31 protein-coding genes, 1 tRNA gene and 1 pseudogene (1 of these 33 running past the window's edge) are annotated in these 52,657 nt (G+C 61.6%); 19 read left to right on the top strand and 14 right to left on the bottom strand.

Annotated features, from left to right (window positions below; translation table 11 throughout):
- Positions 1-1,045: 1,045 nt before the first annotated feature.
- The 4 genes from BG22_RS03330 to BG22_RS03315 form a co-directional block, all read right to left on the bottom strand.
- Positions 1,046-3,964: a glycoside hydrolase family 3 N-terminal domain-containing protein gene (locus BG22_RS03330; RefSeq protein ID WP_140493182.1), complete on the bottom strand. Its 2,919-nt coding sequence runs from the start codon at positions 3,962-3,964 to the stop codon at positions 1,046-1,048.
- 186 nt (positions 3,965-4,150) lie between these two features.
- Positions 4,151-5,437 (bottom strand): ATP-binding protein, encoded by a 1,287-nt coding sequence (locus tag BG22_RS03325; protein WP_140493179.1) that lies wholly within the window; start codon positions 5,435-5,437, stop codon positions 4,151-4,153.
- Positions 5,438-5,440: 3 nt separating this feature from the next.
- Positions 5,441-6,142, bottom strand: coding sequence for a LytTR family DNA-binding domain-containing protein (locus tag BG22_RS03320; RefSeq protein ID WP_181163351.1), 702 nt, complete (start codon positions 6,140-6,142; stop codon positions 5,441-5,443).
- Positions 6,143-6,515: 373 nt separating this feature from the next.
- Positions 6,516-9,467 (bottom strand): glycoside hydrolase family 3 protein, encoded by a 2,952-nt coding sequence (locus tag BG22_RS03315; protein ID WP_140493173.1) that lies wholly within the window; start codon positions 9,465-9,467, stop codon positions 6,516-6,518.
- A 736-nt stretch (positions 9,468-10,203) separates the two neighbouring features.
- On the opposite strand from BG22_RS03315, the pseudogene BG22_RS11425 reads away from it, so the two are divergent.
- The 7 genes and pseudogenes from BG22_RS11425 to BG22_RS03280 form a co-directional block, all read left to right on the top strand.
- Positions 10,204-11,226 (top strand): annotated as a pseudogene (locus tag BG22_RS11425) (serine/threonine-protein kinase); the annotation flags it as partial.
- Between the two features lie 1,746 nt (positions 11,227-12,972).
- Positions 12,973-13,935, top strand: coding sequence for a thioredoxin domain-containing protein (locus BG22_RS03305; protein WP_140493168.1), 963 nt, complete (start codon positions 12,973-12,975; stop codon positions 13,933-13,935).
- A gap of 141 nt (positions 13,936-14,076) precedes the next feature.
- Positions 14,077-14,150: transfer RNA gene (locus tag BG22_RS03300), tRNA-Thr, on the top strand.
- 431 nt (positions 14,151-14,581) lie between these two features.
- Positions 14,582-16,093 carry a G5 domain-containing protein gene (locus BG22_RS03295; protein WP_140493165.1) on the top strand — a complete coding sequence of 504 codons (1,512 nt, stop codon included), beginning with the start codon at positions 14,582-14,584 and terminating at the stop codon, positions 16,091-16,093.
- Between the two features lie 96 nt (positions 16,094-16,189).
- Positions 16,190-17,134, top strand: a complete 945-nt coding sequence (gene rsmA / locus BG22_RS03290; protein ID WP_140493162.1) for a 16S rRNA (adenine(1518)-N(6)/adenine(1519)-N(6))-dimethyltransferase RsmA — start codon at positions 16,190-16,192, stop codon at positions 17,132-17,134.
- Positions 17,131-18,183, top strand: a complete 1,053-nt coding sequence (locus BG22_RS03285; protein WP_258186180.1) for a 4-(cytidine 5'-diphospho)-2-C-methyl-D-erythritol kinase — start codon at positions 17,131-17,133, stop codon at positions 18,181-18,183. Before rsmA ends, BG22_RS03285 begins: the two co-directional genes overlap by 4 nt.
- 44 nt (positions 18,184-18,227) lie before the next feature.
- A complete protein-coding gene (locus BG22_RS03280) occupies positions 18,228-18,911 on the top strand; it encodes a LytR C-terminal domain-containing protein (RefSeq protein WP_140493159.1) in 684 nt (227 codons plus the stop codon).
- 75 nt (positions 18,912-18,986) lie between these two features.
- Here BG22_RS03280 and BG22_RS03275 read toward each other — a convergent pair whose 3' ends face one another.
- Entirely contained in the window at positions 18,987-20,408 is a 1,422-nt protein-coding gene (locus BG22_RS03275) for a CCA tRNA nucleotidyltransferase (protein WP_094667441.1), read from the bottom strand.
- An 86-nt stretch (positions 20,409-20,494) separates the two neighbouring features.
- Here BG22_RS03275 and BG22_RS11330 point away from each other — a divergent pair, with 86 nt between their 5' ends.
- The 4 genes from BG22_RS11330 to BG22_RS03255 all read left to right on the top strand — a co-directional run bounded on the left by BG22_RS11330 (position 20,495) and on the right by BG22_RS03255 (position 29,545).
- Positions 20,495-21,844 carry an NUDIX domain-containing protein gene (locus tag BG22_RS11330; protein ID WP_181163350.1) on the top strand — a complete coding sequence of 450 codons (1,350 nt, stop codon included), beginning with the start codon at positions 20,495-20,497 and terminating at the stop codon, positions 21,842-21,844.
- A gap of 65 nt (positions 21,845-21,909) precedes the next feature.
- Positions 21,910-24,243 carry a DUF6049 family protein gene (locus BG22_RS03265; RefSeq protein WP_140493197.1) on the top strand — a complete coding sequence of 778 codons (2,334 nt, stop codon included), beginning with the start codon at positions 21,910-21,912 and terminating at the stop codon, positions 24,241-24,243.
- Complete coding sequence (murJ, locus tag BG22_RS03260; protein ID WP_140493156.1) at positions 24,240-28,070, top strand: murein biosynthesis integral membrane protein MurJ; 3,831 nt, start codon at positions 24,240-24,242, stop codon at positions 28,068-28,070. Before BG22_RS03265 ends, murJ begins: the two co-directional genes overlap by 4 nt.
- A 389-nt stretch (positions 28,071-28,459) precedes the next feature.
- The gene (locus tag BG22_RS03255; protein ID WP_169834053.1) at positions 28,460-29,545 is read left to right on the top strand and encodes an NAD(P)/FAD-dependent oxidoreductase; all 1,086 of its coding nucleotides are present in this window, start codon (positions 28,460-28,462) and stop codon (positions 29,543-29,545) included.
- Between the two features lie 667 nt (positions 29,546-30,212).
- Here the strand turns inward: BG22_RS03255 and BG22_RS03250 are convergent.
- The 8 genes from BG22_RS03250 to rpmH all read right to left on the bottom strand — a co-directional run bounded on the left by BG22_RS03250 (position 30,213) and on the right by rpmH (position 36,368).
- Positions 30,213-31,526 carry a ParB/RepB/Spo0J family partition protein gene (locus tag BG22_RS03250; RefSeq protein WP_375137687.1) on the bottom strand — a complete coding sequence of 438 codons (1,314 nt, stop codon included), beginning with the start codon at positions 31,524-31,526 and terminating at the stop codon, positions 30,213-30,215.
- A 164-nt stretch (positions 31,527-31,690) separates the two neighbouring features.
- The gene (locus tag BG22_RS03245) at positions 31,691-32,668 is read right to left on the bottom strand and encodes a ParA family protein (protein ID WP_140493150.1); all 978 of its coding nucleotides are present in this window, start codon (positions 32,666-32,668) and stop codon (positions 31,691-31,693) included.
- Between the two features lie 261 nt (positions 32,669-32,929).
- Positions 32,930-33,595, bottom strand: a complete 666-nt coding sequence (gene rsmG, locus BG22_RS03240) for a 16S rRNA (guanine(527)-N(7))-methyltransferase RsmG (protein WP_140493148.1) — start codon at positions 33,593-33,595, stop codon at positions 32,930-32,932.
- Positions 33,596-33,871: 276 nt separating this feature from the next.
- The gene (locus BG22_RS03235; RefSeq protein ID WP_094667436.1) at positions 33,872-34,399 is read right to left on the bottom strand and encodes a R3H domain-containing nucleic acid-binding protein; all 528 of its coding nucleotides are present in this window, start codon (positions 34,397-34,399) and stop codon (positions 33,872-33,874) included.
- 122 nt (positions 34,400-34,521) lie between these two features.
- Positions 34,522-35,532 carry a membrane protein insertase YidC gene (gene yidC / locus BG22_RS03230; protein WP_140493145.1) on the bottom strand — a complete coding sequence of 337 codons (1,011 nt, stop codon included), beginning with the start codon at positions 35,530-35,532 and terminating at the stop codon, positions 34,522-34,524.
- Positions 35,526-35,843, bottom strand: coding sequence for a membrane protein insertion efficiency factor YidD (gene yidD / locus BG22_RS03225; protein ID WP_169834052.1), 318 nt, complete (start codon positions 35,841-35,843; stop codon positions 35,526-35,528). Before yidD ends, yidC begins: the two co-directional genes overlap by 7 nt.
- 4 nt (positions 35,844-35,847) lie before the next feature.
- The gene (rnpA, locus tag BG22_RS03220) at positions 35,848-36,198 is read right to left on the bottom strand and encodes a ribonuclease P protein component (RefSeq protein ID WP_140493142.1); all 351 of its coding nucleotides are present in this window, start codon (positions 36,196-36,198) and stop codon (positions 35,848-35,850) included.
- A gap of 35 nt (positions 36,199-36,233) precedes the next feature.
- Positions 36,234-36,368 carry a 50S ribosomal protein L34 gene (rpmH, locus tag BG22_RS03215; protein ID WP_055427958.1) on the bottom strand — a complete coding sequence of 45 codons (135 nt, stop codon included), beginning with the start codon at positions 36,366-36,368 and terminating at the stop codon, positions 36,234-36,236.
- A gap of 323 nt (positions 36,369-36,691) precedes the next feature.
- Between rpmH and dnaA the strand changes: the two genes are divergently transcribed.
- The 7 genes from dnaA (at position 36,692) to BG22_RS03175 (ending at position 47,628) form a co-directional block, all read left to right on the top strand.
- A complete protein-coding gene (dnaA, locus tag BG22_RS03210) occupies positions 36,692-38,191 on the top strand; it encodes a chromosomal replication initiator protein DnaA (protein WP_140493138.1) in 1,500 nt (499 codons plus the stop codon).
- 810 nt (positions 38,192-39,001) lie between these two features.
- The gene (gene dnaN, locus BG22_RS03200; protein WP_140493135.1) at positions 39,002-40,126 is read left to right on the top strand and encodes a DNA polymerase III subunit beta; all 1,125 of its coding nucleotides are present in this window, start codon (positions 39,002-39,004) and stop codon (positions 40,124-40,126) included.
- Entirely contained in the window at positions 40,126-41,412 is a 1,287-nt protein-coding gene (gene recF, locus BG22_RS03195) for a DNA replication/repair protein RecF (protein ID WP_140493132.1), read from the top strand. Before dnaN ends, recF begins: the two co-directional genes overlap by 1 nt.
- Entirely contained in the window at positions 41,409-41,879 is a 471-nt protein-coding gene (locus BG22_RS03190) for a DUF721 domain-containing protein (protein WP_094667430.1), read from the top strand. The genes recF and BG22_RS03190 overlap by 4 nt, the downstream gene beginning before the upstream one ends.
- Positions 41,880-42,135: 256 nt before the next feature.
- A complete protein-coding gene (gyrB, locus tag BG22_RS03185; protein ID WP_094667429.1) occupies positions 42,136-44,226 on the top strand; it encodes a DNA topoisomerase (ATP-hydrolyzing) subunit B in 2,091 nt (696 codons plus the stop codon).
- Positions 44,227-44,344: 118 nt separating this feature from the next.
- The gene (gyrA, locus tag BG22_RS03180; protein ID WP_140493194.1) at positions 44,345-47,035 is read left to right on the top strand and encodes a DNA gyrase subunit A; all 2,691 of its coding nucleotides are present in this window, start codon (positions 44,345-44,347) and stop codon (positions 47,033-47,035) included.
- A gap of 68 nt (positions 47,036-47,103) precedes the next feature.
- Entirely contained in the window at positions 47,104-47,628 is a 525-nt protein-coding gene (locus BG22_RS03175; protein WP_140493129.1) for a DUF3566 domain-containing protein, read from the top strand.
- Between the two features lie 414 nt (positions 47,629-48,042).
- Here BG22_RS03175 and BG22_RS03170 read toward each other — a convergent pair whose 3' ends face one another.
- Positions 48,043-49,062: a LacI family DNA-binding transcriptional regulator gene (locus BG22_RS03170; RefSeq protein ID WP_258186179.1), complete on the bottom strand. Its 1,020-nt coding sequence runs from the start codon at positions 49,060-49,062 to the stop codon at positions 48,043-48,045.
- 323 nt (positions 49,063-49,385) lie between these two features.
- Between BG22_RS03170 and BG22_RS03165 the strand changes: the two genes are divergently transcribed.
- On the top strand, positions 49,386-52,657 hold the 5' portion of the coding sequence (locus BG22_RS03165; RefSeq protein WP_258186178.1) for a glycoside hydrolase family 2 TIM barrel-domain containing protein. The gene runs 112 nt beyond the window's last position; the window shows 3,272 of its 3,384 coding nt (coding positions 1-3,272); the start codon lies at positions 49,386-49,388; its stop codon lies off the right edge, out of view.

Here is a 52,657-nt window from a genome sequence, read left to right as displayed (position 1 = left end):
AAAGAGCATCGACAGATGACTCCCAAAACAAAAAAGACGAGAAAAATCCTTAATAAGGAAAAGAATCTCTCACACAAAACCCCGACACCATTCAACCCCCTCGGGCACCCACCGGAACAAACCAGCAGGCAGGCATCGGACTGGCAATCATTGACTATAAAGAAGTAGTACAAACACGCTCTTGAGTTCTCAAACCACCACCACACACAAACCAGCCCGGCAAAACCAACAAGAAGGAATCAACCAGACCGCTCAGCGGCAGCAAGGAAGTAACTTACACGAACACGAACAGGAACGCAAACCGGCACACGAAAACCACGCAAAAACCGTTGAAACGACGGCATTCCCCCGGCGTGTCGAAAACAGCGTTCTCGACCTCCGTTACTGCCAATATACCGCCGCCAGCAACCGAAAAATAGGTATTACTTGTTGCGCGTCGGCGTGTTTCCCATAAATTCACCCGCATGCAAACCTGCCAACAACCAATGCGGCAGCAACGTCGCATCGATCGAGTCGCACTGTCTCTCCTGCGGCAATGTGGAGCATGAGGGCAGGATAACGTATTTGCCAATCTATGCCTCCTGGTGCCTTAAAGATATCTACGGGCTGACTTCCACCACTGGAGACATCGACAAGGATACCGGCTCATTCTCTCTGGAGACGATTCCGGTATGAGCGGGCAGGGCACTAACCCGATGCCACGTTTGTTTCGCACAGCGCGGTAATCGCCTACTGTCCCGCTTATCCGCCCCACCAAACCGCACATAACCAAAGCAGCAGCACAACGTCGTAATGAAAACAGCCGAATCCAGTGCAGTCATCAAAGGGCAACGATGATCAGCATCGGATTCGGCTGTGCTATTCAGCGATATTCAATTATTTCGTAGCTGGATAGCGGAAGTGACCCGCCGCGCGCAGGCTGCCCCGCTTCTCCCTTAAACGTTGCATATACGAAACGGCTCGCCCGAAGATGGAGCGAGCCGTTTCGTTATTCAGTTATCGGGCAAAGGCCTCATCGGTTGGCTTGCCTGCCGACGCAACCGAGTCAGGCCTGAGCGACCGGCGTGGGCGCGTCAACCGAGACGACAACCTGCTTGCGGCGCTTGAGGTACTTCTGAATGGTCAGAACCTCAAGACCGATCACCAGCACGGCGACTATCGCCACGCCGATCCACATACCGGTCTTCCACACTGGCATAGTTACCTTCGGCTCACCGTTCTCGTACTGCCAGCTGTTCACCGCGGTGTACAGGATGTTGTGCGAGGCAGTACGCATGGCCTTCACGGATGTGGCCGACTTGCTGGTCACATGGTTGGTGACATCCATGGTGGCGAGCATCGCGTCGCCGCCGTTGCGGATTTCCTGATCGGCGTTCTGGTAGCCAAAGCCGGCGAAGTAATCCGTGAGAGTGAATCCACGGAAGCCCCACTCGTCGCGCAGCACAGTGTTAAGCAGCGCGGGATTGGCACCGGCATAGGTCGGTCCAATGTAGTTGTACGCGGTCATCACAGCCTGCGCGCCACCGTCCTTCACCGCCATCTCAAACGGCTTGAGATAGATTTCGCGGATGGACTGCTCATTGGCCCAAGTAACCAGCATGGCGGTACGGTTGGTCTCCTGATCATTCAGCGCGAAGTGCTTGATGAAGGAATACACGCCCTGCGAACGGGCGCCTGCCACTTCGCCTGCCGCCATCACTCCGGAAAGCAATGCGTCTTCGGAGAAGTACTCGAAGTTGCGGCCCGAGAATGGGGAGCGGTGAATGTTCATACCCGGCGCATACCAGCCGTCGACGTGCATCTCACGCGCCATCTTGCCCAAGGTCTTGCCGAATTCGGTGGCGAGATCCTTGTTCCACGTGTTCGCGATGCCCACAGCGGACGGGAACGCGATGGAGCTGACACCGGTGAAGTTGTTGATGAGCGCAGCCGGGCCGTCAAGATCGGTGAGCTTGATCTTGCCGATGCTGTCGATTGCAGCGGTACCGTATCCGGCCATGGAGATCATGTTCTCCATGTCGTCAAAGGTCAGCTGGTCGAGCAGCTTGTCCCACTGCGGATCGTCGTAGTCCTTGCCGCGCAACTCGGCCAGACGCACGCCGTTCTTGGCGCCGGTGGTCGGCATCTCATCAGAAGAATCGTCGTGTTCGGATGGCTTGTAGATGTCGTTGTTGGTGAACTCCTTTTTGACCTCGTCCGACATGGACATGCTAGTGGGCGCGGCAACAGCTTCCTTGAGGTTGGCGAAGTGGTCGGCGCGGGACAGGTAGGTCACGTCGCCCTCGGCATCGTCGAACTGGTTGGTGGCCACGGTCTTGTCACCATCATGCGTGTTGTCTTCGGTGTCATACGTGATGGTCTCCGGCACGTTCACCGTAGCCGAATCGATCACCGTATGGGAATCGGACTGGATGGACACCTCATAGTCGCCCTGCTCCAGCACATACGCCTTCGCATCTTTGGAATCATAGGAGGCCATGTCATCATCATCGAACTCGATGCTCACGGTCTCGGACTCGCCCGGAGCCAATTCCTTAGTCTTCTCGAACGCCACCAGATTCACGGAAGCCTTCTCGATGCCGCCATCGGTGTACGGAGGGTTGTAGTACGCCTCCACCACATCCTTGCCGGCCACGTCACCAGTGTTCGTCACCGTGACATCGAACGATACCTTGCCATCCGCATACGTCACATCACCCATCTTCTGGTCGAACGTCGTATAGGACAGACCATAGCCGAACGGGTACTGCACCAGCTCGTCATAGTCGATGGCACCCTCGTCGGCCGCGGTCTCGTAGAACTTATAGCCCACGTAGATGCCCTCAACGTAGTTCACGAACGTCGGGCTGGACATGTACTCGCTGCCGGCAAAGCTCACCTTGGCGCTCATGTCCTCGACGTTGTCATACGGGAAGTTGCCGATGTTGTTCAGAGTAGGTGTGCTGCGCACGTCCTTGAGGAAGGTGTCGGAGGTCTTACCGGACGGGTTGACCTTACCGGCGAGGATGTCGCCCAACGCATTGAAGCCGGTCTGGCCTGCGGGCGGGCACCACAGCACGGACTTGATCTGCGGGTAGTTCGCGAGGAAGTCGAACTGAAGCGGATTAGAGCCGTTGTAGACCAGCGTGACCTTGTCGAAGTTCTTGGTGACCAGATCGAGCATATTGCGTTCGGTCTGGCTCAGCTGCAGAATGCTCTCGCCCTGCTTGTAGTCCTCATAATCCTTGGAATTGTTGACGTACGTGACGCCTTCCGCCTTCATGTCGCGCGGCAGATCGGCGTTCTCGCCACCGAAGCGGGTGATGACCACCATGGCCTCATCAGAGAACGACTTGGCGTCGGAGATCAGGGAATCGGAATACTGATCGGCCGGCACTTCGGGCAGGGTCCAATCCTGCTGGAACATGTTCAGCACCGGACGTTCGGCACGGTACTTGGTGTATAGGTCGGTCAGCGCGCTATTGGTTTCGAAGCCCGCCTGCTTCAGACCGCTGAGAATAGAGGCCATCGGATGTTCGTTCGACATGGAGCCGGAACCGGAGCCACCGAGAATCGGCTGCGTGGAGCCCCAACCGAACACATTAAGCTTGTTGGTGCCGGTGAGCGGCAGATTGCCGTCATTGTTCTGAAGCATGGTGACGGCCTCACCGTACAGCTCCTGCGCCTGCGCATTCGCCGTGGCGATGGTCTCGTCGCTCAGCTTGTACTTCTTGGCGGTGGCGTTGTTGAGCAGCGTGGCCATCGGACCCGTGAGCATCAACGCAATGGCCACCGTAGCAGCGACCAACACCACAAGCCAGGATTCGGAATGAATCAGCTTGCGTACACTGACATCCTTCACGGTCTTCTTGTTGACCGCAAAAGTAATGATAATCGCCGCGACCAACACCACGCCCAGTACCACGAGATACGGTACCAGCGAGCTCAGTACGGCAATCACGTCGGACATATTGATATCCAGCATGACCTGTTCTCCTATTCTTCTTTGTCCACGCGTGGGCCGCAATGTGCCAATCAGCCACTTTGCCGACAAGCCCTTGTCGCATCGACATCATTACGATAGGAATAACGGAACGAGACACACAGCGGACATCGCACGAGAGGTCAGAGTAAGCGCACGAATAGCAACGTGGCCCGTATAAGCAACCGATCAGCGCGGAATCGGCAATACGATAGATATCACAAAGACATTATGGTTGGCACTGATGGTCATTTCACCGTGATACTTGTGAACTTGCCATGAAATCGATTTCATACCGAAACCATGATTCACCGAATCTTTTTTTGAGGTGACCAACACCCCTTTGTTCATAATCGGAGCATAAGCATCGGCATAATAATTATCTTCACGAATTACCAATAATTGTTTTTCTGCAGCAACCGATATGTTGATAACTCGCTGACCGACATCGGCAATATGTTGCACACTTTCTATTGCATTGTCAATGATGTTACCGAACAGCGAGTATAAATCAGAACTATCCATGAATTTCAACTTGTTGCCATCAGCTATACAGGTAAATGTTATACCATGCGAAGAGCAATACAGACTTTTTTCAGTCAGCAACACATCGAGGGAATCATTACCAGTATGAAACATCGCATCGTAAATCCGTATGTTTTCCTGAACCTTGTTAATCATGTCGGATGTCGGTATCCTGCCATCATCGGCATACAGGGAACCCACCATTTTACGTATATCATGGCATCGCATATTGATTAGATCAATGTTCTCCTTGGCCAGTTCATAATGCTCGGCTTTGAGCCGATCAACCTGACGCATGGTCATCAAGTCGCTATACAGGCGGCTGTTCGCCGACGCGAACACCAAAAGAGCCAGCAGCAGTACTACGCAAATCGAGTCATACACATATCCCACTGTTTGTACTTCTAATGGTTTTTTCTGCACAAATACCATGCTGAACACCACCATAAGTACGATTGCGGCCATGCAGGCAGCAACCCAGCCTGTTCGACTTCTGGTCTTCTCTTCATCCACGGAAAAATTCCGCCCCACGCACAAGTATGCCAAACCACATACCACCAAAAGAATGGCCACAATTGTCACAGTGTACTGCCAGGACGGTGCACCCGCTGGCCACATATTCACCACCAAAGCAAACAGATTATATGATATATGCTGCAGCGAATATCCACCCACTACAATAATCATCGATTCCAGTCGAGTCACGCGGGCACAGCAGTGCAAAGCGACTGCCATAACAACGCAGCAAGTCACGAAATATGCTGATTTGATTGCGATTCCAGCTATTGAAATATCCTGCACATCCCACGGAAGAATAAACGGAACATACAGCATGTCAAGTATCAAAGCCGAAACTGGTAGTATCAATATCCTCCAAGATCTCCGCCACGATATATGAGCGCAAAACACCAGCATGCCAAGCAACAGTTGGAAAGTAACCAAAGTAAGCATTGCTCACCCTCCGTAATAGGCGGCGAGGGCCTGCATGAGGGGCTTGCGCTTGGAGCGGGAGACGGGCAGTGTGATGCTGTCTACCATCACACTGTCGCCTGTCACGGCTTTGACCCATTCGAGGTTGACTAGGCAGTAGCGACTGGCTGCAGCGAAATGCACGGGCTCAAGCAACGCCGCCGCTTCCTTGAGGCTGCTCCAAACCTTATAGGCGGTGTCGGCCGTGTGATAGATGACCTCGTGGCCGAGCACCTCCACGTAACGCACGTCATGCGAGGAGAGGAACTGGGTGCCGGTACCCACGGTCAACGGGATGGTGACGCCCTGACGCTTGGCGACCAAGTCCTCTACCTTGCGCATTTTCAGTGCGAATCCGAAGTAATCAATGGGTTTAACAAGGTATCCGATGGCATCCACGTCATACCCAATCGCCGCGTATTGGGCCATTTTGGTGGTGAATACCAACACCACATGGTCATCGATCTCACGTAGCCGGTGTGCCGTCTCGAGCCCATCGATGCCGGGCATTTCAACGTCCAGAAAAAGCGCGTCGAATCCTGCCTTGTAGCCATCCAGGAAAGCCTCGCCGTCCGCAAAGCGAGTGATTGCGTATTGGCTATGATCGCCGTCATAGTAGCGATCGATCATTTCCGACGTACGGTTGGCATCGGTATCGTCATCGTCGACGATTGCGATGTGAATCATCGGCAACCATCCCCCTCCTCTGAGCTGTGGAAGCCAGCAGCTCCTCTCATAGGCTCCATGAAGGTCTTCCCCGCTGGGAAACGCCAACGCGGATGCTTTCCCCCTCCAGTTTTGCATATGCGAAACGGCTCGCCCAAAGATGGTGCAAGCCGTTTCGTAATAGTGTCATCCAGTTTCAGCCAGGGTCCCCGTTGGAGCGCCTCGTCGGGGACAAGTCACAGGAATAGCGATGACTGCCCTCAGTCAGAGTCGCTGCCAGTTTCCCTGACAAGGGGAGCCAAAGGCCCTGATGACACATCGGGACACTCCGCCAACCGTCTGGCTCCCCTTACTAGGGGAGAGCCAGACGAGGCTTCGTCGATTCCGCAGCCGCTTAGGCCTCGGCGATCGGGGACGGGACGTCCGGAGCGCCGGCATCAGCAGTGGTAGCACCACTCTCAGCACCGGCCACAGCCAGCTTGCGACGCTTGAGGTACTTCTGGACGGTCAGAATCTCAAGACCGATCACCAGCACGGCGGTCACGCCCCAGACCACGTAGGTGATGGTCTTCCAGATCGGGGTCGGCACGTCCGGCTCGCCGTTCTCGTACAGCCAGCTGTTGGCGGCTGTGTAGAGGATGTTGTGCGAGGCGGTACGCATGGCCTTGATGGAGGTGGCGGACTTGTCGGTGATGTGGTTGGTCACGTCAGTGGTGGCGAGCATCACGTCGTTGCCGCCACGGATGGCACGATCAGCGTTCTGGTAGCCGTAGCCGCCGAAGTAGTCGGTCAGGACCATGCCACGGAAGCCCCACTCGTCGCGAAGGACGGTGTTGAGCAGACCGGCGTGGGAGCCGGCCCATTCGGTGCCGATGTAGTTGAAGGAGCTCATCACGGCGCCTGCGCCGCCTTCCTTGACACTCATCTCGAATGGCTTCAGGTAGATTTCACGAATCGACTGCTCGTTGGCCCAAGTGTTGAGCTCGCTCAATCGGTTCGTCTCCTGATCGTTCAGAGCGAAGTGCTTCATGAAGGCGTACACGCCCTTGGCCTGAGCACCGGCCACCTGCTGGGAAGCCATCGTGCCGGAGAGCAGGGCATCTTCAGAGAAGTACTCGAAGTTACGGCCTGCGAAGGCGTTGCGATGGATGTTCATGGCGGGGGCGTACCAGCCGGCGACATGCATGTCGTGGGCCATGTTGCCGATGCCGTCACCGAACTGCTTAGCGAGATCCTTGTTCCAAGTGCAGGCCACAGAGGTGGACGACGGGAAGCCGATCGAGCCAACGCCGGTGAAGTTGTTGTTCAGGGAGGCCGGGCCATCGACGTCGGTCAGAGCGATCTTGCCGATGGAGTTCACGGCCTGGGTGCCGTAGCCGCCGAAGGCGATGAGGTTGTCCATCTCGTCGAAGGTCAGCTGGTCGAGCAGCTGGTTCCACAGCGGATCGTCGTAATCCTTGCCGGTCAAATCGGCCAGACGGACGCCGTTCTTGGTGCCGGTGGTCGGCATCTCATCCGAATCGTTGTTGGTTTCGGAGGCCTTGTAGTTGGAGTTGTTACGGAAGTTGGCCTTGAGGTCCTCCGGCAGCGTGTAGGTGGCCGGGGCGGCAGTGGCCTTCTTGTAGTTGGCGAAGTGGTCGGCACGCGAGAGGTAGGTGATGCCGAGCTCGTCACCGGTCGCATCGTCGAACACGTTGGTGGCCACGGTCTTGTCGCCGTTGTGGGTGTTGGAGTCCGAGTTGTAGGTCACCGTATCATCCACGGTGATGGTCTTCTCGGCGATGGTCGTGTGGGAATCGGACTGGATGGAGATGTCGTAATCGCCCTTTTCCAGCACGTAGGCCTTCGCGCCCTTGGCGTCGTAGGAGGCCATGTCATCGTCGTCGAACTCGATCTTTACGGTCTCGGAGGCCCCCGGAGCGAGCTCCTTGGTCTTCTCGAAGGCCACAAGGTTCGTGGACGCCTTCTCAATGCCGCCGTTGGTGTACGGCGGATTGTAGTAGACCTCGACCACGTCCTTGCCGGCCTTGTCGCCGGTGTTGGTCACGGTCACGTCAAAGCTGACCTTGCCGCCGGAATAGGTCACGTCGCCCATCTTCTGGTCGAACGTGGTGTAGGACAGGCCATAGCCGAACGGGTACTGCACGTAGTCGTCGTAATTGATCGCACCCTCGTCTGCAGCGGTCTCCCAGTACTTGTAGCCCACGTAGATGCCCTCGACGTAGTTGACGAACGCCGGGGAGGTCTCGCCTTCCTCGAAGTTCTCGGTCGGGAATTCGCTCATGTTGTCGTACTTGAAGTTGCCGAAGTTGTTATAGCTCGGCTGGGTGGTCAAATCCTTGACAAAGGTATCGGAAGTCTTGCCGGACGGATTGGTCTCGCCAGCAAGCACGTCACCGAGGGCCGAGAAGCCGGTCTGGCCGGCGGGCGGGCACCACAGCACGGACTTGATCTGCGGATACTGATCGACGAAGCCCAGTTCGAACGCGTTTGCACCGTTGTAGACGACGGTCACCTTGTCGAAGTTCTTTGTGACCAGATCGATCATGTTCTTCTCGGTCTGGCTCAGCTCCAGGAAGCTCTCGCCGTCCTTGAAGTCCTCGTAATCCTTGGAGTTGTTGGTGTAGGTGATGCCCTTGGCCTTCATGTTGAGAGGCAGATCGGCACCCTCGCCGCCCACACGCGTGATGACCACGACGGCCTCGTCGGAGAAGCTCTTGGCCTGGGAGATCAGCGAGTCGGAATACTGGTCGGCCGGCACCTCAGGCAGGGTCCAATCCTGCTCGGCCATGGCCACGACCGGACGGTCGGAACGATAGTCGGTGTACAGCTTGCTCAGGTCGGCGTTGGTCTCGATGCCGGCCTCCTTGAGTCCGTCAAGCAGGGAGGTGGTCTCGTAGTTCTGGTTCATCGAGCCGGAACCCGTACCGCCATAGACCGGATTCGTAGAGCCCCAGCCGAACACGTTGACCTTCTTGTTGGCCAGCGGCAGGTTGCCATCCTCGTTCTTGAGCATGGTGATGGCCTCGGCCTGAATCTCCTTGGCCAGCTTGCTGGCGTTGGAGATGGTGGTCTGCGAAAGTTCGTACTTGGTGGCGGTGGCGCTGTTGAGCAGCGAAGCCAGCGGGCCGAACAGCATCATGGATACCGCCACGACCACGGCGACCAGGAACACCAGCCAGGACTCGGAGTGGATAAGCTTGCGGGTACCTACGTTCTTGACGGTCTTCTTGTTGATGCCGATGGTCAGCGCAAGCGCCAACACCAGTACAACGCCGATGGCGATGAGCTGCGGCATAACCGAGGCGACGACATTCCAGACGTCGCTCCAATTGATGCTAAGCATGGTTCTCCTCCTTGATTCTTACTGTCGCGGCATGGCTTCGATACCGTTATCGAGGCCTTGTGCGGATGGCCGGGCACTGCCCTTGCACCTTGCCGTCCGTGGGAACGTCCGCTTGGCTCACCATTGGGTCGCTTCGCTGACACGTCCTTGATGCCGATGACCTTAGATTCTCAGATTTGCGCCGACCGGATGCGCCGATACACCCATCCTGTCATTTCACGCGCATAATCTGCTACCACATGCACGCCGGCAACACCTTGTTCACCGCGTAAACGGCACTATTAAATACGTAAACGGCATGCATCGCCGCCGCACCACGCCGCCGCACCACGCCCCACGGTGTAGGGAACGGTCCACCGTGTAGGGAAAATCCCACCGTGTAGGGAGAAAAATTTTACCATCCGCGGAATAAAGCCATTTTGCATCCCTACACCATGGGATTTTCCCTACACGGTGGGCAATTCCCTACACCGTGGGACAATCCCTACACCGTGGGCCAGCAGCGACACCGCCGGGCACTGTAGAAGGCACAACGTGACGCCAAGGGCCCGGCGATGTTCACCAACCGGTATCACAGCACGCCCTCGATGAAGCAGAGACATGCCTCACCGGCACCGCAACTCACGATTAACAACACGATGCCCTCGATGAGGCAGGGACATGCCCTTTGCTCTGTAGACATCTCTGTAGACGTCATCCGCAGGTATCACGGCACGCCCACGTTTGCACGGCTAGGATGGGGACCATGAGCGATCTGAACGCATTGAATCTCGAACCCGGCGAAATCGTAGGCGGCTATACGCTGATTTCACGTCTCGGTTCGGGTGCCATGGGTTCGGTGTGGCGCGTGCGCGACGATGGCGGCGCCTACTACGCGATGAAGATACTGCGCGACTCGCTCGCCGAGGAGTCCGAGGATGCGTCAGGATCCGGCATGCCCGGCTCCGGCGCGTCCGTCGAGCAGGACCCCAATCTCAAACCGGACGTCACCCCGCGCGAGCGTCTGCGCCGCGAGGCCATGGCCCTGAAGAAGGTCAATCATCCGGGCGTGTGCGGCATCGTGGATATGGAACTGGACGATTCGCTGGCATTCATCGTCACCGAACTCATCGAGGGGCGCAACCTCAAGGACGACGTGGCCGTGAACGGCCGCTACATCGGCGACGGCCTCGAACGCCTGGCCCGCAAGCTCATCGAAGCGGTACGTGCCGTACATGCGGTCGGCATCGTCCACCGCGACATCAAGCCCACCAATGTGATGGTCTCGGCATCCGGCCCGGTGCTCGTCGATTTCGGCATCGCGATGGGCGAGGGCGAAAGCCATGTGACCCGCACGGGTCTGGTGATGGGCACGCCCGGCTTCATCGCCCCGGAAATCATCGAAGGCGCGGAATCGGACGAGGCGACCGACTGGTGGTCGGTGGCGTCAGTGCTCGCGTTCGCCGCGACCGGCGCACCCGTGTTCGGCACCAAGCCGATGATGGCCGTGCTGGAACGCGCGGCCTCCGGCAACGCGAATCTCACCGGTCTTCCGGCCGGTACGCTTGCGGCCTTCCGGTCGGCGCTGAACCCCGACCGGGCGAAGCGTTGCACGCCGGAACAGCTGTTGCAGGCCATCGCCCTGGACGCGCTGAATCCCGCCGCCTGGCAAGGCGCGCAGGCCGGCCCGTTCGGAGCCGGGGCAATCGTCGGAGGCGCCGCCATCGCAGCCGGTAGCACCAATGGCAGTGATGCGGCCGAGGCGATGCGCCCTTTTGGCCCAAGCCTCTCCGCCACGAAGGCGACGCCGGATTCTGATTCGGGGCTTGATCCCGGTGTGGAATCCTCGGCGCATGCCGCCACCGGAACGCGCGGAATCGCCGCAAAGCACGGAATCGACCTCGACAATCCGCGCACCATCTGGCGCGCGCAGGATGACGCCGACATCATCCGCACCGAGGCGTTGGCCGCCGGTCCGCCGCCACCTCCAATGACCATGATCATGACGACGGCCGCGCCAGCGCCAGCACCAGCACCAGCACCAGCACCAGCACCAGCACCAGCGAGCGCATCGCACCCTGCCGACGCATATGCCCGGTCGGCGCGCACATTGGTGGGACGGGCAGGACAGGCATCATCCCCGAGCCCTGAGTCGACCGAAGTCCATGCCGGGCGCGGCGTGGCCGGCACGACGCCCATGCCGCGGCCCGCCACGCCGCCATCGACCACCCCCATAAGGCCGCAGCCGGCGCAATATGACTCCTCCGATCCGTTCAACCCGCAATACGGAACGACCGAGCCCCCGTTCGGTTCGAATGACAGTCGGAGCGCCGATTCGTATGGGCCGTACAGTCAATATGGTCAATACAACCAGTACGGCCAGCACACCCCATACGCCCGTCCCACCCAGCCGTACGGGCAGTACGCGACAGCACCGGACGCGCAGCCCACCGTCGCCGACCCGTCCATCCGACCGGCCCTGCAGCGCATGATCGACCACACCGCGCAGGTCTCCCCCACCGAAGCCTTGGTACAGGCGCAGTCCGCACCCAATCCGTCGGACATCCGCCGCAACGCATACCTCAGCATCGGCACGATGCCGCTGTGGTTCATCGCCCTGCCACTGGCCGCATTAACCGCGAACCTGCCGGTCATCGCCCTGTTCGTCGCCGCGGCGATGCTCTGGCTGATGCTGACGCTTGCCTGTGACGCCAGCTCGCAACTGGATCGAGAAAGCAAGCGCGGCGGCGAGCGCAAAGGCTCTGATTCCCTGGTCCGCGCAGCCACCTTGCCGTGGCATCTGCTCAAAGGACTGCTGCTGACACTGCCCAGAATGGCCCTTATCACCGTCATATGCGCGGTTGGGTCGGCCATCGCCGCGATGCTGCTGAATCTACCCGTGGAGACCGCCCAACTGCCCATCGGCCCGTGGTCCCTGCCGATGCCCATCTTCACCGATATACCGGCGTCCGCCTCCGGGCTGACGTTGGCTGGATTCATGGCCGCAGGATGGCTGGTCACCGTATTCGGCCCGCAATCCGCAAACATTCGGCTGGGTGCCGGCGTATTACGCGGCATCCGGAAAGGGACCGCGTTGCGCAAGGATGGCATTACGGCGGCCGGAGAGGCATTGCTGACCGACACGGCTCAGGCCCCCGCCCCGGCGGCGCACGCGGCACCGGTCATCGGCCCGAATGGACTGCCCGTCGTACGGCCGGCACCGGCATCTACCGGCAACGCCGGGTCCAAGGGTGGCCGACGCGACACCGTGCTGTTCGCCATCTGGCTGGTCGTCACCGTGGCCATGATCGCGATGCCGTTGGCCGGCAATCCAATCGACTGGACGCCGCTGGTGTGAGCGGTGTGACACAGTGTGCCATTCGGATGGCACAGCCAGTGCGGGGATAAGCCCGCGAATACGCCACTTTTACCTGAAATTCATCTTGGATGCGCTCTGAGCGCAGTCCTCCTCAGGGCCGGACATTATGATGGGCCACATCCATCGAACTGTTTCAGGGGGATATTCATGGCAGATCCAAAGCGTCAGGCCAAGCGTGTCACGCGCGCCGAGCGCCGTGCGGCAGAGGAGGCGGCACAGCGAGCCAGGGCCGAGCAGGCGGCCAAGGAACGCAAGCAGCAGACCATCATCGGCATCATCGTGGTGGCCCTCGTTGTGGTGCTGGTGGCGGTCGGCGGATTCTTCGTCTACCGCGCCATCACCAACAGCAGCTCCAGCGCCAGCGGCGATGTCAACGAGGCCTACAGCAAGCTCGAGGCCGTGGACACCAAGCCGGCCAAAGCCGACGACAAAGCCGGCTTCCTCGTCTCCGACAAGGGCTACGGCCAGAAGGTGGAGGGCGTACCCACCGTCGGCATCTACATGGAACCGCTGTGCCCGGGCTGCGCCGCCGTGAACCAGCAGCTCGACCCCACACTCGTCAAGCTCATGGACGCCGGACAGCTCAACCTCGAGCTGCACTTCCTCAACTTCCAGGACAACAAGAGCTCCGACAACTACTCCAACCGCGCGTTCAACGGCGCGATCTACATCGCCGAGCACGACGACGATCCGAACCATCTCATGGACTACCTGTACAACATCTACGCCTCGGACTTCCAGCCCGGCGAGCTGTCGAACTATGTGCCGGTCGATAACAGCAAGCTCGAGGAACAGGCCGTCAAGGCCGGTGTGAGCAAGGATGTGGCCGCGGCCGCGTTCAGTGGCAAGAACGAGTACGTGGATTGGCTCACCGCCTCGAACAACTACACGGTGCTGCGCCCCGAGCTGTTCTCCACGTCCGGCGTGTTCTCCTCCCCCACGCTCACCATCAACGGTGAATACTGGGCTCTGAGCCAGATTTCCGCAGCGGACACCACCATGGTCGACGGCTTCCTCAAGGCCGTGGGCCTCAGCTCCGATCAGGTGGGCGTGGAGGGTAAGCTGCCCTCCATCGGCGCCGACGGCAAGCCGATCAGCCTCACCGCCTGATTCGTCTTACGGCGGCATCCGTCACAGCGGGTGCCGCGGCATCGCCCCACGATGCGGCGGCACCCCCGACACAGGCACCCCGAACTCGGGGACTGCTGGTATGCTATTCAGTTGTTCCAAACGGTTGACGTTGGGCAACACGCCTCTTTAGCTCAGATGGCCAGAGCGGCCGCCTTGTAAGCGGCAGGTCGTCGGTTCGATCCCGACAAGAGGCTCGTCGCGTAAGAAAAAAGCGTATGATTGATATGCGTGGTTTTTCTGCGCACTGAATTCTTGCCTTGAGTAAGTAATCCAGGAGCCTTCCCCCAACTATGGGCTTCCTGGAGTAGGGCGGAGCGTCCCCCCAACTAGCTCCGCACCTTCAGGGGGCGGGAACATCCCCTTCTCTCCCGCCCCCTTCTTCTTTATCTCTTTATGTCGAAAAGATCCGCAGTTCAGTTCCCCGGGCTCTTGAGAGCACTTCGGCACCCCGGTCCCGTAACGCACGCGCGAACATCGCGAAGCACGAAGCGCAAGGCTGCAATCAACGGTGTAATCGCCGGACGAACCGGGCAGGAATGGTGACGGTGACCGGCCGAGGCGGCCGCGCGGCAGCCCCAACCATTACGATGGTGGCGTAGATCTTCGGTACGACAGGAAGGAAAGCATGGCACGGCGTTGGACCCCGCAGCGGTTTGTTGCACTGCGTCGCATCCGCGTGATTGCCAGCGTTCTGGCGCTGAGTCTGGCCATGGGCGGTACGTTCGCCTTCACCGCCCGCAAAACCGTGGCGCTGAGCGTCAACGGCCAGACCACGCAGGTCACCACCTATGCCATGACGGCCTCGCGTCTGTTGCAGGAGCAGGGCATAGACGTCAAAACGCACGATATTGTGGAGACGTCCTCCGGCAATCGACTGGAGGATCATGCCGTAGTCACCGTTCGCTCCGCTTATCAGACCACCATCAATATCGACGGCGTGTCCGTGCCGTTCTGGACCGTGGCCACGAGCGCCGACCAGCTGCTCGGCTTCTTCCAGGAAAACGAAACGAACGCCGCCAAAATCACCGTCGACATCAAAAACGTGTACAACCAGCTCACCGGCGGGTTGGTCATCAATCAGCAGGGCCCGGTGACCGTCATCGCGGACGGCAAGAGCTCCGTGGCCCCCAACGGCAAGCTGCCGGCGGCCTCCATCCTCGATTCCAAAGGCATCGTGCTGGGTAAGGAGGATCGCGTCAGCGTCGAGAAGGACGGCGACAAGACGATTCTGCGCGTGCGGCGCGTGACCCATGGCGAGGAGACGCGCACCGTCGCCATTCCGTTCTCCACCCGCACCATCGTGGACAGCTCCCTCGCCCCCGGTACGACGGAAATCCGCCAGCAGGGCGTCAACGGCCAGAAGACTCAGGTGTACGACGTCACGTACGTGGACGGCGTGGCCGAGTCGGAAACACTGAAATCCGAAACCGTGACCACGATGGCCATCGATCAGATCATCGCCGTCGGGCCGTCTTCGTCAGCCAACAAGGGTAATTCCGAATCGTCGAATAGCGGCAACGGGTCCGGGACCGGCAACAGCACCGGCTCGAATGGGACCGGAAGCGGGAACGACACCGGCGACAACAGTGGGACAGGCAACGGCTCCGGCAACGGCGGTGATTCCAGCAATTCCGGCAACACCGGCAACGGCAACACGGATAGCAACGGCTCGAACGGAAACGGCTCCGGCAACGAATCGAACAACGACGGCAACGCCAGCGACGAGCCCTCCGATGGTGGCGACAACGCCACCCCAGAGCCGACACCGACACCGACACCGACACCGACACCTTCGCCGGACCCCGCCCCGTCGGGCCGTCTCTGGCATCCGACCCCGGCGCAGGCGCAGGCCTACGCCTCGGGAGCGGCGGCACAGCGCGGCTGGACCGGCAATGAATGGGACTGCCTGGTCAAACTGTGGACGCGCGAGTCGAGCTGGCTGTGGTATGCCGAAAACGCCAGCTCCGGGGCCTACGGCATCCCGCAGGCCCTGCCGGCCGACAAAATGGCCGCGTTCGGCGCCAACTACCGCGATGACGCCGCAGTGCAGATCGACTGGGGTCTGGCGTACATCGCCGAGCGCTACGGCAGCCCGTCGGTGGCCTGGCAGCATTCCGAAGACGTCGGCTGGTACTAGTCGGCCAGCCCAATCCCCGGCAGCGAGAAGACCCAGCCGCACGAATCCGCCCGTCATATGCCGGGCAATCATCAAAGGACAGACTTGGACAGACTTATGGAAACCGAAACCACCGCCGCCCCGACCGCATCCGCCGCCGGCCGCCTTTTGGGCGCCGCGGACATCCGTCGCATCGCGGACGAGGCCGGCGTCAGCCCGACCAAGAAGTTCGGCCAGAATTTCGTGATTGATCCGGGCACGGTCCGCCGCATCGTGCGTGAGGCGGGAGTCACCGCCGCCGATCATGTGATGGAGGTCGGTCCCGGCCTTGGCTCGCTGACTCTGGCGATTCTGGAGACCGGCGCCACGATGACCGCCGTCGAGATCGATCCGCCGCTGGCCGAGCGCCTGCCGGACACCGTGGCCGAGTTCATGCCCGACGCCACCGGACGCCTCACCGTGGTCAACCGCGACGCGCTCACGGTGACGCCGCAGAACGTGCCCGATTTCAATGACGACCGGTCGTTCACCTTGGTGGCGAATCTGCCGTACAACGTCGCCACACCGATTCTGCTGACCCTGCTCGAACGGTTCGATAACCTCGGCTCATTCCTGGTGATGGTGCAGAAGGAGGTGGCCGACCGCCTCTCCGCCAAGCCCGGTTCCAAGATCTACGGCACCCCGAGCGTCAAACTCGCCTGGTATGGCACCGCCGAGCGTGTGGGCACCATCGGTCGCAACGTGTTCTGGCCGGCGCCGAATGTGGATTCCGCACTGGTCAAGTTCACCCGCTACGCCGCCGACGATCCGGCGGCCCCGGATTCCGGCCCGGACGCCGCCGACCGCAAGCTCACGTTCAAGCTCATCGACGCCGCCTTCGGCCAGCGCCGCAAGACCCTGCATGCGGCATTGAAGCAGCTGGTGCCGTCCGACGTGTTCACGGCCGCGAACATCGACCAGACCCGCCGCGGCGAAACGCTGACCATCGAGGAATTCGCCACCCTGGCCAAGGCGCTGCGGGCCACCGAAGCCGCAGGAGCCGCCACCGAGGTGGCACGGTGACCGCGGTGATGACCCGCCCGATGCGGAACGCGGATGGGCGGACGGCCGCTAGCACTCCGACATCGGAGCGGGAATCGACGGCATCCCAACCGACGCGCAAGCCCAAATCTGATCGTGCGAACGGATCCGACGACGGCAGCATCACGGGCAGCATCACGGTGAGCGTGGATTGCCCCGCCAAGACCAACCTCACCCTTGAAGTCGGCCCCGTCCACGCCGAATGGGGAGGCCGCCACGAGTTGGACACCATCTATTGCGCGGTGGGCGTGTACGATACGGTGACCGCCTCGGCAAAACGGGCGGGCACCGGGTTCTCATTGGACCTCACGGGCGCCCATCTGGGCGATCTCGCAGCTTCGGACAGCGACATGCGCCGCAATCATGCGGTGTTGGCGTTGTTCGCCATGGCGAAGGCCGCCGGCCGCACCCCGGACGTGGCCCTGACCATCACCAAACGCATCCCCGTGGGCGCCGGCCTCGGCGGCGGATCGGCGGATGCCGCCGCCACCATACTGGCCGTCAACCGTCTGTGGGGATTGGGCTGGCCCATCGAACGGCTGCGCGGCATCGCCGCCACGCTGGGCGCGGATATGCCGTTCTGCCTGACCGGAGGATTCGCGCACGGCACTGGATACGGCGAGCAGATCGAGGACATCGCCTTCGACTCGTCGGTCGGGCGCAGCCTGATCGCCCAAGGATTTGCCGGCGAGGTACTCATCGGCGCCTATCAGTCGCAGTTGCGCACGCCGGACGTGTATCGCCAGTTCGATGCCTTGAGCGCGAGGGCCTGTGACGCCCCCGCGAATCGCAATCATCTGCAGTCCGCGGCAATCGACCTGCATCCGCGTAGCGGGCAGGCGATCGACGCCGCCGCACGGGCCGGCGCACACCATGCGTTCGTTTCCGGCTCGGGCCCGTCCGTGGTGGCGTTCGTGGCCGATGACGCCGTCGCTGCCAAGGTGATCGACGCTTGGCGCGGCGACGGTCTGGTGGACCGGATCATCCGCGCGAAGGCCCCTGCCAAGCCCATTATCGGCGTCAGGCAGTGACGCTAAGGTAGCAACAAGCCACAACCCCAGAAGGAAGTCGAACGATGACGCAACAGGTATACGAACGTGAGGCTCGCAAGGCGTATGTACGCCGCCGTCAGACCGTCGTGTTCTCCATCACCGGAACGGCGCTGGCAATCATCCTCGTCGTCGCGCTGATGTTCAATTTCCACCTGTTCGGACTGGGCGCGTACGTGACACCCACCACCGAGCCGAATTACGGCAACGTGGCCCCCTGCGCCGTGGCTGGCAAGGACGGCAAGGCCAAGTACGTGGCCAATGGCTCGGTGGGCATTCGAGTGCTTAACGGCACCGCGCATCTGGGATTCGCCAAGGCCGTGGGCGGCGCGCTGACCAAGCGCGGATTCAGCGTACAGTTCATCGGCAATTATCAGGTGAAGAAAATCGTCAAGGGCAAGCCGGTGATGGAGAACGTGTCCAACGTGGAGCGCACGACGATCTACTTCGGCAAGAACGCCGTCAACGAGGCCTATACGTTGGCCGGCAACTTCACCGATGCCACGATGATCATGACGGCCCGCGAGGACCAGCTTATCGATGTGGTGCTCGGCGCCACGTTCACCGATCTGCAGGATGAGGACGCTTCCCCGCAGGAGGGCAAGGAAATCACCAATGTCGAAGGCTGCAAGGCCGCGGACAAGATGACCAACCTGCCGGCAGACACCGACCACACCGCCTACACCGCGCAGCAGACCCAGCAGCAGTAAGCCGTTACGCGCAGTATGATGCACGCGCAGTACATACGAAGTAAGGGTCCGTGAGGACCCTTACTGGTATTCGCGCTACTGTTCCGTGACTTCGGCGTACCAGCGCTTGAGTTCGGCCACGGCCACGTCATGGTCGACCGGGCCGTTATCGAGACGGTAGTCGAGCATGTGCTTGTAGGCGCGCCCGACCATCGGCCCCGGCGCAAGCCCCAGAAGCTCCATGATCTCGTTGCCGTCCACGTCGGGACGGATCGCGTCGAAGTCCTCTTTCTTCTTAAGTTCGCGGACGCGCTCCTCCATCTCATCCATGGCATCGGAGAAGATCTGCGCCTTGCGCTTGTTCTGCGTGGTGGCGTCCGCCCTCGTCAGCCGGTTGAGCCGTTCGTACAGGTGCCCGGCGTCCTTGACATACCGGCGCACGGCCGAATCGGTCCATGGCTCGTCCACATACCCGTGGAATCGCAGATGCATGTTCACCAGTTCGGAGACGTCTTCGATGAGATGATGATCGAACCGCAGCGCCTTCAACCGCTTGCGGGTCATCTTGGCGCCCACCGCATCGTGATGGTGGAAGCTCACCTTGCCGCCCGGCTCGAACTTGCGGGTCTTCGGCTTGCCGATGTCATGCATCACGGCCGCAAGACGCAAGGTCAGGTCCGGGGCCGGCACCGGACCGTCCGGACCGGTTTCCAGTGCGATCGCGCGTTCCAGCACGATCATCGTGTGCTCGAAGACGTCCTTGTGCCGGTGGTGTTCGTCAATCTGCAGCTGCAGGGCCGGAATCTCCGGGAAGACGATGTCCGCCAGCCCCGATTCGACCAGCGCCTCGAGGCCGGCGCGCGGACGGTCGGACAGCAGAAGCTTGGTCAATTCATCGCGCACGCGTTCCGCGGAGACGATGTCGATGCGGTCACGCATGGAGGTGATGGCCTCGGCGGCATCCGGCGCGATCGTGAAACCCAGTTGGGCCACGAATCGCACCGCGCGCATCATGCGCAGCGGATCATCATCAAAGGACTGGCGAGGGTCGACCGGCGTACGCAGCACGCCTTTGGCCAGATCATTCGCGCCGCCGAACGGATCGACGAACTCGAGGTCCGGCACGCGCAACGCCATCGCATTGACGGTGAAGTCACGGCGGGACAGATCGCCCTCCAAAGTGTCGCCGTAGTTGACCTCGGGCTTGCGTGAGTCGGGATCGTAGGTGTCGGACCGGTAGGTGGTCACCTCCACCTTCACTTCGGTACCGTCCGGGCGACGGCGCATCGCGCCAAGCGTGCCGAACTTGCGGCCCATGTCCCAGAAACCGTCATGCCCCCAGCGTCGCAGGATCGGCTCGAACTGTTCAGGCCGCGCGGATGAGCAGAAGTCCAGATCGTGACTGTGCCGATGCAACAGCAGATCCCGCACCGGTCCGCCGACCAAAGCCAGCTCGTAGCCCTGTTCGGCGAACATCCTGCCAAGTTCGATGGCTTCGGGCCATACTTCGAAATCCAATGGGCACTCCCCCGTTCGCGACGTTTTTCTGCCCTACCAGCATACCGTTACCCCACCTGCACACGGGATTGAGTATGGTGGAGAATATGATTACGCCCGCCGACTTTGCCCGCATGCTGCGGCAAACACCTGATTCGGCGGATAACCGTACCCAAGACCAGCTGCTGTACACCTCCGAAACTCCGCGGCATTCCGCCGATTCCTCGCCGAACACGCGTCCGCGCGACCCGTCCGTCAGCGTACGGCCGACCAGCGCCGCGACGGAGTCCGCCGACGATGACGACGTTGCCAAGGCAGCCGATTCCGCATCCCATCCGTCGCGTTCGTCCATTATTCGACCCGCATCCCAAACCGATGGTCCGGCGGGTCAACCGATGATGCGCCCGACGATTCATCCCACGCCTGCCACCGTATTCGGCATGCGGGCCACGGTGACCATCGCCACCGCCAACGGCACTATCGAGGGGCAGGCCGAAGGCATCGCCGGCGAGACCGGCGCCATTGCCGCGGCACTCGCCACCGGCGTCCCGATCGAAGACGCGGACACGGCCGTTCCGGGGACTCTCGCCGCCGAGACAAGCGGTTCGCCGGCGAGCCATGAAACCGGTCTCGCCGGTTCGGTCGGCCTAGAGAGCCTTGACGACTTGGACGGACTTGCCGACCTTGCCGAACCATCGATGTCGCCGACCCTGACCTCGGCAGCGGCGGCATCGGCAGCGGCAACCACGGTCGCGGCTGGGCAGATCGCCATCAACGGCCCGACACCGGCCACGGTGTTCGGCCGACTCCGCCATGCCGGAATCACGTACGGCCCCGGCACCGGCGTTGCCAAGGACGGCGCGCGGCGCGCCCTGCCGACGGCGGATTCCGACATGCCGTCCCCTGCACAGTCCCCTGCACCCGTGCAGACGCCCAGCGGCCCGACACCGGCCATGATGCCGCAGCGTCGCGCCTCGGACGGCCCGACCACCTTCGCCTCGCTGGACGCACAGGAACTACCGGTCGTACGCGAGTATTCCGCCGGCGGTCTCATCTTCGACAAGCACAACCGCGTGGCGATCATCGCGCGGCATTCCCGTTCCGGTCATCTTGAATGGTGCCTGCCCAAGGGGCACATCGAGAAGGGCGAGACCCCTCAGCAGACCGCCGTGCGTGAAGTGCACGAGGAGACCGGCATCCTGGGCGAGGTCATCGATTCCATCGCCACCATCGACTACTGGTTCACCGGCACCACGCAACGCGTGCATAAGCTGGTTCATCACTTTGCGCTACGGCAGACCGGCGGCGAGCTGACAGTCGAAGGCGATCCGGATCATGAGGCCGAGGACGCCATTTGGGTTCGATTCGACGATTTGGACGATGTGCTGAGCTACCCGAACGAGCGTAAAATCGCATGGCTGTACGCCAGGAAGAAGAACAGGCAGGCAAACGAGTGAATCTACCCGCAGTATTACGACGTCACGGGCTCCTCGCGCGCACGCTGATCGTGCTGCTCGCGTTCGTGGCGCTGGTGGCGTCCCCGCTCCCCGTCCATGCGGATGACACGGACGATCCGACCGGCTCAAGTCAGATCGATGGGTCCGGTGACGCCGGCGACATCGGCAACCGGCCCAAACAGTCCCTCACCATCGAGCGAAGCACGGCGGTGGTCACCGATTCGTCGGGATTCCATGTGACGGTGATGGTCGCCAACAACGACGACAAGCCCACACCGGCCGGACGGCTTGACGTCAGCGTCAACGCCCTGTTCACGTTCGTGTCGCGCACGGATATCCAAGCCTGGGCCGAGGGGGACGCGCCGATTCCCACGCCGGACGGGCTGGGCTCGGTGCAAGTGCCGGTCATCGCCCCCGGCTCGACCATCTCCGTCACGCTTGATGTGCCGTCCAACCATCAGGGGCTTGCGGCCATCAGCACATGGGGGCCCAAACCGTTGTTGATCTCCTATATCGCCGATGGGCAAATACTCACCAACCTGACGAGTTTTCTGACGCGATCGGCGGATGGGCTTGACACCGCGCAAACGCCGGCCATGAACCTTACCGTGGCCATGCCGTTGACCGCGGACGGATGGCAGGCCGATACCGATGCGGTGGATGCCCTTATCGCCGACAAGAACGGCACCGGCACCACCAATGGCACCAATGGCAACGCCACCAGCAGCGGCAAGCCCGGTACGATCGGCGGCAACAGTAACGGCAACGGCAACGGATCTTCGGATGCCGGCGCGAACTCGGGCTCGAGTACCGGCGGCAACGACGCAGCATCCGGCAACGGCAGCACAGGGAACAGCGGAAGCAGCGGAACCGCCGGAAACAGCACCGGCTCCGGCAAGACCGAATCCACCAAGACCGACCCGCAACCCGTGACGCTGTCCGAGCAGGAGGAGGATTCCGCCCACACGCTGATGGAGGTCGCCGAGCGACACCGCAACCTGCAGGTGGTGGCCGATCCGCTGTATCTGCGCGCCGCGAACATAGAGCCGATTATGGCCGGCATCATGCAACCGGCCGATTTCGACATCACCGCCTACACCGCCATAGGCAACGAACGGGCGTACCGGAAGGCCGGCGTGGACGAGGCGCAATGGAATGCCGACCAGGCCAAGGCACTGGTCAATGGCAATTCCGTCACCACCTATGCTTGGCAGGGCAACGCCGGCTGGTCGCTCAAGGCCCTGACCAAGGCCCGCGAGCAGGGGTATTCCACGGTGATTGCGGACGATTCGTTCGACGCGGAAACCACCGATACCGTGCACACCGGCACCTATGTGGTCAACACCTCCGCCGGTGACGTGACCGTGCTCAAGGAGCAGGCGGAGCTTAGCGCATTGGCCCACGGGCAGGCCACCAGCAAGGACGCCGCCGGCGAGACCAGCGACGCCGGCCGACTGGCCCGGCTTCTGGCGCAAAGCGCGTTCTATCAGATGGAACAGCCGTATACCGCGCGCAATCTGCTCATGACCTTCTCCCGAGCCAGCTCGTCCGGATGGGTCGATCAGGTGATGGGCGCTCTGGAACAGGCCTCCTGGTTGCGTCTCACCGATCTTGAGACCATGGCGAAGACCGAACCGTACAGCGTCAGCGACACGGTCAACCTCAGCGACGCCGCCACCGATGCATCCGCGCAATCCGGTACGCGAACCGTGCTGGATCAGTTGAACGGCAGTCGCAAGGACATCCTGCGCTTGGGCGAAGCGGTGCTGAAGCAGGGCGTGGACTCCGATTCCCCCGCGCTCGACCCGCAGGCCCTCGCCCGTCAGGACGCCAAGGACACGGCCTCGCGCAACGGCGACCCGACCGAGTGGGTGGCCTCCCTGCTTGCGGCCCACGATGACTTCGCGCTGCACGCGTTATCCGGCACCAGCCGAAACGACACCGCCCAACGCATGGTCAACGCCACGCGCGCCATGGCGGACACGCTGCTGGGCAAGGTGTCCATCACCCCGTCCGAATCGGTGTCGGTATTCAGCGAGTCCGCGAAGATGCCGGTGACCATCAGCAACAAGCTTCCCTATGCCGTCAGCGTCACGGTGAATTCCATCACCGATTCCATGCAGATCGTGACCTCGCGGTCCACCACCGTCGACGTCCCGGCGAATGGCGAGGCGCAGGTCTCCTTCACCATCCGCGTCTCCACCTCCGGATCGACCACCGCCCATGTCTCGCTCGCCGATCGCGACGGTCGCGCCTTCGGCAACGTGCAGGACACCACCATCACCAGCGTGATGCGCATCAGCGATATGAGCGGTTTCGTCATCATCGGCTTCGCAGTGTTGTTGGGCATCATGGGCCTGTGGCGTCAGTTCAACCGTAAGAAGGATCCCGACGAATGAGTTCCACCGTTGGCCGTAACTCCTTGATCATGGCCACCGGCACCGCGGCATCCCGCGTGACCGGTCAGCTGCGCACGATTCTCCTGGCTGCAGCGATCGGTACCACCGGTCTGGCCGCGAACGCCTATCAGGCGGGATCGATGATTCCGCAATCCGTGTTCACTTTGGTGTCGGGCGGCATCTTCAATGCCGTGCTGGTGCCGCAGATCGTGCGCACGATGAAGGAGAAGGACGCTCAGGAACGACTGAACCGACTTATCACACTGGCCATCGGACTGCTGCTGGTCATGACCCTGATCATGGCCGCCGCGGCACCGTTGCTCACGCTGCTGTACGTAGGCGGCGACGATCATCAGATGATTGCGCTGACCACCGCGTTCACGCTCTGGTGCATGCCGCAGGTGTTCTTCTACGGCTTGTACACGGTGCTGGGGCAGATTCTGGCCGCACGCGATCATTTCGTCACCTATGCATGGAGCTCCACCGGAGCGAATGTGATCAGCTGTGCGGGCTTCGCCGCGTTCATCATGCTGTTCGGCAAAGCCAACGAGCAGCCGCTCGATTTCTGGACCGCCGACAAAATCGCGTTGACGGCCGGCACTTGGACGCTGGGCGTGGCGTTTCAGGCGCTCATTCTGTTCCTGCCGCTGGCTCGCATCGGGTTCAAGTACCGGCCCAGTTTCGGCCTGACCGGCTTCGGCCTCAAGGCTATGGGACCGGTGGCGCTGGGCTCGCTGGGCGTGGTCATCACCAGCGAAATCTCCGGCATCGTGCTGACCCGCGCGGCCACGCTCGCACCGCAGTACGCGCACGACCTTACCGGCGCGAGCCTGTTCTCCGTGGCCGGCAACGCCACCTACCAGAACGCCTACACGCTGTTCGTGCTGCCGTATTCGCTGATCGCCGTTTCCGTGTCCACCGCCATGTTCCCCAAGATCTCACGATCCGTGGCGGCACGGGATCTGGATGAGGCCCGCCGGGATCTGGGTAGCGCGCTCAACAATGTCGGATTGCTACTCATGTTCTTCGCCGCAGCGATGATCGTCTTCCCCGAACCAATCATCCGCGCGCTGCTACCGTCGGTGTCGATGGACGAGACGATGCTCATCGCCTATGCGCTGACGGCCCTCTCCGTGGGCATCCCGCCGTGTTCCGCATTCCTGCTCATCCAACGCACGTTCTATGCCTTCGAGGACGGGCTTCATCCGTTCCTGTCCGCATTGCTGCAGTACGGTCTGGTCTCGGCGTTCATCATCGGAGGCGTGATGGTGCTGCCGCCCGAGCACTGGGTGACGTGGATCGCTTGCTCGGTCACCATCGGCGCGTTTCTGGCTTTGCCGCCCACGCTCATCATGCTGCGTAGGCGATTCGACGGCCATCTGGGCGGCCGCGGCATCATCATCACCTACGCGAAGGCCGTGGCGGCCGCCGTGATCGCCGGTCTGGTCACATGGCTGCTCAAGGGGCCGGTCACCGATTTGTTCGGCGTGAGCATCCGTCATACCGGCGGTCACATGGGGTGGTTCGCCGCGTTAGGCATCTGCGTCGTGCTCACCATCGTGTTGGCCGTGGTATATGTGGGCATGCTGTGGATGTTGCGTACGCCCGAACTGACCGGTGCGGTGCAGGCGGTGACCGCACGATTGGGGCGGGGTAAGCGCACGGCATCATCCTCCGGGACTATCCCCAAGGCCAGCCCGGCGGATAGAATATCAACGTCAATCCCTAATATCAGCAACAACCATACGGAGCCGGATGAGCCTATGAAACCGCAGCTGGGAGATACCATTCTCAACCGATACACGCTGGTGTCCTCGTTGCGCGAGGAACCCGGCATCGCAGCGTGGAAGGCGAACGACCGTGTGCTGGCGAAGGACTGCCAGCTGTTCATCGTGTCCAACAGTCAGGTCCTGACCACGGTCGATGACATCGCGGGACGTATTGTGGCCACCAAGCCGGCCCACCACGTACCGGTGCTCAAGTACCGCATGCAGGCCGGCGTGCTGCTGGCCGTGATGCCGTTGGATCGCGGCCTGTCCGTTTCCGAGTATCTAGCCGGGGCGGGCAATGTACTGAGCCATGACGCCATGCGTTCCATCATCGGCGAGACCCTGCAGGCCATTCGCCCGATGCTGGCCGGGTCTCCCGTCAACGAGGCCATCACCACCGACACCGTGCGCCTGACCGCCTCGGGTGTGGAAATCGCGGACGCCCCGTTCACGCCGTTGTTGGCGGACACCTTGGGATTGGGCGTCGCACAACAGCAGTCACGCCAGCCGGAAGGGCCCGAGCAGGTGGCCATCCGTCAGCTCGCCGCACTGCTGTATGCCCTGCTGACGCATTCGCCCAGCCAGGCCGAACCGCATTTCGACCTCAGCCAGTTGCCCATGGACACTCCGGGCGAGTTCCGGGTGATTCTCAAGCGCGGTCTGAATCTCATCGAGGCGGACGATCCGACGCTGCCCATGGCCTCCCTTGCCGAGCTTGAGGCGCTGTTGGGCGATTGGAAGCCGCTGAGCGATATGGGCTCGAACAGCTCCACGGATATCGCCCTGCCGAACGTCGATGGCGAATGCTCGATCGCCACGGCGCCGTTGCAGCCGGTCGCTGAATCGGACGTGAATCCCATTCCCGCCGGATTGGTGAGCAGCCAGCAACTGCCGACGCTGTCCATCAACACTAGTGCACCGAATATCGCGATGCCGGCGGTTCCGCTGCCGGATGACACCAGCAAGAACGGTACGGCCAACGGCACGCAGAAGGACGAGCGTCGTCTGTTCGATTTCAATAATCTGTCCAACGCCTGGCAGGATGAGAATCTGTCCGGCGAGGATACCGGCGATTGGTATAGCACGTTCAACCCAGCTCCCACCTCGGCCGCCGTGGGCAACTCGAGGCTGGCCGTCCCGATTCCGACCGGTAACCTTGCCGAACCCGCACCGGGCGAGACCACGAGCCGCATCCCAATCTTCGATGCCGCCGGCCGCGAGGTGGCTCCGGGCGAGGAGTCCCTGCGCGCATTGGAGGAGGAACAGGCGCGCATCGCCGAAATCGCCGCCATCCCGCCCAGTTTCGAACCGAAGAATCCGCCGAAGAAGACCGTGGACTCGGAGTTGCCCAATGAGCATCTGTTCGGTAACTTCACCACGAAGGTGGTGGCGATTGTGGTTGCCGTGCTGGTGGTCGCAGCCGCCACGGTCTGGGCCGTGATCGCCTTCCGCGACAGCTCCAGCAACCCCGCTGACGTCTCCACCGGCAAGTCCGCAGCCGCAGGCCAGTGGCCCGAGTTCGACGAAAGCCAGGTCCCATTCGGCAGCGGCACCGGGTCCTCCGCATCCGGTGATAACGAATCGGATTCGTCCTCCCAGTCGTCCTCCTCCGACTCCAGCCAGACAACGAACGGTTCCTCTTCGTCCGATTCCCAGTCCAAGAAGAGCGAGAAGGCGACCACGGCCGATAAGGATTCGAAGGCCGTCCCCACCCCGAAGCATGTGAACAATACGCCGTACACCATCTCCAGCGCGAACTTCCTGACCAATCCCGGTGGACAGTCGGGTTACGCGTACTATCTGCATCTCGACCAGCCGCATGATGTCTACCGCATGACGGTGACCATCCGCACGTCGGGTGGTAAAGGGTACATCCGCGCGAACACCACCGGCGATCCGACACAGGGTGAGCAGGTTGCGGAGTTCACCTTCGCCGAGGGAGGCACCACCGAAATCAAGTTCACCAAGACGGTGAACGCACAGGACCTCATCCTGTGGGTGCCAACCGACAGCATGCCGCAGAACCAGCTCTACATCCAGAAGGTGGAGGTATTCTAATCCGGTTTTTCATCGGATGGCGCGAATGAGGTCCTGAATATAGCCCCTCGAAAAACCGGCTTCCCGAATAAACGGGAGGCCGGTTTTCTTATAGGTCAGCAGAGGTACCGAAGAGACCTGTTCCCATTGAAGTGACTTTTCCGACCGAATAGCATACGGATGGTGTCACGTCATAGTGGTCCGTCATAGTGGTCCGTCTCGCTAATAATCGAGTACTGCATCTCCTATCTCTCCCCCCAGTCAGCTTCGCTGCCAGTCCCTTCATCAGAGGGGACCACCACCACTCAGACAAGTACGGGATAGACCAATAGGTCCGCCAATGAACTCACGGCAAGGATTCGGTAGTCGTAGTGTTCAACATCAGCTGAAGGTCTTACGAAGATGTGAGAATGTTTCACGTGAAACATCGTGTGATTATTATCGGTTCCGGTCCTGCCGGATATACCGCAGCCATCTATTTGGGACGCGCGGGATTCAATCCGCTGCTCATCACCGGCGCTCTGGCACCGGGAGGCCAACTCGTCAACACCACGGAAGTAGAGAACTTCCCCGGATTCCCCGAAGGCATCATGGGTCCGGATCTCATGGATCGTATGAAGGAACAGGCCAAGCGATTCGGCGCGGAGTTCCTTGCGGACGATGTGGTGTCCGTGGAGGTGCTTCCCGCTCAAGGAGGCGATAAGCCGCTATACCGTCTGACGACTTCGGACGGGGAGCAATTTGACACCGCTGCGGTTATCGTGGCCACCGGTTCGAATGTGCGTAAGCTCGGCGTGCCCGGCGAAGAGGAGCTCTCCGGTCATGGCGTCTCGTACTGTGCCACCTGTGACGGCTTCTTCTTCCGCAACAAGCCAATCGTCGTGGTCGGCGGTGGAGACTCAGCCTTCGAGGAGGCGTTGTTCCTCACGCGCTTCGGCTCGTCCGTCACGCTGATTCATCGGCGCGACACGTTCCGCGCATCGCAAATCATGGTTGACCGTGCCAAGGCCAATCCTAAGCTGACCTTGGTGACCAATACCATCGTCACCGCCATCGAGAGCGGCACCGACTCCCCTGCAAGTGCGGATGCAGCACAGTCCGAGACTGCCGGGTCCAATGCGGTGAGCCCTGTAGCGAATGCTCTGGGCGGCGGTTTGTTGGCCAATCACGCCGGACTGTTGGCGGGCTTGTCCAAGCAACCGCCGAAGCACGTCACCGGCGTCACGTTGCGCAACACCGTCACCGGTGAGGAAAGCAATCTGGATTGCGCCGCAGTGTTCGTGGCCATTGGTCACACCCCCGCCACCGATTTTGCGGCCGATCTGGTTGAACGCGATGATGACGGATACATCCTCGTGGATGGTGGCAGCACACGCACATCTGCGCTTGGTGTCTTTGCAGCAGGTGACTGCGTGGACCGCACCTACCGTCAGGCCATCAGCGCCGCCGGCATGGGCTGCCGCGCCGCCCTCGATGCCCAAGCCTACTTGGAGTAGCTTCCCCTGCAATGGGAGCATAGGCTTATCGGATTCCTCGAGTCAGAACCAATACACGGTTCTGACGCATAGCACGTTGTGGGGTTGATGGAGGGGTCTCTCAACACACTCAAGGCCGTTCGGCCAAGCTTACGGTTGAGAGACCCCTCCATCAACCCCACAACGTTATACAAGCCTTCGTATTGAGTGTTCTGTTATAGACGCTATCTATACGCCAGATATAGCGCATTCTGTACGAGCTGTCGGGTTGGGGAAGGTGTTGTCCAACCGTAGGCTTGGCCGAACGGCCTTGAGTGTGTTGGACAACATCTTCCCCAACCCGGCAGCGGTCAACATCAATGTCACCGATGAACCCCTAGCCGCGAGTCACAATCCAATCCCTAACAATCCACTCGTTGCACTATAGAAAAGGCTACGCTGCCTCATTCCTGAATGCGTAAGAGTGAACCTTCAGTATGGTGGCCTAAGTTGATAGCATTTAATTACGAATACCCAAGTTGTGACTCAGTATAAGTATCTCTTAAAGGAGAGCTGCTGGACTGACGTGGGCATCTCCCAACCGTAGACTCGGCCGAACGGCCTTGAGTGTGTTGGGAGATGCCCACGTCAGTCCAGCAGCGGCCAATACCGCAAATGGTTAATAGTCCAGAATTATCAGGTCAGAATATCAGACCCAATGGCTTTCGGACGTCTTGGCATCGGTTGCTTCGGTTCCGCTCTGTCCGGGAACAAGCAGCTGAATGATGCGATCCATGTCTTCGGGCGACGAGAAGACGATCTCGATGCGACCGTGCTTCTGGGTACCTTTGATGGACACCTTGGTGTCGAAGTGATTCTCCAGGCTTTGCTGAATGGCAGAGCCGACCCACGGGTTGGTTTTGGAGGTCTTCGGCTTCTTGGGCTGCTCCCCCGAGGCGATCTTCATGGAAACGATCTCCTCGGTACTGCGAACGGACAGTCCCTCCGCAATGATGCGTGAGGCGAGCTTGTCCATCTCCTCCGGATCGCTGAGCCCCAGCAACGCGCGCGCATGGCCGGACGACAGCACGCCGGCCGCCACCTTCTTCTGCACCGCGGCCGGAAGGTTCAGCAGTCGCAAGGTGTTCGCAATCTGCGGACGGGACTTGGACACCGACTTCGACAGCTGCGCCTGCGTCAGACCGAATTCATCGATCATCTGCTGGTAGGCGGCCGCCTCTTCCAACGGATTCAGCGCCACACGATGCAGGTTTTCCAGCAAGGCGTCGCGCAGCATGTCGTCGTCAGCCGTCGTCTTGACGATGGCCGGAATGGTCTCCAAGCCGGCGAGTTGCGAAGCTCGCCAACGACGCTCACCCATGATGAGTTCGTACGGGCTGTCCATACGACCCGAGAACGGGTTGGCGTTCGCCTCATGTCCCTGCTCTTCAGTCTGCGCAGCCTTGGCTGCTTGGGCCGAGGCAATCTGATCGGCGGGACGACGACGCACCACAATCGGCTGCAGTACGCCGACTTCCTTGATCGAAGCGGCAAGCTCGTTGAGATCATCCTCGTCAAAGATGGTACGGGGCTGATGGGCATTCGGGCCGATATCCGCCAGCTTCAGTTCGGCAAGGTAGCCACCTTCCACCGGCTTCAGCTCCTCCTGAGGAGAATCCTGCTGATCCTTGTCACTGGACTTCTTGGCTGTCGATTCCTGTGATGTTTCACGTGAAACATTCTTGCCGGCCTTGGAGGACTGGTCGCCATCAGGCGACTGAGTGGAGGCAGCGGAGCGATCAGTGACCTTGCCGCCATGCGGCACCGGAATGAATGTGTCAATCGGCGTAGTCGTCACCGGCACATCCTCACCACCGAAGAACAAATCGCTGGGATGGGCGATGGCGCCGATGCTTGGCATCGAGGCACGCTTGCCGGCGGATTTCTTCGCGGCTTTGCCAGAGGGCTTCTCGCCAGACGCCTTGCTGGTCGCGCCACTCGATGACTTGGAGTCGACATTCACAGACTTGGTGGCGGACACAGCGGACTTATCGCCACGTTCCGCGCCGTCTTCCGCCGCATGCTTGTCCGCATCAGGCAACAGTTCCAGCTGAGCACTTGCATCCTGCTCCCCCGGCAGCGTAGGGAACAACGCACCGAGACCTTTGCCGAGTCGAGATTTCGATGTCATGAGTTGTGCTTCCTCCTCGCATCAATGGCCTCAAGTACCTGCTTGGAATGTTTGGCAATCTCCAATGCCGCCTCACCATAGGCAATCGCACCGATACCACGAGGGTCATAGGCGATTACCGATTGCGAGAAACTAGGCGCCTCGGAAATCTTCACGGAACGTGGAATAGTGGTGTCAAGCACGATGCTGGGGTAATGGCCCTTGACCTCGTTATACACCTCGCGGCTAAGCAATGTGCGTCGATCAAACATGGTGATCAGCATGGTGGAGACCAGCAGCACCGGGTTGAAATGCGTCTGCACCAATCCAATGGTGTTAATCAGCTGTCCCAAACCTTCCAGCGCGTAGTACTCGGCCTGAATCGGAATCAGCATTTCCGTCACCGCGCACATGGCATTGATCACCAGCAGACCCAGACTCGGCGGGCAGTCGATGAACACGTAATCGTAATGCTTGTCCGACTGACGAAGGTACAGATCAAGCGCTTCCTTGAGCAGGGTGTTACGATTCGGCAGGTCCGCCACCTCAAGCTCAGCGCCGCTCAAATCAATGGATGCCGGCACCACGTCCAGAGACGGAAAATCAGGGCAGACGGTCATGACGTCCCCCAATCCCGAACGTCCCTCGATGACGTCATACACCGACTTCTCCCCCGACGCATGTGGCACGCCAAGGGCCGTCGAAGCATTGCCTTGCGGGTCCATATCGATGACCAGCACCTGTGCGCCTTTGCTGGCCAGCGCGGCGGCGATGTTCACCGTGGACGTGGTCTTACCGACGCCACCTTTCTGGTTCGCCACAGCAATACGGCGGGTCTTCGCGGGCTTCGGAAAAGCAGCATGCTTCAGCGCATCGTACCGGGAGGATTCATCGGCAATCTGATTGCCCAGCACGGAGCCCTGTCCATCAAAAATACGATGAAGGGTTTCGGAAGCTGTTTCCATCGGTTCCGATTGATGATCCTTTGCGGCCATCGTTCCTCCTTGCACAAACGTAAGTTCCAGTGTTCACATTCGTATGGACATGATTTCGGTTTATCCACAATCCCACCATGCTATGTGGATAACTGTGGATAACCAGTGGGTGAGCGACGATATATTACGCGTTTATCACCCTTGTAATCGCTGATTTTTCAACGTTTTTCGAGTTGTGCACCAGCATGGCGCAAAATTGTGGATAACTTTGCGAATGATGCTCGATTGTGGATAACTGCCGTTTCATGTCAAACTCACCCATCAGCGCTTATCCACCAACACGACGTGCGTAGGCTCCAGATCAGGTCCTACAGCAGCCTCGACAACGCGGGGTGACTGGCCACCGAAGCGTGCAATCTCCTTAGCGGCCTTATCGAGCTCAGCCTGTGCGGACCGTCCTTTGAGCGCCACCAGTCGCCCTTGGGGTTTCAGCAGAGGCAATGTCCATCCGGACAGTTTCGTCATAGGGGCGACGGCGCGGCAGGTGACCACAGCGAACGGATGCCTTTTGCGCTTACGCACCTGGGCGATCACTGCATCGGAACGATCACGAATGATGTCGACATTACTCAGCTCCAACAGGTCCACACATTCGCTCAGCCATTCCACACGACGCTCCATCGGTTCGATCAGCGTAAACCGATGATCAGGCAGGCAGGCCGCTGCGACGATACCGGGGAAACCTCCCCCACTACCCACATCAGCCACGGTTTTGAATCTTGCCCCTGCAGTGGCCTCACGTACATACGGAACAATAGCCGCCGAATTCAGGATATGACGTTCCCAGATGATATCGACGTCACGCGGACCGATCAAACCACGAGGCTCACCCTCCTCGGCGAGCTTGGCATGAAAACGTTCCAGTGCAGGCAATGCATCACCCAGCACTTCGGCAAGCACCGGCGAGCCATCCAGCTGATCCGCCATTATCATCCCCTTTGCACTATGTTCCACGTGAAACACCAGCGGTTTCACGATGCACACGTATACATGGAAAAGGCGCCGTGCGATACGACGCCATCTCCATTTCATTTCAGGAGTTATAGTCGGCGATTCGACTTCACCCCATCCGCCCATCCGTCGACGTAGTGCCGGTGAAAGGTTCTCCCTAGTAAACCTTCCACCGGCGCCGCGCCGACGTGTACAGTCAGCGGGAGGGGATTCCGTCGGTTTTCACCGAAGTCTTATGTTCGGACGACTCACTCACTCCTCGTCAAGTTCGTCGTCTTCGTCCTCGGCCTTGCTCCGCATGTACACCGTAACATAACGGTGCGGCTCTTCGCCATGCGAGCGAGACTTCAGACCTTCCTCGCGTACCACATCGTGAACCACCTTACGTTCGAAGGAGTTCATCGGCTTCAGGTCCACCGGCTCGCCGGAGTCCTTGACCGCGTCAATGGCATCGAGTGCGATATCGCGCAGGCGCTGACGCTTGCGCTTGAGGAAGCCGTCCACATCGACAATCAGATGGGAGCGTTCGCCCGTCTTCTGCTGGACGGCAAGTCTGGTGAGCTGCTGCAGCGCATCCACGACCTCGCCATTGCGGCCGATCAGATGCTTGATGTCAGTGTCATCATCGGCGACGATCTGCACCGTCGGGCGATCGTTGCGTACGCCCATCTCGATGTCGCCTTCGTAGTCGGCGATGTCCAACAGGCCTTCAAGGTAATCTGCGGCGATGTCAGCTTCCTCATTGAGCTGATCGATCGTCTTTCCATCATCCTGCGCCATACGCCTCTCCTTTTACGTCAGGTCTGAATTCCAAGTCTAAGCCCTGCCCACCCGAAACGGTGAACAGTGTCGCGGGTGTCCGGTGTTTCACGTGAAACATCGGACACCCGCTTCGCGATCCGTTACTTCTTCTTTCGCTTCCTCACTGGCTGCTGACGCTGATAGCCCTGAGTCTCCTTGCGCGCGGCCTCCTCCTTGGCCTTCTGCAACGCCTCCTCCTCAAGCGAAGGCTGACCGGCCTTGGCGCGACGCTCGTTCTCGCGGCGGTAGTCGCGCTTCTCCTTGTCAGCAGCGGCCGGGGACCCGGGCGTCGGGAAGTAAGTGACCTGCCACAGCGTACGCAACAGGTTGCACACGTTGTTGGTAAGCCAGTACACCAGCACGGCGAACGGCATGGTGGTGCCGGAGAAGATGTACATGAGCGGCAAAACCCACAGCATCATCTTCTGCATGGTCTCGGTCTGCTTGTTCATCGAGGCTGTCGCCATGTTGCGCTTCATACTGAAGTACTGCATGAACCACAGGCTGAAGCACATGAGGAACACGAAGATACCGATGACGATCTTGCCGCTGGTGGAGGCGGAGCCGAGGTTGTCACCCACGCTCACGACGCCGAAGATGTCGGTCTTGGTGAACTGCTGCGCGGTGGCGATATCGAACGCGCCAAGCGGGCCACGCTTCTCGCGAGCGATGAACGGAATGGCCGAAAGCGTGTAGAACATCGACATGAACACCGGGCCCTGGATGAGCATCGGCAGGCAGGACCCGGCCGGATTGGCGTCGTTGTCCTGATAGAGCTTCATCATCTCGCGGCTCATGGCCTCCTTGGAGGCCTGATCCGTCTTGCCCTTGTATTTGTTCTGGATGCGCTGCATCTTCGGGGCCAATGCCTGCATCTTGCGCATCGACTTCATCTGCTTGTAGAACAGCGGGAAGATGCCCGCCTGCACCACCAGCACCAGGCAGATGATGGCGATGACCCACGAGACGCCGATCGGGCTCATGCCGAGCATGACGAAGAAATCATGCACCAGCTTCAGAATCCAGGTCTGCAGCCACTCGATCGGGGTGAGGATCTTATAGAAGAATCCCCAGAACCCGGTATCGAGGTAGAACACGTTTTGGTTTAGCATCGATGGGCCTCTCCTTGAGTGTGGGCCAATGGTGTCAGCCGAGGCTCCTCATGAGCCTTCGACCACGAAAATCTGTAGAAAATCGAATACCGCTGCGGCACATCGTCGATTCCCCCGCGACTCCACGGCCGACAACGCAGCAGACGAAGCACGGCGAGCAACCCGCCGCGAAATGCACCATACCGTTCGAGCGCCTCGATGGCATAGTTCGAACAGCTGGGGTAGTACTTGCAACAAGGCGGTGTGTTCGCGGAAATGGTGCGCTGATACCAGCGCACTCCCGCAATCAACACCGCCCTGAGAGAAGTCATAATGTCACGCCGTCTTTCGCGCCACAGTGGCGAACGCCTTGGCGATCTGCTCGTCCAACGACGAATACGACGCTGCAGCCGCGCTCGGCTTCGCGCGCAACACGATATCGCAGCGTTCGGGCAGGAGAGCCTCATGGGTTCTGGCCAGCACCCGGAAGCGGCGCTTCACGGTATTGCGTGTAACGGCCTTGCCGACGGATTTGGATACGGCCAAACCCAGACGACGATACGTCGCCTGTTCCTCATCATGAGCGTCGTCGGGCACCAGATAGTGCACGACGATGTCCTTGCCACCGACTTTGCGCCGGCGCTTCAGCACGGTGACAAAATCACGATGGCTTTGCAGCCGCTCCACCTCGACTATGCCGCTGTGGTAATGGTCCGACCGAATCAGGCGGACAGGGTCTTGCGGCCCTTGGCACGACGACGGTTGATCAGCGCGCGACCGGAACGGGTGCGCATGCGCAGACGGAAGCCGTGCTTCATGTGACGACGACGGTTGTTCGGCTGGAACGTCCTCTTCATAATCTATTGCTCCTAGGTCTATTCGGCAACGCTTCGCGCTGCCCTCACGTGAGTCAAGCTATACCAAGCTACCCTCACCCCTCCCCTGAAGTCAAAACGAGAGAGGTTTTTTCACATTTCGACACGGCGCACGACACGCCGAGACACCCCGATAAACGGCGGAAAATCAAGCATTCGCGGCTCAAAGTTATCCACAAATTACATGCCTGTTATTCACATTCCAGTATTTTCAACACGCAACGCGGTGGATAACTTCCTCACATCGGAGTAAACATAGAGAGTTGTATTATCCACGAGACCGAGCGAAGAAAGGGCCGACGACCATGGTGCATGCTTCCGGCGACCCTGCAGTCGAAGCCGCTCATATCTGGGCCAACGCCCTTACCATGCTCAAGCATAACGCATCGCTGAGCGCAAGGGAGAAGGGCTGGCTCGAGGGCGTGGTGCCCGAAGGCGTGTACGGCTCGACCATCGTGTTGTGCGTGGACAACAACGTCACGATGCGCGCCATCCAAGGCGATCTCAACGAACCGCTGGTTCAGGCCCTGCACACGGTGACCGGCCAGAACATGTTCCCGGCGTTCAAGGTGGTGCCGCCCAGCGAGCCCGAACGCACGCCGGTGGCCAAGCCGTTCACGATGGAGGCGAATCCGACCGTCGCCGATTTCGGCAAGGAGCCATTCGGCGCCGGCGCGGCCATGTCCGCCCCCGAACCCACGCCGATCGTGCCTCCGTCGGAGCCGCGTTTCCCCATGGGCCAGCAGAAGATGAACCGCGACCCGGAGACGCATCTCAATAAGAACTTCACGTTCGATTCGTTCGTGCCCGGCGATTCCAACCGGTTCGCCCGCACGGTGGCACTGGCCGTGGCCGAAGGCTCGGGCCAGGACTTCAACCCCCTGTGTATCTACGGCGGATCGGGCCTGGGCAAGACCCACCTGCTCAACGCCATCGGTAACTACGCCCTGGTCAAGGACCCCAGCCTCAAGGTCCGCTACGTCACCAGCGAGGAATTCACCAACGAATTCATCGACGCGCTGCAGAACCCGAACCAGAGCCAGGGCCAGATCGCCGAATTCAACCGCCGCTACCGCCAGGTGGACGTGCTCCTCATCGACGACATCCAGTTCCTCGGCGGCAAGGAAGCGACCCTCGACCAGTTCTTCCACACGTTCAACTCGCTGCACCAGGCCAATAAGCGCATCGTCATCGCCTCCGATGTAGCGCCCAAGAACCTCAAGGGATTCGAGGCGCGCCTGATTTCCCGCTTCGAATCCGGCCTGACCGTCGATGTCAAGCCGCCGGACCTCGAGACCCGCATCGCCATCCTGCGCATGATCGCCTCGATGAACGGCTCCAAGATCCCCAACGACGTGCTCGACCTCATCGCCGAACGCTTCACGGAGAACATCCGCGAACTCGAAGGCGCGCTCACCCGCGTGACCGCCGTCGCCTCGCTGAGCAACCAGCCCGTCACCCGCGCACTGGCCGAACAGACCCTGCAGGACTTCTTCACCACCGACGTCGAAATCAAACCCACCGACATCATCGGTCAGGTGGCCAAGTACTTCCACCTGACTTTCGACGATCTGGTGGGCCGTTCGCGCACCAAGAACGTGGCGTTGGCGCGGCAGATCGCCATGTATCTGGCCCGCGAGATGACCAGCATGAGCCTGCTCGACATCGGCGAGGTGTTCGGCGGGCGCGATCACACCACGGTGATGCACGCCTACACCCGCGTGAGCGACGAAATGCAGCAGAAGCAGGAGATCTACAACTACGTGATGGAGCTCACCGTGCGACTCAAGCAGAACAGCGACTGATTGCCGTCCCGCACGATCCATCTGACAGACCGTTTTCGGCCCTTTTCCCGATTCGTTCGGGGAAAGGGCCGTTTTCGTTCGCTGGAATCGATTCTGGTGGATGGGAGTCTTCACGGGTCTTCACGGGTTGCCGCCCACGAACGGGCGGCATGGGCATTGCCCCCGACGTCTCTTCCCCAGTCAGCTGCGCCGACAGCCGTCCTGCAAGCATGGACGAGTTCTGCGCGCAGCCTGCTGGATCGCGCCATCTTTCGGCCGCCGCGCGTCGCATCCGCAGGCGATATCCGGGAGAATGCGTTCTGAAGAACGTTTTCGGCACTTTCGTTCGAGCCTGCCGGAAAACCCTCGAAAACGGTCTCTGAAATCGATTCTCCCAGCCGGAACGGGTGCGCAACACGCCGTGCGGAAAACAAAAGTAGGGAAAAGTTATCCACATAGTTATTCACAAATGTGGGTAAACTCTGCGGATAAGTCGTGGATTACCCCGGATTTTATGGTGGAAAACTCGTGCATAATCGAGGCTCGATGGTGGAAAACCATTTCCGGTCGTTGAGGCTGTGGATAAGTCGGCTAGTTATCCACCGTTTATACAGAAGTTATCCACATTTTGCGATGAATTATCAACCGTTGCGACAGTAGGGCTCAACCCCACTTATCCACACTATCCACCGCCCTTATTATGGCTATTACCTACCGTGCTTAAGAATTCATCGTCGCCATGATAACCGCGAGGGCCCCTACGGACGGTAGCCAACCGGCCAGCGGTTAGAATGTTCTTCAGCACAACCGACGAAGGGAAAACACGCACTCATGAAAGTCGAAATCGACACCGCAGCCTTGGCCGACGCAGTGGCATGGACCTCACGCGTCATCGACGCGCGCCCATCCAACCCGATTCTCGCCGGCGTACGCCTTGAAGCCATTGACGGCACACTTCAGTTCTCGGCATTCAACTACGAGATTTCGGCTCGGCACCACATCGAAGCCGGAGTCGACGAATCCGGCTCGGCACTGGTGCTGGGTAAGCTGCTGGCGGACATCACCAAGTCGTTGCGTAGCGAGAAGACCTACCTGGTCACCAATGAATCGACCTTGACCATCACTTCCGGCAAGTCGACGTTCACCCTGCAGCTCATGCCGGACGCCGAATATCCGGATCTGCCGACTGTCCCGCCGGCGCTGGGCCAGGTCGATGCCCCCACGTTCGTGCAGGCGGTGAACCAGTCGTGTGTCGCGGTCTCCCGTGAGGAGAACCGCCCGGTGCTGACCGGCGTGCGCATGCAGTTCCAGGGCAACAAGGTGGTCATGACCTCCACCGACCGCTTCCGTCTGGCCCGTGCCACCTTCACTTGGACCCCGCAGGACGCGAACGTGGAAACCACCACGCTGGTTCGCGGCTCCCTGCTCAAGGATGTGGCCCGTTCGCTCGACGAGCACCAGAACATCCGACTCGATTTCGACGCCGACTCCCCCACGCTGCTGGGCTTCGAGAACGCCGGCCGCGTCTCCACCTCGCAGCTCATCGACGGTGAGTTCCCCGCGGTCGATCGCCTGTTCGCCGATGACTACCCGATCCAGGCGGTGGTCAGCCGGCAGGATCTGCTCGATGCGATCAGCCGTGTGGCGCTGGTGGCCGAGCGCAATGCCCCGATCCGCATGGTCTTCTCCGGTCAGGAGGTGCAGCTTTCCGCCGGTTCCGCCGATGAGGCCCAGGCCAACGAAACGCTGGAAGTGGACATGGATGGCGACGACATCACCGTGGCGTTCAACCCGTCCTACCTGAAGGAGGGTCTGTCCGCCATCGCCGAGCCGTTCGTCCGCATCAAGATGACGACGCCGGTCAAGCCGGTCGAGTTCAACGGCCAGCAGGAGGCCGACTCCGACGAATCGATGGACTACCGCTACCTGCTGGTGCCCATGCGGTTCAACAGCTGATGTACATCTCCCGTCTTGCCCTAGACCACTACCGCTCATGGAGTCAGGTAGTGGTCGATTTCGTTCCGGGCGTCAATATCATGGTCGGCCGCAACGGGTTGGGCAAAACCAATCTGGTCGAGGCCGTCGAGGTGCTGTCCACCGGGGCAAGTCACCGGACGTCCGGCACCCTGCCGCTGATCGAGCGGGGGCAATCGACCGCCACGATCCGCGCGAACGTCGTATTCGATGACGAACCGGTCACGTATGAGGCGTCGATTCACGCGCGCGGCGCGAACCGAGCCCGCGTGAATTCAGGAAAATCGCTGTATCTGCGCGATATCGTCGGACGGATTCCCTCCGTCAGCTTCACCCCGGAGGATCAGCGGCTGGTCGCGGGCGATCCGGGCAGCCGCCGGTCGATGCTGAATCAGGCCGGCGCACTGCTGGAACCCGGATATGCCGCGGCGTTGCAGCAGTTCACCCGCATCGGCAAACAGCGCGCGACGTTGCTCAAGCAGCTCGGCGCCAACGCGAACGCCGGCCGTCCGGTCGACGCGCAGTTGAGCGGGTTGGAGATCTGGACCGGACAGTTCATCGAGACCGGCATGACCTTGACCCGGATGCGGGCGCGCGTGATCGAACTGCTCGCTGGACCGTTCGCCTCGATGTACGAGCGGTTGTCCGACCGCCATGGACAGGTGCGGCTCGCGTATGCGCCGTCATTCGAGGAAGTGCTCGTGTATGACGATCCCCATCCGGCGATCAGCGAGCATTTCCAACGCATCTACCCCGGTGAGGTGGCTCGCGGCGTGAACCTCATCGGCCCGCAGCGTGATGATCTGCAGCTGGATCTGGACGGGATGGCCGCCCGCGAATTCGCTTCGAACGGCGAGATGTGGACGATGGCGCTGGCGCTCAAGATGGCGTTGTTCCATGTGGTGCGCGAACGACTGGGCATCAAGCCCATCGTCATCCTCGACGATGTGTTCGCCCAGTTGGATGACGGCCGGCGCCGTCAGATCCTCGATTTCGCCGACGGTCAGGACCAGGTGCTCATCACCGTGGCCGCCGAGGGTGATGTTCCCACGCATCGGGACGCGCATCTCATCGACGTCGGGGCGCTTGTGGGTCCGGATGCCAACGAATCGGCAATAATGGATTTATTGTCTGGTTTACGGGAAAAGCGAATGACCGAACCTCAGTGGGGAAAAGAAGGGGCGCATCAGCCTGATGACAGCTCGGCCTCTTCTGAGAACGGGGAGGGTGCCGGAACCGGGACGACTGCCGACGGGGCGCGGTCATGATGCCGCCGATCGCCGAGGCCCTGCATCTGGACGCCACCGCACTGCCGGCTGAGGTATTCGAACGTCTCTCCCGGCGCGGGGCGCTCCTCAAGGACCGTCGCAGGCGCAACGAGGAGTCTATCGAGAACTTCGGCAAGCCGGGGCGCGATCCGGCCGAGCTCGGCGACGTGATGTCCACCATCGCCGGCAACGGCGTGTGGTCCACCAACCTCAAGCTCGCGCAGCTGCGCAATCACTGGGACCAGGTGGTGGGCGAGGGCGTCGCCCGTCACTCGGCCGTGGCGGACTTCACCGACGGCGTGCTCGTCATCCGCGCCGAATCGACGGTCTGGGCCACGCAGCTCACCTACCTCATCCCCCAGCTCACCGACACCATCCGCCGCAATCTCAAGGGGCTGACCATCAACGAGATACGCGTGACCGGCCCCGCCGCCGGATACACCCGGAAGTGGGCCCGTCGGCGGTGATGCCGGTGGGCCAGGTGATCCCCCGGTGATGCCGTCGTCACCGATACTGCCGATGCCGTCGTCGCCGCGGACGGTCGCCGCAGATGGCATGCGAGGCTGTAGGAGCCTCGCTATGGCGCTCGTCGTGTGAAACGAGTAAAATACATAAAGCATGGTCAAACGGCTGGAGGAGCCCTTTACGAGCGTTCTAAGCCATATCACCCCGAACGTGACCGTCATTTGCGGGGCTGACCTTGAAGTTACGGAAGGAAGCCTGTTGGCAGACGAAACCAGCAAAGAGGAGCAGCTGAGGGCGGCGAGCGATCGCATCAGCAATGTGGAGCTCACGGAGGGTGAGCTGGATGAATCCATGGCCCCCGAACATTACGAGGCCTCCGATCTGAGGGTGCTCGAGGGACTTGAGGCGGTGCGCATCCGTCCGGGCATGTACATCGGTTCCACCGGACCGCGCGGTCTGCATCATCTGGTCTATGAGATCGTGGACAACTCGGTGGACGAGGCGCTGGCCGGATACGCCAGTCACATCGAGGTCACCATCCTGCCGGACAACGGCATCCGTGTGGTGGACGACGGCCGTGGCATCCCGGTGGACGAGGTGCCCGGCGAGGGCATGTCCGGCGTGGAGACCGTGATGACCAAGCTGCATGCCGGCGGCAAGTTCGGCGGCGGCGGTTACGCCGTTTCCGGCGGCCTGCACGGCGTGGGCATCTCCGTGGTCAACGCCCTGTCGACCCGCGTGGAGATCGAGGTGCGCCGTCAGGGCTTCCACTGGACCCAGACGTACATCGACCAGCACCCCACCGACCGCCTGAAGCAGGGCGAGCCGATGGCCGAAGGCGAGTCCACCGGCACGTCCGTGACGTTCTGGGCGGACCCGAAGATCTTCGAGACCACCGTCTACGACTTCGAGACGCTGCGTTCCCGCTTCCAGCAGATGGCCTTCCTGAACAAGGGCCTCAAGATCAGCCTGACCGACCTGCGCGAGAACGACCAGGCCGGCGACGAGGTGACCGGCGACGACGTGCCGGACGCCGGCGAGACCCATCAGACCGTCACCTACCAGTACGCCAACGGCATCCAGGACTACGTGGATTATCTGGTCAAGATCCGCAAGGCCACGCCGGTGGAGGACGAGGTCATCAGCTTCGAGGCCGAGGACCTCAAGCTCGGCATCTCCGCCGAACTCGCCATGCAGTGGACCACCGCGTATTCCGAGTCCGTGCACACGTTCGCCAACACCATCTCCACCACCGAGGGCGGCACCCACGAGGAGGGCTTCCGCGCCGCGCTGACCAGTCTGGTCAACCGCTACGCACGCGAGAAGGGCATCCTCAAGGACAAGGATGAGAATCTCTCCGGCGACGACGTGCGCGAGGGACTGACCGCCGTGGTCTCCGTCAAGCTCACCAACCCGCAGTTCGAGGGCCAGACCAAGACCAAGCTCGGCAACTCCGAGGCCAAGGCCTTCGTGCAGCGCGTGATGACCGACAAGCTCGGCGACTGGTTCGACGCCCACCCCAGCGAGGCCAAGAACATCATCCAGAAGGCCATCGAGGCCTCCCGTGCGCGTCTTGCCGCCAAAAAGGCCCGTGAGAACACGCGCCGCAAGTCCATCTTCGAATCCGCCGGCATGCCCGACAAGCTCAAGGACTGCCAGTCGAACAACCCGGAGGAGTGCGAGCTGTTCATCGTGGAGGGCGACTCCGCAGGCGGCTCCGCCATCCAGGGCCGCAACCCGATCACGCAGGCCATCCTGCCGCTGCGAGGCAAGATCCTCAACACCGAGCGCGCGAGCCTGGACCGCATGATGAAGTCGGACACCATCGAATCGCTGATCACGGCGGTCGGCGGTGGCTATGGCGAGGACTTCGACCTGTCCAAGGTGCGCTACCACAAGGTCATCATCATGGCCGATGCCGATGTGGACGGCGCGCACATCGCCACGCTGAACCTCACCCTGTTCTTCCGCTACATGCGCCCGATGATCACCGCCGGATACGTGTACGTGGCCATGCCGCCGCTGTACCGTCTCAAGTGGACCAAGGGCCCGCACGACTTCGTGTACACCGACGCCGAACGCGACCGTGTGCTCGCCGAGGGCAAGGAGGCGGGCCGCCAGCTGCCCAAGGGCGAAGGCATCCAGCGCTACAAGGGTCTAGGCGAGATGAGCTACCAGGAGCTGTGGGAGACCACCATGGACCCCGAGCACCGCATCCTCAAGCAGGTGCACATCGAGGACGCGGCCGCCGCCGACGAGACCTTCTCGATGCTCATGGGCGACGAAGTGGAGCCCCGCAGGCTCTTCATCCAGCGCAACGCCAAGAACGTCCGCTGGATCGATGCGTGACGCGCATCCTCCGCGAGCGGAGAATGCAATCCCTTGGCTCCCCTCAGAGAGAGGGAGCCAGATATCACCAAAGGAACGGTAATAAGTGGCAGACGAAACGAATAACGTGCCGGGCGGCATGAGCGACGCCGACGGCAGCAATGGCGACGAGCAGTTCACCCCGGACGGCTCGATGGAGCCGTTGAGCCCGCAGGAGGCCGACACCACCGACTACGGCCTGATGACCGGTGAGCGCATCCAGCGCAAGGACCTGCAGCAGGAGATGCGCGAGTCCTATCTGGCCTACGCCCTCTCGGTGATCGTCGAGCGCGCCCTGCCGGACGTGCGCGACGGCATGAAGCCGGTCCACCGCCGTGTGGTCTACGCGATGTACGACGGCGGCTACCGCCCCGACCGCGGCTACAGCAAGTGCGCCCGCGTGGTCGGCGAGGTCATGGGTAAGTACCACCCGCACGGCGACGCCGCCATCTACGACACCCTCGTACGCATGGCCCAGCCGTGGTCGATGCGCTACCTGCTCGTGGACGGTCAGGGCAACTTCGGCTCCCCCGGCGACGACCCGGCCGCAGCCATGCGTTACACCGAGTGCCGCATGGCGCCGCTGGCCATGGAGATGGTGCGCGACATCGACAAGGAGACCGTCGACTTCGCCCCGAACTACGACGGCAAGACCCAGGAGCCGAAGGTGCTGCCCGCACGCTTCCCGAACCTGCTGGTCAACGGCTCCGCCGGCATCGCCGTGGGCATGGCCACCAACATCCCGCCGCACAACATGCGCGAGGTGGCCGAAGGCGTCCATTGGGCGCTTGACCACCCGGACGCCAGCCGCGAGGAGCTGCTGGACAACCTCATCCGCATCATCAAGGGACCGGACTTCCCCACCGGCGCCACGATCCTCGGCCACAAGGGCATCGAACAGGCCTACCGCACCGGTCGCGGCCTGATCACGATGCGTGCCGTGGTGAACACCGAGGAGATCAACGGCCGCATGTGCCTGGTGGTCACCGAGCTGCCCTATCAGGTCAACCCGGATCGTCTGGTGGCATCCATCCGCGAGGCCGTGCGCGACGGCAAGATCCAGGGCATCGCCGACATGCGCGACGAGACCTCCGGCCGCACCGGCCAGCGCCTCGTGCTGGTGTTGAAGCGCGACGCCGTGCCGAAGGTGGTCCTCAACAACCTGTACAAGCACTCCCAGCTGCAGCAGACGTTCGGCGCGAACATGCTGGCTCTGGTGGACGGCGTGCCGCGCACGCTCTCGCTGGACGCCTTCATCCGTCACTGGGTGGGCCACCAGCTCGACGTCATCGCCCGCCGCACCGCCTACCTCAAGCGTGAGGCCGAGGAGCGCGACCACATCCTGCAGGGCTATCTGAAGGCCCTTGACATGCTGGACGAGGTCATCGCCCTCATCCGCGCATCCGAGGACACCGATGCCGCCCGCACGGGTCTGATGAAGCTGCTCGACATCGATCAGGTGCAGGCCGACGCCATCCTGGCCATGCAGCTGCGCACGCTCACTCGCATGAACCGCGACAAGATCGTGGCCGAGCATGAGGAGCTGCAGCGCAAGATCGCCGATTACATCGACATTCTGGCCAAGCCTGAACGTCAGCGCAAGATCATCGGCGACGAGCTCGACGAGATCGTGACCAAGTACGGCGACGAACGCCGCACGCGCATCCTGCCGTTCTCCGGCGAGATGAACGTCGAGGACCTGATCGCCGAGGAGAACGTGGTGGTCACCGTCACCCACTCTGGCTTCATCAAGCGCACCAAGTCCGACGAGTACCGCGCCCAGCACCGCGGCGGCAAGGGCATCAAGGGCACCAAGCTGCGCGAGGACGACGTAGTGGACCACTTCTTCCTGACCTCCACGCACAACTGGCTGCTGTTCTTCACCAACAAGGGCCGCGTCTACCGCATTAAGGCGTACGAGCTGCCCGAGGGCTCGCGCGACTCCAAGGGCCAGCATGTGGCCAACCTGCTGCAATTCGCGCCGGACGAGACCATCCAGACCGTGCTGTCCATCCCGAACTACGAGGTGGCCAAATACTTGGTGCTCGCCACGCGTTCCGGCAAGGTCAAGAAGACGCCGCTGGCGGAATACGATTCGCCGCGTCAGGGCGGCCTGATCGCCGTGCGACTGATGGCCGACGACAACGGCGAGAACGCCGACGAGCTCATCGGCGCCGCGCTGTGCAACGCCGAGGACGACATCATCCTGGTCTCCAGGCTCGGCATGAGCCTCAAGTTCCGCGCGGACGACGACCAGCTGCGTCCGATGGGCCGTCAGACCGCCGGCGTGCAGGGCATGAAGTTCCGCGACGGCGACAGCCTGCTGGCCATGGACGTGGTGCCCGAGGACTCCGACAAGGACCTCTTCGTGGTCACCAACGAGGGCTTCGCCAAGCGCACCGCCATCAGCGAATACCGCCTGCAGGGCCGCAACGGCCTGGGCATCAAGGCCGTTCAGCTGGTCGAGGGCCGCGGCTCGCTCGTGGGCGCGCTGGTGGTCGGCGAGGACGATCAGGTCATGGCCATCATGAAGTCCGGCAAGGTGATCCGCTCCGACGTGGCCGAGGTCAACCGCACCGGCCGCACCACGCAGGGCGTCACGTTCGCCAAGCCCGACAAGGGCGACGAGATCCTGTCCATCGCCCGCAACGAGGAACGGGACGATGACGAGGACGATGCGGCGGATGGCGAAGCTGGTGAGTCCGGTGCTACCGCCGTTGCCGACGCCACCGGCGAGACCGCTGCGGCGAGCCAATCCGGCGAGAATGTGAACAACCCGGAACAGGCGTGAACCGCGTCCCGAAACACTGGTAGCCTCGCTAGCAACGAGGCTACCGACAAGCCCTTGAAGGAGAAACGATGAGCGAGAATCTCGAAAACGACGAGCCCTCGGCGATCCAGCCCCAGAGCGATCAAGCTGCACCGCGTGTGGCCCGCTCCGTTTCCAGCGACCCGGAGGAGTCCACGCTGCCGCCGTCCGGCACCGTGCCCGTGCGTCCGGCCGTGCGCCGTCCGGCGCCGCGCGCCCGCCGCATGAGCCTGTCCCTGACCCGCGTGGACGCCTGGTCCGTGGCCAAGGTCTCGTTCCTGCTGTCGATTGCCGGCGCCATCATCCAGGTGGTCGCCGCCACCATCGTGTGGCTGCTGCTGGATGCGGTCGGTGTGTTCAGCCAGATTACCCAGATCGTCTCCTCCACCGGTCTGGATGCGGACGCCTTCGATCTGGGCAACGTGCTGTCCCTGCCCACCGTGGTGTCGGCCGTGACCATCTTCTCAATCATCGAGGTCGTGATCATCACGCTGCTCGCCACCATCGTGGCGTTGCTCTACAACGTGGTCAGCACGCTGGTCGGCGGCGTGCACGTCACGCTCGGCGACGACTGAGTTCCCGCCTTTGTCATTACGGTGATGGCCCTTCTCCCCAGTGCTGGGAGACGGGCCATCACCGTATTTCCCGCATGTTCGTTCGATGTTCCCGCATCCAGTCTTCTGGACGTTGAACCTTGGATGCTGCATCAGACACAAGCCGTCGGACACAAGCCGGTGGTGTGAGGGAGGTGGCTCCCGACCGTAGGCTTGGCCGAGCGGCCTTGAGCGTGTCGGGAGCCACCTCCCTCACACCATCGGCGTCAGCCCTACTTGACGTCTTCAAACGTCAGCCTTACTTGACGTCTTCAAATACGTACGTCGAACGTTGAAAGCCATCACTCTGCACACACCACCGGCGCAGCCATACCGACGTCTCCGAATCCGCTGGACGCCGGAAGCCATCATCCACCACCGGCGCAGTCCCCTACTTCACGCGGACTGCCGCTCCACAATCGTCGTGGGCAGCAGTCGGACGTAATCCGGTTTGACGGTGGCGCCTTGCATCATCGAAAGCAGCAGGTCGGCCATCGTGCGGCCGTGCAGCTGCGAATCCTGACGGACCGTGGTGAGCTTCGGCTGCGAAAGCATGGCGACCGGCGAATCGTCGAATCCGGTGACGGCGATGTCCTCCGGCACCCGGTAGCCGAACCGCGCGAGCTGGCTGATCACGCCGATGGCGATGTCGTCGTTGGCGCACACGATGCCGTCCAGTTCGCCCAGCATCGGCTGGAAGCTGACGGCGGCCATTTCACCGCTGGTCATCTCCCAGTCGTCCGAGAAATACACCTGACGTTCGCTGAAACGGCTCCCCAAGGCCTTCTGGAAGCCCTTGAAGCGGTTGATGGCGGTCGGTGAGTATCCGGGGCCGCAAACGTACGCCAAGCGCGTACGGCCGGCATCCAGAAGTCTCTGGGTCATCTCCTGCTGACCGTCCTCGTTGGCGAAATCGACGGCAGGGAACGGTCGGTCGGCGCGGTCGCTGACCTCCGACATCACCACCGGACGGTCCGTGTGGAGGAATGCGGCGGCGAGGGCGTCGTCCTCGCTCAGCGAGAACAGCATGTACCCGTCGGCGAAATCGCTGTTGACCAGCTGGGCGATACGGCTGGTGGATGCCTCGGTGTTGGCGATGACGGTGACCATCTGATAGCCGGCGTCGCCGATGGTCTGGTTCGCGCCGGTCATGGCCTGGGCCACGCTGGCTTGGATGAGCGTCTCGTTGGATTCGACCTGAATGACCAGCGCGATGGTCTGCGTGCGCTGCTGCGCCAGCGATCGGGCCGCCTGATTGGGGGTGTATCGCGCCTCCTCGATGGCCCGCGCGATGCGTTCGGCCGCGTTGGGCGAGACGTGCGCGCTGCCGTTGAGGAACCGGGAGACGGTGCCGTAGGATACGCCGGCCAGTTTCGCCACGTCGCGGATGGTCGCCTTCTTGCCTGCATTGGTCATGGTATTCATCGTATTCGCTCCCGGCCGTACCGGTGAATTTCCGGTTTGGGCGACACGCTCTTGTGACCGGTTACATACGCCTGTATACTAGGTTCTGTAAGCGGTCACACAAGGCGTGTCGGGAACCACTTGCAGGCTCGATGGGGAGGGTCGGGCTCATTGAAGACGTTGCATGAATAATCTCCTTCCGCAGCCGGGGTCGATTTCCCGATCCCGGCTGTTCCTTCACTCGGCCATTCGCGGCTACATTGGAGGAAAGGCCCCGCCCACAATGCCGTGGCGGGCGCGGTATATTGCACAGGTACGACAGAAAGGCAGCATCCATGACCAATTCGATGAAGGCCGAACGGTTCGAGTCCGCATGGCTTGACGACCCGCGTGTATTTGCGGTCAACAGGCTCGCCGCGCATTCCAGTCATCGGTTCTACGACCATTCGCCGGCGGCCGGCGAGACGAGCGATCTTAAGCAAAGTCTTGACGGCGACTGGAGGGTGAGCGTGGTCGATCTGACGGATTTGCCCGGTGGCGCGTCGGCGCTGGAGGATGCCGAATTCGCCCGGCCGGACTTCCCGGACGGCGACTTCGGGCATATCGACGTGCCGTCCACGCTGGAGACCCGCGGATTCCTCGACCACCAGTACGTCAACCAGCAGTATCCGTGGTCCGGCCACGAGGCTCCCGAAGCGCCCGGCATCCCCGAGCACAACCATGTGGCGCTGTACCGTCGCAGGTTCACGGTGAGCCCGAAGCTCGAGACGGCAATCGCGGCCAATGCGCGCGCGGCTGCCCCCACTGGCGTCGCGGATGCCGCGCAGCAGTCCGCCGATGGTCCCGCGCACCCCATCACGCTGACGTTCCACGGTGCCTCCACGGCCATCGCCGTGTGGCTCAACGGTGCGTTCATCGGTTACTCCGAGGACTCCTTCACGCCCAGCGAGTTCGACGTCACGGCGGCCATCCACGCCGGCCCGAACACGCTCGCCGTGGCCGTCTTCGAGTTCTCCTCCGCCAGCTGGCTGGAGGATCAGGACTTCTGGCGCATGCACGGCATCTTCCGCTCAGTGGAACTTGCCGCGCAGCCGGCCGTGCATGTGGAGGATTTGCGCGTCAGCGCCGACTACAGCGCCTCTGCCGGTGCCGACGGCGACAACACCGACGGCGAAGGTTTGCTGTCCATCGACGCGGCCGTGCGCAACGTTGCCGGTGCGGCATCGTTCGAGGCGGTGCTCCGCGATGCGCAGGGTGCCGAGGTCTGGCGCGAATCGCGTACGCCGGCCGATGCGGTGGCCGCCAGAAGAGGCGTTGCCGGTGTTGCAGCCGGGGCGGAGCACGCCGCAGATACCGCGGGCATCGAGATTCCGGCGGACGCCGCTCCCGCCGACCCCGCCGCAGTCCTCCCCACCCTGACCTGGCGTGCACACGTCGGCGCGATCGCCCCGTGGAGCGCCGAATCGCCGACCCTGTACACGCTCACCGTCACCGCGTTCGACGCGGACGGCACCATCATCGAAACCGTCCCCCAGCGTGTCGGCTTCCGTCACTTCGCCATCGAGGACGGGCTCATGAAGCTCAACGGCAAGCGTATCGTCTTCAAGGGCGTCAACCGTCACGAATTCGACGCGCGCGAAGGCCGCGCGGTCTCCGAGGCGGTGATGCTGCAGGATATCCGCGAGTTCAAACGCCTCAACATCAACGCCGTGCGCACCTGCCACTACCCCAATCAGACCCGCTGGTACGAGCTGTGCGACGAATACGGCATCTACGTGCTCGACGAGACCAACATCGAAACCCACGGCACCTGGACCATCGGCGACGGTTCGTTCCACCCGGAGACCGCCATCCCCGGCAGCCGCGACGAATGGCGCGCGGCCTGTGTGGACCGGCTCAACAGCATGATCCGCCGCGATTGGAACCACCCGAGCGTGATCATCTGGTCCCTCGGCAACGAATCGTTCGGTGGTGACGTGTTCCGCACCATGCGCGACTTCGTCCACGCGACCGACCCGTACCGCCCGGTCCATTACGAGAGCGTATTCAACGACCCGGAGTACGGCGACGTCACCGACATCATGAGCCGCATGTACGCCAAGCCGGACGAGATCAAGCGGCTCTACCTGTTCGGCGAGGGCCAGAAGCCTTACATCTCCTGCGAATACGCGCACTCGATGGGCAACTCCACCGGTGGCCTGCATCTGTACACCGAGCTTGAGCAGTACCCCAAGTACCAGGGCGGGTTCATCTGGGATTACGTGGATCAGGCCCTGTTCCAGCGCCTCCCGGACGGCACCGAGCGGCTCGCGTACGGCGGCGACTTCGACGACCGGCCCAACGACTACGAGTTCGCCGGCGACGGCATCGTCTTCGCCGACCGCACCCCCTCCCCCAAGGCGCAGGAAGTCAAGCAGCTGTACGCCAACGTTCGCCTGACGCCGGACGAGGGCGGCGTGACGGTCGTCAACGACAACCTGTTCATCTCCACGGCCGATTCCCTGTTCACCGCGCGTGTTCTCGTGAACGGCGTGGAGCGTTGGCATGCGGACTACCGGTTCGATGTGCCCGCCGGCCAGACCGTGCACGAGCCGATCGCCTTCCCGCGCGTGACCGATCTGGTGCCGCTGGCCGAGCTGGGCCGCGGCGTCGAGGTGACGTATGAGGTGGATCAGCGGCTGGCCGAAGCCACCGACTGGGCGCCGGCCGGGTATGAGCTCTCGTTCGGTCAGTATGTGGCGGCGGTGTCGTTCGACGGCGTCGGCGATGATGCGGATGATACGGCGGTTGGTAGCGCCTCCGGCTCGACGCTGGCTGTCACCGCCTCCGATGGATTCAACGCCGGCATCCACACCGATTCCGGTGAGGTGCTGCTGTCCAAGACACAAGGCGGCATTGTCTCGTTCGTGCGCGACGGCCGTGAGATGGTGATTCGCCGGCCCGCGATCACGACGTTCCGGGCCCTCGTGGACAACGACCGCGGTTACGGTTCCGGATTCGAGCGCGCCCAGTGGTTCGCCGCCGGGCGGTACGCGCGCGTGGTCGGCACCGAGGTCGAGGAGACCGATAACGGACTGGCTGCCGTATACCGCTACGAGCTGGCGGACGCGTCGCATACGCCGGTGACGGTGCGGTATGAGGTCGATGCGGCGTTGCGCGTGCACCTGACCGCCGAATACCCGGGCGAGGCTTCCGCGGCGTCGCTGCCCGCGTTTGGCCTCGAATGGATGCTGCCGCCGCAATACGACCGGCTGAAGTTCTACGGATACGGGCCCGAGGAGACCTACGCCGACCGTCTGCATGGCGCGAAGCTGGGCGTGTTCTCGCGCACGGCCGCCGAGGACTGCGCGCCGTACCTTGTGCCGCAGGAGACCGGCAACCATGAGGGCGTGCGCTGGGCCGAGATCACGGACGCGGATGGGCGCGGCATGCGCGTGACGGCCGGCGGCGCCGGATTCGGCGCTGTGGGTGCCTCGGATGCTGCGGGCTCTTCGGATGCGAAGCCGTTCGCCATGAGTCTGCTGCCCTACAGCTCGCTCATGCTCGAGGAGGCGTGGCATGCGGACGAGTTGCCACCGGTGCGTCACACGTTCCTGCGCCTGCTGGC

The organism is Bifidobacterium sp. UTBIF-78, from assembly GCF_006408945.1.
Lineage (GTDB): Bacteria > Actinomycetota > Actinomycetes > Actinomycetales > Bifidobacteriaceae > Bifidobacterium > Bifidobacterium myosotis.
Note: the sequence above shows the minus strand (reverse complement) of the source record. Positions and strands in the feature narration are given on the sequence as shown.

What these genes read in the sequence shown, in the direction of transcription:
- BG22_RS03330 (WP_140493182.1), bottom strand. Translation starts at nt 3,964, where the DNA reads ATGCTGGATATCAATATGTCCGACGTGATTGCCGTACTGAGCTCGCTG.
- BG22_RS03325 (WP_140493179.1), bottom strand. Translation starts at nt 5,437, where the DNA reads ATGCTTACTTTGGTTACTTTCCAACTGTTGCTTGGCATGCTGGTGTTT.
- BG22_RS03320 (WP_181163351.1), bottom strand. Translation starts at nt 6,142, where the DNA reads ATGATTCACATCGCAATCGTCGACGATGACGATACCGATGCCAACCGT.
- BG22_RS03315 (WP_140493173.1), bottom strand. Translation starts at nt 9,467, where the DNA reads ATGCTTAGCATCAATTGGAGCGACGTCTGGAATGTCGTCGCCTCGGTT.
- BG22_RS03305 (WP_140493168.1), top strand. Translation starts at nt 12,973, where the DNA reads ATGGCAGATCCAAAGCGTCAGGCCAAGCGTGTCACGCGCGCCGAGCGC.
- BG22_RS03295 (WP_140493165.1), top strand. Translation starts at nt 14,582, where the DNA reads ATGGCACGGCGTTGGACCCCGCAGCGGTTTGTTGCACTGCGTCGCATC.
- rsmA (WP_140493162.1), top strand. Translation starts at nt 16,190, where the DNA reads ATGGAAACCGAAACCACCGCCGCCCCGACCGCATCCGCCGCCGGCCGC.
- BG22_RS03280 (WP_140493159.1), top strand. Translation starts at nt 18,228, where the DNA reads ATGACGCAACAGGTATACGAACGTGAGGCTCGCAAGGCGTATGTACGC.
- BG22_RS11330 (WP_181163350.1), top strand. Translation starts at nt 20,495, where the DNA reads ATGATTACGCCCGCCGACTTTGCCCGCATGCTGCGGCAAACACCTGAT.
- murJ (WP_140493156.1), top strand. Translation starts at nt 24,240, where the DNA reads ATGAGTTCCACCGTTGGCCGTAACTCCTTGATCATGGCCACCGGCACC.
- BG22_RS03255 (WP_169834053.1), top strand. Translation starts at nt 28,460, where the DNA reads ATGTTTCACGTGAAACATCGTGTGATTATTATCGGTTCCGGTCCTGCC.
- BG22_RS03245 (WP_140493150.1), bottom strand. Translation starts at nt 32,668, where the DNA reads ATGGCCGCAAAGGATCATCAATCGGAACCGATGGAAACAGCTTCCGAA.
- rsmG (WP_140493148.1), bottom strand. Translation starts at nt 33,595, where the DNA reads ATGGCGGATCAGCTGGATGGCTCGCCGGTGCTTGCCGAAGTGCTGGGT.
- BG22_RS03235 (WP_094667436.1), bottom strand. Translation starts at nt 34,399, where the DNA reads ATGGCGCAGGATGATGGAAAGACGATCGATCAGCTCAATGAGGAAGCT.
- yidC (WP_140493145.1), bottom strand. Translation starts at nt 35,532, where the DNA reads ATGCTAAACCAAAACGTGTTCTACCTCGATACCGGGTTCTGGGGATTC.
- yidD (WP_169834052.1), bottom strand. Translation starts at nt 35,843, where the DNA reads ATGACTTCTCTCAGGGCGGTGTTGATTGCGGGAGTGCGCTGGTATCAG.
- rpmH (WP_055427958.1), bottom strand. Translation starts at nt 36,368, where the DNA reads ATGAAGAGGACGTTCCAGCCGAACAACCGTCGTCGTCACATGAAGCAC.
- dnaA (WP_140493138.1), top strand. Translation starts at nt 36,692, where the DNA reads ATGGTGCATGCTTCCGGCGACCCTGCAGTCGAAGCCGCTCATATCTGG.
- dnaN (WP_140493135.1), top strand. Translation starts at nt 39,002, where the DNA reads ATGAAAGTCGAAATCGACACCGCAGCCTTGGCCGACGCAGTGGCATGG.
- recF (WP_140493132.1), top strand. Translation starts at nt 40,126, where the DNA reads ATGTACATCTCCCGTCTTGCCCTAGACCACTACCGCTCATGGAGTCAG.
- BG22_RS03190 (WP_094667430.1), top strand. Translation starts at nt 41,409, where the DNA reads ATGATGCCGCCGATCGCCGAGGCCCTGCATCTGGACGCCACCGCACTG.
- gyrA (WP_140493194.1), top strand. Translation starts at nt 44,345, where the DNA reads ATGAGCGACGCCGACGGCAGCAATGGCGACGAGCAGTTCACCCCGGAC.
- BG22_RS03175 (WP_140493129.1), top strand. Translation starts at nt 47,104, where the DNA reads ATGAGCGAGAATCTCGAAAACGACGAGCCCTCGGCGATCCAGCCCCAG.
- BG22_RS03170 (WP_258186179.1), bottom strand. Translation starts at nt 49,062, where the DNA reads ATGACCAATGCAGGCAAGAAGGCGACCATCCGCGACGTGGCGAAACTG.